Annotated in this window: 51 protein-coding genes and 1 pseudogene (1 of these 52 only partly in view); 34 read left to right on the top strand and 18 right to left on the bottom strand. The window is 71.5% G+C overall.

Features of this window, described 5'->3' with window-relative positions:
* The 3 genes and pseudogenes from AB0D29_RS02795 to AB0D29_RS02805 all read left to right on the top strand — a co-directional run.
* A pseudogene (locus AB0D29_RS02795) lies at positions 1-359 on the top strand (hypothetical protein); the annotation flags it as partial.
* Between the two features lie 29 nt (positions 360-388).
* Complete coding sequence (locus AB0D29_RS02800; RefSeq protein WP_362851858.1) at positions 389-688, top strand: RNase A-like domain-containing protein; 300 nt, start codon at positions 389-391, stop codon at positions 686-688.
* Positions 689-699: 11 nt separating this feature from the next.
* Positions 700-1,374, top strand: a complete 675-nt coding sequence (locus AB0D29_RS02805; RefSeq protein ID WP_362851859.1) for a contact-dependent growth inhibition system immunity protein — start codon at positions 700-702, stop codon at positions 1,372-1,374.
* Positions 1,375-1,405: 31 nt separating this feature from the next.
* Here AB0D29_RS02805 and AB0D29_RS02810 read toward each other — a convergent pair whose 3' ends face one another.
* Positions 1,406-2,416: an AraC family transcriptional regulator gene (locus tag AB0D29_RS02810; protein ID WP_362851860.1), complete on the bottom strand. Its 1,011-nt coding sequence runs from the start codon at positions 2,414-2,416 to the stop codon at positions 1,406-1,408.
* A 153-nt stretch (positions 2,417-2,569) separates the two neighbouring features.
* On the opposite strand from AB0D29_RS02810, the gene AB0D29_RS02815 reads away from it, so the two are divergent.
* The 5 genes from AB0D29_RS02815 (at position 2,570) to AB0D29_RS02835 (ending at position 8,521) form a co-directional block, all read left to right on the top strand.
* Positions 2,570-4,342, top strand: a complete 1,773-nt coding sequence (locus AB0D29_RS02815; RefSeq protein ID WP_362851861.1) for an AMP-dependent synthetase/ligase — start codon at positions 2,570-2,572, stop codon at positions 4,340-4,342.
* Positions 4,343-4,863: 521 nt separating this feature from the next.
* The gene (locus AB0D29_RS02820; RefSeq protein WP_362851862.1) at positions 4,864-5,460 is read left to right on the top strand and encodes a hypothetical protein; all 597 of its coding nucleotides are present in this window, start codon (positions 4,864-4,866) and stop codon (positions 5,458-5,460) included.
* 14 nt (positions 5,461-5,474) lie between these two features.
* Positions 5,475-6,098: a histidine phosphatase family protein gene (locus AB0D29_RS02825; RefSeq protein ID WP_362851863.1), complete on the top strand. Its 624-nt coding sequence runs from the start codon at positions 5,475-5,477 to the stop codon at positions 6,096-6,098.
* Positions 6,099-6,638: 540 nt separating this feature from the next.
* Entirely contained in the window at positions 6,639-7,187 is a 549-nt protein-coding gene (locus AB0D29_RS02830) for a hypothetical protein (RefSeq protein ID WP_362851864.1), read from the top strand.
* Between the two features lie 248 nt (positions 7,188-7,435).
* Entirely contained in the window at positions 7,436-8,521 is a 1,086-nt protein-coding gene (locus tag AB0D29_RS02835) for a hypothetical protein (RefSeq protein WP_362851865.1), read from the top strand.
* Positions 8,522-8,546: 25 nt separating this feature from the next.
* On the opposite strand, the gene AB0D29_RS02840 is transcribed toward AB0D29_RS02835, so the two are convergent.
* Together AB0D29_RS02840 and AB0D29_RS02845 are read right to left on the bottom strand one after the other, a co-directional pair.
* Positions 8,547-8,801, bottom strand: a complete 255-nt coding sequence (locus AB0D29_RS02840) for a DUF397 domain-containing protein (protein ID WP_362852143.1) — start codon at positions 8,799-8,801, stop codon at positions 8,547-8,549.
* Positions 8,801-9,670, bottom strand: coding sequence for a helix-turn-helix transcriptional regulator (locus AB0D29_RS02845; protein WP_362851866.1), 870 nt, complete (start codon positions 9,668-9,670; stop codon positions 8,801-8,803). The genes AB0D29_RS02840 and AB0D29_RS02845 overlap by 1 nt, the downstream gene beginning before the upstream one ends.
* A 139-nt stretch (positions 9,671-9,809) precedes the next feature.
* On the opposite strand from AB0D29_RS02845, the gene AB0D29_RS02850 reads away from it, so the two are divergent.
* Entirely contained in the window at positions 9,810-10,286 is a 477-nt protein-coding gene (locus AB0D29_RS02850; protein ID WP_362852144.1) for an ATP-binding protein, read from the top strand.
* A gap of 21 nt (positions 10,287-10,307) precedes the next feature.
* Here the strand turns inward: AB0D29_RS02850 and AB0D29_RS02855 are convergent, their stop codons facing one another.
* Both AB0D29_RS02855 and AB0D29_RS02860 read right to left on the bottom strand, forming a co-directional pair.
* Positions 10,308-11,543 carry a kelch repeat-containing protein gene (locus tag AB0D29_RS02855; RefSeq protein ID WP_362851867.1) on the bottom strand — a complete coding sequence of 412 codons (1,236 nt, stop codon included), beginning with the start codon at positions 11,541-11,543 and terminating at the stop codon, positions 10,308-10,310.
* A 185-nt stretch (positions 11,544-11,728) separates the two neighbouring features.
* Complete coding sequence (locus AB0D29_RS02860) at positions 11,729-13,075, bottom strand: hypothetical protein (RefSeq protein ID WP_362851868.1); 1,347 nt, start codon at positions 13,073-13,075, stop codon at positions 11,729-11,731.
* Between the two features lie 377 nt (positions 13,076-13,452).
* Here AB0D29_RS02860 and AB0D29_RS02865 point away from each other — a divergent pair, with 377 nt between their 5' ends.
* Positions 13,453-16,188: a PKD domain-containing protein gene (locus AB0D29_RS02865; RefSeq protein ID WP_362851869.1), complete on the top strand. Its 2,736-nt coding sequence runs from the start codon at positions 13,453-13,455 to the stop codon at positions 16,186-16,188.
* Between the two features lie 228 nt (positions 16,189-16,416).
* On the top strand, positions 16,417-18,063 hold the full coding sequence (locus AB0D29_RS02870) for a hypothetical protein (protein WP_362851870.1): 1,647 nt from the start codon (positions 16,417-16,419) through the stop codon (positions 18,061-18,063).
* 174 nt (positions 18,064-18,237) lie between these two features.
* Here the strand turns inward: AB0D29_RS02870 and AB0D29_RS02875 are convergent, their stop codons facing one another.
* Positions 18,238-18,441 (bottom strand): cold-shock protein, encoded by a 204-nt coding sequence (locus AB0D29_RS02875; protein WP_007265804.1) that lies wholly within the window; start codon positions 18,439-18,441, stop codon positions 18,238-18,240.
* A 237-nt stretch (positions 18,442-18,678) separates the two neighbouring features.
* Between AB0D29_RS02875 and AB0D29_RS02880 the strand changes: the two genes are divergently transcribed.
* The 4 genes from AB0D29_RS02880 to AB0D29_RS02895 all read left to right on the top strand — a co-directional run bounded on the left by AB0D29_RS02880 (position 18,679) and on the right by AB0D29_RS02895 (position 23,490).
* Positions 18,679-19,542 carry a menaquinone biosynthesis protein gene (locus AB0D29_RS02880; RefSeq protein WP_362851871.1) on the top strand — a complete coding sequence of 288 codons (864 nt, stop codon included), beginning with the start codon at positions 18,679-18,681 and terminating at the stop codon, positions 19,540-19,542.
* A 200-nt stretch (positions 19,543-19,742) separates the two neighbouring features.
* On the top strand, positions 19,743-21,554 hold the full coding sequence (locus AB0D29_RS02885; protein ID WP_362851872.1) for a serine/threonine-protein kinase: 1,812 nt from the start codon (positions 19,743-19,745) through the stop codon (positions 21,552-21,554).
* Positions 21,555-21,632: 78 nt separating this feature from the next.
* Positions 21,633-22,832, top strand: coding sequence for a cyclic dehypoxanthinyl futalosine synthase (gene mqnC / locus AB0D29_RS02890; RefSeq protein WP_362851873.1), 1,200 nt, complete (start codon positions 21,633-21,635; stop codon positions 22,830-22,832).
* A 13-nt stretch (positions 22,833-22,845) separates the two neighbouring features.
* Positions 22,846-23,490 carry a hypothetical protein gene (locus tag AB0D29_RS02895; RefSeq protein WP_362851874.1) on the top strand — a complete coding sequence of 215 codons (645 nt, stop codon included), beginning with the start codon at positions 22,846-22,848 and terminating at the stop codon, positions 23,488-23,490.
* Here AB0D29_RS02895 and AB0D29_RS02900 read toward each other — a convergent pair.
* Positions 23,456-23,821: a LuxR C-terminal-related transcriptional regulator gene (locus AB0D29_RS02900; protein ID WP_362851875.1), complete on the bottom strand. Its 366-nt coding sequence runs from the start codon at positions 23,819-23,821 to the stop codon at positions 23,456-23,458. The two genes, AB0D29_RS02895 and AB0D29_RS02900, sit on opposite strands and share 35 nt — an antisense overlap.
* Before the next feature lie 46 nt (positions 23,822-23,867).
* Complete coding sequence (locus AB0D29_RS02905; RefSeq protein WP_362851876.1) at positions 23,868-24,764, bottom strand: DUF3152 domain-containing protein; 897 nt, start codon at positions 24,762-24,764, stop codon at positions 23,868-23,870.
* Positions 24,765-25,028: 264 nt separating this feature from the next.
* On the opposite strand from AB0D29_RS02905, the gene AB0D29_RS02910 reads away from it, so the two are divergent.
* Positions 25,029-25,721, top strand: a complete 693-nt coding sequence (locus tag AB0D29_RS02910) for a demethylmenaquinone methyltransferase (protein WP_362851877.1) — start codon at positions 25,029-25,031, stop codon at positions 25,719-25,721.
* Between the two features lie 2 nt (positions 25,722-25,723).
* Entirely contained in the window at positions 25,724-26,650 is a 927-nt protein-coding gene (locus tag AB0D29_RS02915; RefSeq protein WP_362851878.1) for a glutaminase, read from the top strand.
* Between the two features lie 100 nt (positions 26,651-26,750).
* Here AB0D29_RS02915 and AB0D29_RS02920 read toward each other — a convergent pair whose 3' ends face one another.
* The gene (locus AB0D29_RS02920) at positions 26,751-27,278 is read right to left on the bottom strand and encodes a GNAT family N-acetyltransferase (protein WP_362851879.1); all 528 of its coding nucleotides are present in this window, start codon (positions 27,276-27,278) and stop codon (positions 26,751-26,753) included.
* 97 nt (positions 27,279-27,375) lie between these two features.
* On the opposite strand from AB0D29_RS02920, the gene AB0D29_RS02925 reads away from it, so the two are divergent.
* Positions 27,376-28,659 (top strand): geranylgeranyl reductase family protein, encoded by a 1,284-nt coding sequence (locus tag AB0D29_RS02925; RefSeq protein ID WP_362851880.1) that lies wholly within the window; start codon positions 27,376-27,378, stop codon positions 28,657-28,659.
* 41 nt (positions 28,660-28,700) lie between these two features.
* Here the strand turns inward: AB0D29_RS02925 and AB0D29_RS02930 are convergent, their stop codons facing one another.
* The 5 genes from AB0D29_RS02930 to AB0D29_RS02950 form a co-directional block, all read right to left on the bottom strand.
* Positions 28,701-29,024: a hypothetical protein gene (locus AB0D29_RS02930; protein ID WP_362851881.1), complete on the bottom strand. Its 324-nt coding sequence runs from the start codon at positions 29,022-29,024 to the stop codon at positions 28,701-28,703.
* Positions 29,025-29,074: 50 nt separating this feature from the next.
* A complete protein-coding gene (locus AB0D29_RS02935) occupies positions 29,075-30,295 on the bottom strand; it encodes an ABC transporter permease (RefSeq protein WP_362851882.1) in 1,221 nt (406 codons plus the stop codon).
* Positions 30,292-30,951 carry an ABC transporter ATP-binding protein gene (locus AB0D29_RS02940; RefSeq protein ID WP_362852145.1) on the bottom strand — a complete coding sequence of 220 codons (660 nt, stop codon included), beginning with the start codon at positions 30,949-30,951 and terminating at the stop codon, positions 30,292-30,294. The genes AB0D29_RS02935 and AB0D29_RS02940 overlap by 4 nt, the downstream gene beginning before the upstream one ends.
* An 89-nt stretch (positions 30,952-31,040) precedes the next feature.
* Positions 31,041-32,675, bottom strand: a complete 1,635-nt coding sequence (locus tag AB0D29_RS02945) for a peptidoglycan-binding domain-containing protein (protein ID WP_362851883.1) — start codon at positions 32,673-32,675, stop codon at positions 31,041-31,043.
* Positions 32,672-33,124, bottom strand: coding sequence for a hypothetical protein (locus AB0D29_RS02950; RefSeq protein WP_362851884.1), 453 nt, complete (start codon positions 33,122-33,124; stop codon positions 32,672-32,674). The genes AB0D29_RS02945 and AB0D29_RS02950 overlap by 4 nt, the downstream gene beginning before the upstream one ends.
* 251 nt (positions 33,125-33,375) lie before the next feature.
* On the opposite strand from AB0D29_RS02950, the gene AB0D29_RS02955 reads away from it, so the two are divergent.
* Complete coding sequence (locus AB0D29_RS02955) at positions 33,376-33,786, top strand: hypothetical protein (RefSeq protein WP_362851885.1); 411 nt, start codon at positions 33,376-33,378, stop codon at positions 33,784-33,786.
* Positions 33,787-33,809: 23 nt separating this feature from the next.
* Complete coding sequence (locus tag AB0D29_RS02960) at positions 33,810-34,769, top strand: hypothetical protein (protein WP_362851886.1); 960 nt, start codon at positions 33,810-33,812, stop codon at positions 34,767-34,769.
* A 78-nt stretch (positions 34,770-34,847) separates the two neighbouring features.
* Here the strand turns inward: AB0D29_RS02960 and AB0D29_RS02965 are convergent, their stop codons facing one another.
* On the bottom strand, positions 34,848-35,693 hold the full coding sequence (locus AB0D29_RS02965; protein ID WP_362851887.1) for an NlpC/P60 family protein: 846 nt from the start codon (positions 35,691-35,693) through the stop codon (positions 34,848-34,850).
* Positions 35,694-36,471: 778 nt separating this feature from the next.
* Here AB0D29_RS02965 and AB0D29_RS02970 point away from each other — a divergent pair.
* The 14 genes from AB0D29_RS02970 to nuoN are packed head-to-tail and all read left to right on the top strand — an operon-like array spanning position 36,472 to position 52,369.
* Positions 36,472-36,831 (top strand): NADH-quinone oxidoreductase subunit A, encoded by a 360-nt coding sequence (locus tag AB0D29_RS02970; RefSeq protein ID WP_030010013.1) that lies wholly within the window; start codon positions 36,472-36,474, stop codon positions 36,829-36,831.
* Between the two features lie 15 nt (positions 36,832-36,846).
* Positions 36,847-37,401 carry an NADH-quinone oxidoreductase subunit B gene (locus AB0D29_RS02975; RefSeq protein WP_030162005.1) on the top strand — a complete coding sequence of 185 codons (555 nt, stop codon included), beginning with the start codon at positions 36,847-36,849 and terminating at the stop codon, positions 37,399-37,401.
* On the top strand, positions 37,398-38,135 hold the full coding sequence (locus AB0D29_RS02980) for an NADH-quinone oxidoreductase subunit C (RefSeq protein ID WP_362851888.1): 738 nt from the start codon (positions 37,398-37,400) through the stop codon (positions 38,133-38,135). Before AB0D29_RS02975 ends, AB0D29_RS02980 begins: the two co-directional genes overlap by 4 nt.
* Positions 38,135-39,475 (top strand): NADH-quinone oxidoreductase subunit D, encoded by a 1,341-nt coding sequence (locus AB0D29_RS02985; protein ID WP_362851889.1) that lies wholly within the window; start codon positions 38,135-38,137, stop codon positions 39,473-39,475. Before AB0D29_RS02980 ends, AB0D29_RS02985 begins: the two co-directional genes overlap by 1 nt.
* Positions 39,472-40,254, top strand: coding sequence for an NADH-quinone oxidoreductase subunit NuoE (nuoE, locus tag AB0D29_RS02990; RefSeq protein ID WP_362851890.1), 783 nt, complete (start codon positions 39,472-39,474; stop codon positions 40,252-40,254). Before AB0D29_RS02985 ends, nuoE begins: the two co-directional genes overlap by 4 nt.
* Positions 40,251-41,630, top strand: a complete 1,380-nt coding sequence (nuoF, locus tag AB0D29_RS02995) for an NADH-quinone oxidoreductase subunit NuoF (RefSeq protein ID WP_319722239.1) — start codon at positions 40,251-40,253, stop codon at positions 41,628-41,630. Before nuoE ends, nuoF begins: the two co-directional genes overlap by 4 nt.
* Entirely contained in the window at positions 41,627-44,131 is a 2,505-nt protein-coding gene (locus AB0D29_RS03000; RefSeq protein ID WP_362851891.1) for an NADH-quinone oxidoreductase subunit G, read from the top strand. The genes nuoF and AB0D29_RS03000 overlap by 4 nt, the downstream gene beginning before the upstream one ends.
* The gene (nuoH, locus tag AB0D29_RS03005) at positions 44,128-45,495 is read left to right on the top strand and encodes an NADH-quinone oxidoreductase subunit NuoH (protein WP_362851892.1); all 1,368 of its coding nucleotides are present in this window, start codon (positions 44,128-44,130) and stop codon (positions 45,493-45,495) included. The genes AB0D29_RS03000 and nuoH overlap by 4 nt, the downstream gene beginning before the upstream one ends.
* A 3-nt stretch (positions 45,496-45,498) precedes the next feature.
* Positions 45,499-46,110 (top strand): NADH-quinone oxidoreductase subunit NuoI, encoded by a 612-nt coding sequence (gene nuoI / locus AB0D29_RS03010; RefSeq protein ID WP_362851893.1) that lies wholly within the window; start codon positions 45,499-45,501, stop codon positions 46,108-46,110.
* Entirely contained in the window at positions 46,107-46,913 is an 807-nt protein-coding gene (locus AB0D29_RS03015; protein ID WP_362851894.1) for an NADH-quinone oxidoreductase subunit J, read from the top strand. Before nuoI ends, AB0D29_RS03015 begins: the two co-directional genes overlap by 4 nt.
* Positions 46,910-47,209, top strand: a complete 300-nt coding sequence (nuoK, locus tag AB0D29_RS03020; RefSeq protein WP_030653455.1) for an NADH-quinone oxidoreductase subunit NuoK — start codon at positions 46,910-46,912, stop codon at positions 47,207-47,209. The genes AB0D29_RS03015 and nuoK overlap by 4 nt, the downstream gene beginning before the upstream one ends.
* 9 nt (positions 47,210-47,218) lie before the next feature.
* Positions 47,219-49,114, top strand: a complete 1,896-nt coding sequence (nuoL, locus tag AB0D29_RS03025; protein WP_362851895.1) for an NADH-quinone oxidoreductase subunit L — start codon at positions 47,219-47,221, stop codon at positions 49,112-49,114.
* A gap of 1 nt (position 49,115) precedes the next feature.
* A complete protein-coding gene (locus AB0D29_RS03030; protein ID WP_362851896.1) occupies positions 49,116-50,717 on the top strand; it encodes an NADH-quinone oxidoreductase subunit M in 1,602 nt (533 codons plus the stop codon).
* Positions 50,714-52,369 (top strand): NADH-quinone oxidoreductase subunit NuoN, encoded by a 1,656-nt coding sequence (nuoN, locus tag AB0D29_RS03035; RefSeq protein ID WP_362851897.1) that lies wholly within the window; start codon positions 50,714-50,716, stop codon positions 52,367-52,369. Before AB0D29_RS03030 ends, nuoN begins: the two co-directional genes overlap by 4 nt.
* Before the next feature lie 68 nt (positions 52,370-52,437).
* Here nuoN and AB0D29_RS03040 read toward each other — a convergent pair whose 3' ends face one another.
* The 3 genes from AB0D29_RS03040 to AB0D29_RS03050 all read right to left on the bottom strand — a co-directional run.
* Positions 52,438-53,049, bottom strand: a complete 612-nt coding sequence (locus tag AB0D29_RS03040; RefSeq protein ID WP_362852146.1) for a Uma2 family endonuclease — start codon at positions 53,047-53,049, stop codon at positions 52,438-52,440.
* Positions 53,050-53,120: 71 nt separating this feature from the next.
* Positions 53,121-53,699 carry a hypothetical protein gene (locus AB0D29_RS03045; RefSeq protein ID WP_362851898.1) on the bottom strand — a complete coding sequence of 193 codons (579 nt, stop codon included), beginning with the start codon at positions 53,697-53,699 and terminating at the stop codon, positions 53,121-53,123.
* Positions 53,700-53,868: 169 nt separating this feature from the next.
* On the bottom strand, positions 53,869-56,631 hold the 3' portion of the coding sequence (locus tag AB0D29_RS03050) for a fumarate reductase/succinate dehydrogenase flavoprotein subunit (protein ID WP_362851899.1). The gene runs 39 nt beyond the window's last position; the window shows 2,763 of its 2,802 coding nt (coding positions 40-2,802); its start codon lies beyond the right edge, outside the window — the gene reads right to left on this strand; the stop codon is at positions 53,869-53,871.

Here is a 56,631-nt window from a genome sequence, read left to right on the forward strand (position 1 = left end):
TGGAGACTCCTTCCACCGCCGCGGACGCGGAACGCTACCGGGGGCGGGTGGACGAAATCCCCCGGTCCTCCGCACGGTCGCTGGTCGTCCTGCTCGGAGTGCTCGGTCTCGACGTCTCCAGGACGTGGAACTGGGAGGAGCGCCGGCCGGAGATGGAGCGCCGGGCCGATGTGATCATGTCGCGCTTTCCTGACGGCACCCGCTTCCACACCAACGTCGGCTGGAAGGGCGAACGTCCCGACTTCTACGAACAGGGCGTCCGCTCCTACGACTCCTTCAGCCACTACGACTGTGACGCCGGGCTGATCGCCGTGAACGACGACGAAGTCGCCGTGTTCTGGAACTTCCTGTCCACCTGACCAGACCGCCGCCGAACCGGGAAGACCACGTGCTCACCAGATCCGCCACATACCCCGACCGGGAAACCGCCCAGTGGGCCGCCCAGCAGGTCGTCACCCGCAACGAGCAGGCCATCCACCGCTGGCTAGCCCAGGACACCCGTCCCCGGCTCACCATCGAAGCCGCCTGGCCCTCGCGCGAGCAGCCGGTCGGCCGCGTCCTGATCCAGGCCATGGCGCTCGCCGGACGCGGGGCCGTGGACGTGCGGGCCGCGCGGGTCGTGCTGCGGCGCGAGCCGACGAGCCCCATCGGTTTCGTCGTGCACGGCAACTTCCCGATCTACCTGTAGAGGCACAGGCCATGTCCATGAAGCCCCTGGAGTTCGACCGCCACTACGGCGAGCTCGACCAGGTGATCAGCGCGTACGCCGGCCTCGCCGCCGACGACACCCCCGACCGGCCCGGCCGGGCCCTCACCGCCTACCTGCGCCACACCTGGCACGCCCGGCCCTGGGCCCTGGCGGTCGCGGAGCAGCAGCTGCGCACCTACGCCCGGAACCCGCCCGGCCGGCTGCGGCTGCGCCTCGGAGAGTTCTACCCGGTCCCGGACATCGGGCTGCCCGAGGCCGAGATCCAGCAGTGGCTGCTGGTGCTCGCCGACCACATCAGGCAGAGCATCGAGGAAGGCCGGGTCCCACCCCCGGCGGCACTGCCCGAGACGCACTGGGAGTGGCACGCCCGCTTCCCGGAACTCGGCCAGTTCCTCGGCGGCTGGTTCTCGCAGGACATGCCCGCGGAGTTCGAGGACCACGAAGCCGCCGTCGGCGACTACGCGGACTCGGCCGATCCGACCCTCGTGTCGCGCCTCGTCGGTGAGGTGCGCGAGCTGCTCGCCCTCGGCCTGGAGGAGATCGACTACGCGGTCGGCATCGCCGAGCTGGGCATGGAGGTCGACCTGCCGGTCCCCTACGCGCCCAGCGCCTGGCTGGCCGTCGTGGCCGATCAGCTGGCCCGCTTCCGCCCCGAGTACGGCTAGGCCAGTCCTTCCGGGACAACCCGGACAGGGCCTAGCCGCCCGACGCGATGCGGTACGCCCCCGGGGTCGTGCCCGTCCAGCGGCGGAAGGCCCGGTGGAAGGCCGTGTCCTCCGAGAAGCCCAGCCGCGCCGCGAGCTCCGCGATCGGCTCCCCGCTCTCCGCCAGCCCCGCGATCGCCGCGTCCCGCCGCACGTGGTCCTTCAGCTGCTGGAACGAGGTCCCCTCCTGCTGGAGCCGGCGCCGCAGCGTCGCCGGGGACACCGCGAGCCGCGCCGCCACCTCGCCGAGCGCGGGCAGCCGCGGCGACGTGCGCAGCCGCTGCGTCAGGGTGCGGCGTACCTGCTCCGCGACCGTGGTCCCGTACTCGGGGCGCGACAGCAGGTCGAAGGGCGCGCGCCGGAGCATCGCGTCGAGCGCGGGCTCGTCCCGTACGAGCGGCGCGGTCAGCCAGTGCGCGTCGAACGCGGCGCCCGTACGGTCCGCCCCGAAACGGACCGGGCAGTCGAAGAGGATCTCGTACTCCTCCTCGTGCGGCGGCGGGGGATAGGCGAACGCGGCGTACGCGAGCGGGATGCGCCGCCCCACCAGCCAGCTGCTCAGCCGGTGCCAGATCGCGAGCACGCACTCGGTGAGGAACCGGTCCTCGTCCCGGGCGAAGTCATTGCGCACGGTGAACCGCGCCTCGCCGCCCACCACTTCCAGCGCCAGCTCCGGCCCGCCCGGGAACAGCCCGTAGAACGCGGCCGCGCGCTCCGTCGCCGCGCCCAGGTCACGGCAGCCGAGCGAGGCGTGGCACATCATCGCGAAGGTGCCCGGACGGCTCGGGACCGGGCTCAGCGCGAGGAACTCGTCCTGCGTGCTCCGGTACAGCGCCCGGAACAGCCGGGCGAACTGCGCGGGCGTGATCCGCGCCCGGTCGTCGCCCAGCAGCAGCGGCGGGATCTGCGCCTCCTGGAGCATCGGCACGGTGTCGAGGCCGCTGCCCCGAGCCCCCGCGAGCAGGGCGCGCACATGGTGCACGGTGATCGTCCGCCTCCCCATGCCTTCGACGGTAGCCCTCCGTGGCGCGCGGCGATACGGACGTGCGCGGACCGGTGAGCGTTCGGGTCAGCCGGGGTGACGCTTCCGGTCATGCCGCGGCGGCCGTCCGGCTGCCTAGCGTCGGGGGTCACCAACTCCCCCGGAGGGCATGCGATGGACGGTCGGCCGAGCACGCTGGCGGTGTTCACCCAGTGGACCGAGGAGCGGTACGGGCCGGAGACGGCCCTGCGGTTCCGCTCGCCCGACGGCGGGTGGCAGACCCGTACGTACGGGGAACTGGCCGCGGACGTACGGGCCGTCGGGTGCGCGCTGCTCCGCCTGGGCGTGGCCGCCGGGGAACGGGTCGCCGTACTGGCGGAGACCCGGCCGCAGTGGACCTACACGCACTTCGGGGTGCTGGCGGCGGGCGCGGTCCTCGTACCGGTCTACCCGACGGCGGGGGAGGAGGAACTCGCCTGGGTCCTGTCGGACTCGGAGGCGGTCGTCGTGGTCTGCGACGACGGGAGGCAGACGGAACGCGTCGAGGCGCTCCGGGCGAAACTGCCCGCGCTGCGGTCGGTGGTCCTGATGGACGAACTGCCGGGGCCGGCCACGGGCCCGGAGGCGGAGGCCGAGGCGGGGCCCGAGGCGGGGCCCGGGGCGGAGGCCGAGGAACTGGCGCGCCGGGCGGCGGCGGTGACCCCCGCCGCGGACGCGTCGATCGTCTACACCTCGGGCACGACGGGCCTCCCCAAGGGCTGCCGCCTCACCCACGGGAACCTGGGCGCGATCCAGGACGCCACCGTCCCCCTCATCAAGGGCGGGCCGGGGGACTCCACGTACCTGTACCTGCCCCTCGCGCACATGCTCGCCCAGCTGATCCAGTACACGACCCTGCTGGAGGGCGGGGAGCTGTGCTACTTCGGCGGCCGGATCGAGGACGTGCTCACGGAGATCGCGGAGGTGGCGCCGACCCATCTGCCCTCCGTCCCGCGGCTGTTCGAGAAGCTGCACTCGGTGGTGCTCTCGCTGGCGGAGTCCCGGGAGGGCGGCCGCGAACGCTTCGAGGAGGCGGTGCGGGTGGGCGTACTCGCGGCGGACGGCCGGCTGCCGCAGGAGCGGCGGGCGGAGTACGAGGCCGCGGAGAAGTCCCTCTACTCCCTGGTCAGGGGCGCCTTCGGCGGCCGGCTGAAGTGGGCCCTCACCGGCGGCGCCCCCATCGCCCCGGCGACCCAGGACTTCCTGCGGGCCTGCGGGATCACCCTCTTCGAGGGGTACGGGATGACGGAGTCGGGCGGAGTCATCTCCCTCAACCACCCGCAGGCGGTGCGCCCCGGGACGGTCGGCCGCCCGATCGCGGGCTGCGAGGTGCGGATCGCGGAGGACGGCGAGGTGCTGGCGCGCGGGGCGATGGTGTTCCCGGGCTACCACGCGAACGCCGCCGCGACGGCGCAGGCGCTGGACGGGGACGGCTGGCTGCGCACCGGCGACCTGGGGGAACTGGACGCCGACGGCTACCTCCGCATCACGGGCCGCAAGAAGGAGCTGATCATCACCTCCGCCGGGAAGAACCTCACCCCGACGGAGGTCGAGTTCGCCGTCCAGCGCTCGCGCTACGTCTCCCGCGCGGTCCTGATCGGCGACCGCCGCCCCTACCCGGTCGCCCTGATCACCCTCGACGCGGAGGAGATCACGGCCTGGGCGGCGCGCGAGGGCCTCGACCCGGGCCCCACCCCGTCCACGCACCCGACGGTCCGCGCCCTGATCGAAGCCGCGGTGGCCGAAGCCAACGCCACGCTCTCCCGCCCGGCCCGCATCCGCGCCTTCCACATCCTCCCGGAAGACTTCACGACAGCCGCGGGCACCCTGACCCCGACGCTGAAACTCCGCCGCACGGCGGTGGCGGAACGCTACGCGGAGGTGATCGCGGGGCTGTACGGGGGGTGAGGGGGTGAGGGGGGTTGGACGGTGGGTGCGGCGGGGGCTTCGGGGGGCGGGGTCTCGGCGGGGTGGAATCAGAGAGGGCGTGGGGGTTTCCCGTCAGTCTCATCGTCTTCCGTGGCGGGACGGTCCCTCAAGGGCGCTCCCTTCGGTCGCGTCGCTGCGCGATGGCCTTCGGCCACCCTTGACCGACCGCCCCGCCACGGAAAATCGAAGACAGCCGGGAAACCCCCAAAAGAACGGGCCGGGTCCTCCTTTCAGGGACGGCCCCGTCGCAGATATACGAGCGGGGCTCCCGGTGCGCATCAAATCGCTACGCGCTGCCCACGTCTCAGCGTCTGCCGACCATCCTGGGCTGGACATAAGCCGCCACAGATCGCTACGTGCTCCCCGTCGTTTCAGCGTCTGCCGACCGTCCTGGGTTGGACGTAGGCCGCCATCGATCGCTACGCGCTTCGGTGGGGCGGCGACCGCAGGCCGTTCGTCCTGGGTCGGATGGCAGTGGCGGCTGACTAGCATCGGCCTTCATGACCACCGCAGTTGTGACTATCGCTCTGGCGTTTGTCGGGTATGCCGCCACCTACTTCAACGGGTTGCGCCTGGCGCAGCGCCAAGAGCGCCTGGCGCGCTTGAATCGCCAACTCAGCGACTTCTATGGACCGCTCTTCGCGCTCACCGAGGCGAACAGCCGGATCTTCGACGCGTTCATGGAACGCAATGCTCGTCCTGACGGCAGGTCGCCCTTCGCACATGAGAGGCCACCGTCCGAGGAGGAGCTCGCAGAGTGGCGTTTGTGGGTCAGGACCGTCTTCTTGCCGAATATCCGGGCCATGCGTGACCTCGTCATCAGACACGCTGACCTTCTGAGCGAGTCGGAGATGCCGCCCATTCTCCTTCAGCTGTGCGCTCACGTGTCTGGCTACGACATCACGGCTGCCCGTTGGGACCAGGGGAGCTACGGCGAGCACCTCTCCATCGTGGCCTTCCCCAGCGAAGAGATAGCCACGTACGCACGGCGCGGGTTCGCTGAGCTGAAACAGGAGCAGAGCCGCCTGCTTGGCCGACGGCGGTTCGGGGGAACCGACACTGGGCGGGCGGCGTCCAGTCAGGCACAAGATCGATAGCGGGGGAGTTCGGGATGACTGGCACGGCAACGCGGTACCTCTATCTCGTCCGGCACGGTGAGGCGTTGCCGGACGAGAGCGGACTGACGGCGGACGGCTGCCGGCAGGCCACCCTGCTCGGCCGGCGTCTTCGTGACGTCCCGCTCTCGGCGGTGCATCACGGCCCACTGCCCCGCGCCGAGCAGACGGCACAGCTGATCGGCGACCAGCTGAAGGACGTTCCTCTGCACCGGTCGGAGGCTGCCGGTGACTACGTCCCCTACATGCCGCAACGGGACGAGCTCCCGGCGGAATCCGCCGACTTCTACCTGCGCTTCCTCGAAGGTGCCAGTGACGAGGAGCGGGATCGGGGACCCGCACTGGTCCGCGAGGCGATGGACCTGTTCACCGGTCCGGTGGACGGCGAAGAGGACCGCCACGAACTGGTCGTCACCCACAACTTCCTGGTCGCCTGGCTCGTCCGCGAAGCCATGCACGCTCCGAACTGGCGCTGGCTCGGTCTCAACCACGCCAACGCCGCCCTGACGGTCATCCGATACGCACCCGGCCGGCCCGCCTCCGTCCTCTTCTCCAACGACATGCGGCACCTGCCCGCCGAACTGCGCTGGACCGGTTTCCCACCCGAACTGCACCTCTGACCCCTGGACACCGCCCCCACCGAACCCTGCCCGCGTCAGCGCGTACAAGCAGCCGAAGAGGGAGCCTTCCTGGGGGTTGGGGTCTGTGGCCCCGGACGGCCGGCAGTCGCTGAGACGTGCAAAGCGCGTAGCGATCGTTGGCGGCTTATGTCCAGCCCAGGACGGCTGGTAGACGCTGAGGGGTGGGGAGCGCGTAGCGATCGGGTGCGCGCCGGGACCCGCCCGCATATCTGTGATGGGGCCGTTTGTGGATGTCGGGCCCGGCCCGTTCTTTTGGGGGTTTTCCGGCTGTCTTCGATTTTCCGTGGCGGGGCGGTCGGTCAAGGGTGGCCGTAGGCCATCGCGTAGCGACGCGACCGAAGGGAGCGCCCTTGAGGGACCGTCCCGCCACGGAAGACGATGAGACTGACGGGAAACCCCCACGCCCTCTCTGATTCCGCCCCGCCGAGACCCCGCCCCCGGAGCCCCCGCCGCACCTCCCATCCCGCGTACGCCCCGCCCCCCGCGGGTATCGGCCCAGGGGAAAGGGAGGGGGGCGTTGTGCGCGCTGCCGTGCGGAGGTTGGGGCGGGGGGCGGCCGGGGCCGGGGTGGTCGTGACGCTCGCGGTGGCCGGGTGGCTGGTGTGGCTGCTGCCCGGGCCGCAGATGGCCGCCGTGCTCGGCTTCGGGCCCGTGGACGGGGTCGTCTCGATCCACAAGTGCTATGAGGCCACCGACGCGGAGGGCTACGCGACAGGCACCGACTGCACTGGTTGGTACACCCCCCGGCAGTCCGGGGAACCGGGGCGCGAGATCGTGCTGGACACGGCCGACGAGAAGTATCGGTTCGGCACCGACGTGGAGGTCCGGACGGCCCGGGGAAAGGCCTACGAGCTCTCGGGCAGCGCCGTGTTCGACTTCAGCACCGCCACCGGCCTGCTCCTCGTGCCGTTCCTGACGCTGGCGTCCTGGCTGTTCTCCTGCGCGCGCCACGGCAGGGTCGAGGACGGCGAGGGCTACTTCTTCGCGGGCATGGTCGGCCTGTTCGCCGCCATGGTGCTGGGCGCGGTGGCCGGCATGCTCGTCGGCATCGGCACGTTCATTTTCTGACGGTCTCGTCCAGGTCGTCGAGGATCCTCCGGAGTACTCCGCAGTCCTCCGCAGTCCTCCGGACTGATCCGGTGAAACTGAAGCGTTTCTTCCTGGTTTGGTCGGGGGAGGCAGCGGTGGTCGAACCGTTCCCGTCACCCGGGGGGTCAACAGGGGTGTACGGCGGGCGCGTTCGGCTCCGTGCGATCAGTCCGAGAAGACAGGGGATCTTCTTGTTACCCGTGGTCCTTTCCGCGATGTTGTCCGTGATGGTGGTACCGCCCGCGTCCGGCGCCGGCGCCGGCGCTGCGATGTACGAACTGCCGCTCCTGGCAGGCCACACCAACAGTTCGGCGCAGGCGATGAACGACGCCGGAGACGTCGTCGGGCTCTCCCTGGACGCGAACAGGGACGGTTATCTCGTGCGCTGGGGAGCCGACGGCTCCCTCACTCCGCTCCAGGCCATCGACGACGGGTCGGGGGGCCAGGCGGTCAAGGTCGTCGACGACGGCACGGTGGCCGGCTTCACCGACACAGCGGACGGCGTACGGCACGCCGCCCGGTGGTCCGCGTCCGGCGCCCTCACCCGGCTGGAGGAACCGGCGGGCTACGTCAACGGTGAGGCCCAGGACATCAACAAGGCTCACGTCGCCGTGGGACACGTCTCGACGGACACGGCCACCACGCGCCCCGTGCGCTGGGGCGCCGACGGCCGGGCGACCGTACTGCGCCTGCTCCCGCGTGCGGAGGGCGGCGCGGCCACCGCGATCAACGAGCGCGGAGAGATCACCGGTTACGTGTCCCTGCCCGGCGACCAGACCCGCGTCGTACGGTGGGATGCCGCGGGCCGCGTCCACGACCTCGGCTCGCTCGGGGGCTCGTACGCCGAGCCCTCCGCGATCAACGAGCGCGGCACCGTGATCGGCCGGGCCACCGACGCGAACGGGACGTGGAAGGCCGTCCGCGCCCCGCACGGGAAGAAGATCGAGGCCCTGCCGGCCCAGGACCCGGGCGCGCGGGCGGTGAGCGTCAACAACTCCGACGTGGTGGTGGCGAACGTCAAGGACCGCTCCCTGCGCTGGAGCGGAACCGGGACCGCCGTCACCGAACTCCAACTGCTGCCGGGCACCGGCCACACCTTCGTCGAGGGCATCAACGACGCGGGAACCAGCGTCGGCACCTCCGACGAGCGCGCCGTGACGTGGGACGCGCAGGGCAAGGTCACCGCGCTGCCCGCTCCCGCCGGCCTCGACCAGGCCGACCCGGTCGCGATCAACGCGGCCGGGAGCGTCGCGGGCAACCTGGGCAGCTCCAGGACCTGGCCGGTCCAGTGGCGGGCCGTCGTCTGGCGGTAGCCGTTGCCGCGCCCGCCTGCCGGACCTACGCCGGCAGGCGGGCCGCGGTGATCCCGTCCAGGAACGCGGTCCAGCTACCGGGGGCCACCGACAGGTGGGGCCCGGCCGTCACCTTGGAATCGCGGACGTGGATGGTGGTGGGGCAGGCGGCCACCTCGACGCACTCGCCGCCTTCGCCGCCGCTGTGGCTCGACTTCCGCCAGCCGAGCGCCACTTCCAGGCACTGGCCACCCTCACCGCCGCTGTAGCTGCTCTTGAACCAGGCCAGGTCGGTGGTCATCATCGCTCTCCCAGCATCTTCTCGATCAGGGCCAGGGACTCGTCCGGGGCGAGTGCCTGTGCCCGGATGATCCCATAGCGCTCAGCGAAGATCCGTACCTGCGCCGGATCAGTGATCAGGTTCGGGATGTTGTAGGTCTCCGTGTACGCGACCTGCTGCCGCCCCTTCGGGTGAAGGAGGGTGAACGAGCCTTCCATGGCGGTGTGTTCGCCATGCTTGAACGGGACTACCTGTAGTTCCACGGTTCGTAGTTGCCCCACCTCCAGAAACCGCCGAAGCTGCCCCCGGTGTACCTCTGGGCCGCCCACCTGGCGCTCCAAGAGGTTCTGGTCCAGGACGAGGCTGATCGTGGGGGACGGCCAGCACGCGAAGATCTGTTGACGGGCCATGCGGTCCGCCACGCGCTTTTCGATGGCCTCCTCGCTGAGGAGTGGTCGTCGCTTCGTGAAGACCGCTCGTGCGTGCTCCTCGGTTTGGAGGAGGCCCATCACGCCCTGGTGACTGAAGTCGTGGATGGCCTCGGAGCGCGCCTCAGCCTCCGCATAGTCCCGGAACCAATCCGGATGCCGCGTCCGCGCCCGCTTCAGCGCCTCCTTGACCTCCGGGATCGCCACCAGCAGGACCCCGCGCGCCTGGAGGATGCGGTCCGCGCGTTCCAGGAGGTCCGGCTGCGGGGTGCGGACGCCGCGTTCGATGGCGCCGATGAGGTCTTCGCCCACGTTCAGGCGGGTGGCGAGTTCCTTCTGGAGGAGGCCGGCCGCCTCGCGGAGGGTTTTGATCTGTTTGCCCAGGGCGCGGAACAGGTGGGCCGTGCCGTCCGCCTCCACCGGGCGTTCGGGACGTTCTTCGCGGTCTGACAGGTCGTTCATCGGCTGAACCGCCCTCATCCGTACGGGCCGTACACGAACAGGCCGACGTCCCTACGGATCACCGTCGTAGCGCCGCCGTCACTGGAAAGCGTAAGGCGCGGTCGCCACGCTCGGTGAGGTGACGACCGAATTGAGTGACATGGCACTGGCCTTCCGGCAGCGGTTCAGTTCGACGCGCCGCGGGGCCCGGCTCGCGCGGCGGCTCGCGCAGGCGCAGCTGGCCTTCTGGGGCGTGCCCTACGGCTGCGCGCTCTCCGACGACGTGGGGCTCGTCGTCGGGGAGCTCGCCGCCAATGCCGTCCTGCACGGGCGGGTGCCGGGACGGGACTTCGAGCTGCGGATCGGCTACGACGGAGGGCAGCACGTGCGGGTGGCTGTGAGTGACACCCGGGACGACGCGAGGCCGCCCGGGGAGCCGCCGGAGGTCGATCCGTGGTCGGCGGAGGGCGGCCGGGGGCTGCTGGTGGTGCAGGCGCTGGCGCGGGAGTGGGGCGTGGCGCCGAGGGGGCCGGGCAAGACGGTGTGGGCGGAACTGACGGGCACGGGCACGGGCACGGGCACGGGCATGGGCGCGGGCACGGGCATGGGCATGGGCATGGGCGCGGGTGCCCGGTGATCCGCCTCGGCGCGCTGCGACCTACCGAGCGGGGTCGGGGTCGGGGGAGGGGAGGGTGACGGGACCGTGGCCGGGGGCCGTGGTGGCCGGAGGCGGGGTCGGTGTGGGCTGCGGACGGTGCCTGCCGGGCGGGCGTTCGATCGCGAAGCCCTCGGTCGTTCCCGAGATCTGGTCGCTGTTGACGTAGCCGGAGACGGCGTACACGCAGCTGCTCTTCGGCCGTTTGGGGCACGGCGCCGCGGCGGCGGCCAGTTCCCGATGGCCCGTGGGCATCGGCGGCATCGTCAGCCATGTGTTGGATACCGGGCTGTAAGCCTCGACCGTGGTCAGAGTGCTTCCGCCCCCGAGACCACCCAGGACGTACACGCAGCCGTCGCTCACGCCTTCCGGGCAGGGTGCGGTGGCCGCGCCGGGCAGGTCATCGCGGCCCGTCGGGATGTCGGGGAGGTACTGCCAGCCGTTCTGGACGGGGCTGTAGACCTCCACCGAGGTGCTGGCGGCGGCCCCCGATCCGGCGATGGCGTACACGCAGGTGCTCCGGAGGCCCGGATCTCCGGGGCAGGGCGCGGCGGTGCCGGCGTGGTTGGCACGGCCGGTCTGCAACGGCGTGACCGTGGCCCAGGTGTTGGTGGCCGGGCTGTACGCCTCCACGGTGGCGGCCGTGGTGGGGGCGAAACCGCCGAAGACGTACACGCACGTGCCCCGCAGGCCCAGCCCCTCGGTGCAGGGCGCGGTGGCCGCCGCGGCTGCGCGGCGGGCGGTCGGCATGGAGGGCAGGCTCAGCCAGACACCGGTCTCCGTGCTGTACGCCTCGGCGGTGGCCGAGGGGTCACCCCCCGGGGTACTACCGCCCCCGAGGGCGTACACGCAGTCGCCCCTCACCCCACCGGGGCAGGGCGCCGTCGTCGACGCGAGGGCGCTGCGGGGGGTCTTCAGCGGTGGCAGCGTGGCCCAGGTGTTGGTGGCGGGGCTGTACGCCTCGGCCTTGCCGCTGAGGTCGACCGCGTCGAAGCCGCCGATGGCGTAGACGCAGGTGCCGCGCAGCCCCTCGGGGCACTCCGCCGCCGCGCCCCCGTGGGTGCTGCGGGCCGTCGGCAGCGGCGGGACGGTCACCCAGATGCCCTGGGCGGTCGCGGTGGTGGCCGTCAGGGCCAGCAGGGGGGCCAGGGCCGCCACGGCGAGGCGTCGCCAGGCGGGGCGGCGTCCGGTCCGGCCGGGTGGGGAGTCCTGTCGGTCACTTCGCTGAATGCGCCTCATCGGGCACCTCTCGTGGCGGCCCCGGCACGGTCTGCCGCGGCGGAAAGGGGGCATCGCGAAGTTACATAGGATGATGTGATGATTGCTGAGCGTGACGATTGAAATGCCGGAGTCCTACCCGGTCGGACGTACCACGCGCCTGGGGCCGGCGCCGTGACGGCGCCGGCCCCAGGTGACGGGACGGATTAGCGGGCGTGGCGGGTGTTGCGGACGTCTTCCGAGTCGTCGGCCGGAACGTCGAGCTCCGGGTCGAGGCCCGCGTCGGGCGCGGGGTCGGTCTGGGGGTTGTCGGCCGGGGGCTTGGGCGCCGGCTTGGCGTCAGGCTTCGGCTCGGGCTCGGGCTTGGGCTCCGGCTTCGGCCAAGGCTTCACGTCGGGCTGCGGCTTGACCTCGGGCTGCGGCTTGACCTCGGGCCGGGGCTTCACCTCGGGCTGCGGCTTCACGTCGGGCTTGGGCAGCGGGGCCGGTGCGGGGTCCGGCCGCGGGCCGTTCGGAGCCGGGGGCGCGGGGGTGGGCTCCGGCCTCGGCTGGGGCCTGCCGCTCTGGCGCTCGATCGCGAAGGCCTCGGTCGTGCCGGTGGCGCCCTCGGTGAGCAGGCCTCCGACGGCGTACACGCAGTGGTGCCTCGTGTCCCTGGGGCAAGGCGCCGCGGCCACACCGTGGTCAAGGTGAGCGGTCGGCGTGGAGGGCAGCGTCACCCAGGCGTTGGTGACCGGGGTGTAGGCCTCGACCGTGTTCGGGGACGAGGTGCCCCCCACGACGTAGATGCAGCCGTTGCGGATGCCATCGGGGCAGGGGGCCGTGGCCGCCCTCCCGAGGAGGCGGGCGGTCGGGATCTCGGCCGCGGGCCCCCACTGGTTGTTGACGGGGTTGTAGAAGTCCACCGAGAGGGGGTTGGCGTTGGTCCCGCTGATGGCGTACACGCAGATGTTCCGGGGGTTCGGGTCCCCGGGGCAGGGCGCGGACGCGCCGGCGTGAGCGCTTCGGACGGTCGGCAGGCTCGCCACGGTGGCCCAGCGGTTGGTGGCCGGGTTGTACGCCTCGGCCGTGGCGGAGTCGTCGCCGCCGAAGACGTACACGCACGTGCCGCGCAGGCCTTCGGGGCAGGGGGCCGTGGCCGCCGCCGCGTTGTTGTGGTCCGCCAGCAGGGGCGTCAGGGACAGCCAGGCATTGGTCTCCGTGCTGTACGCCTCGGCGACCCTGCTGACCCCGGCCGCGCTGGTGCCCCCGAGGACGTAGACGCAGTCGCCTCGTACCCCGTTGGGGCAGGGGGCGGTCGTCGCCGCGGCGTGGTGGCGGGGGGTCTTCAGCACCGGCAGCGTGGCCCAGGTGCCGCTGGAGGGGCTGTACGCCTCGAACTTCTCCGGGGCCTGGTTGCCGCCGGCGGCGTACACGCAGGTGCCGCGCAGGCCCTCCGGGCAGTCCGCCGCCGAGCTCGCCAGCCCGGCGCGTGCCGTCGGCAGGTTCGGGACGGTCACCCACACGCCCTGGGCCGTCGCGGTCGTGGCCGACAGGGCCAGCAGGGGGGCCACGGCCGCGACGGCGAGCCGTCGCCAGCCCCGGTGCCGGGCGCGGCCCGGCGGGGAATCGTCTTGGTCACTTCGCGCAGTGCGCCTCATGGGCACCTCTCGGGGCATGCCTCGGCACGGTCTGCCGCGGCGGGAAGCGGGACACCTGCGAAATTACATAGGGTCATATGACGTCGCGCGCCGTGACGGCCATATGCCTCAACCGGCAGGCATGGCTGAAAACAGGTGACAGTGGCTGGTTCCGCGGGGGAAGATGACCATCGTCTGTTCGAGCTCGCGCGCGCCCGACTGACGCTGGGGGAACAGAACGTCTACCAGTCGTGCGGCGCCGCGGCCGGCGTGACTCCCACGTCACTTCTGGCTTGAAGGAAACCCTTCTGGTGCGTCCCACTCGTGCGACGGTCCTGCTCACCGCAGGTCTCGTCACCCTTCTCGGTGTTCCGTCCGCGGTCGCCGCCGAGACCCCGACCTCGCTCTACGTGAACAACTACGCCGGCTCCTCCTGCTCGGACGGCGGCCCCGGCTCGCAGGCCGTGCCCTTCTGCACCATCTCGGCGGCGGCCAAGGCCGCGGCGCCGGGCCAGACCGTGCGGATCAAGACGGGCAAGACCTACGACGAGGCCGTCACCATCAACAGCTCCGGCGCACCCGGCAAGCCGGTCGCCTTCGTGGCCGACGGGCCGGTGGGCAACCCGGTGATCCTGGGCAAGGAGGCGCTGACCATCAGCGGTGCCTCGCACGTGGTGGTCAGCGATCTGTACGCCAACGGCGGCATCAAGGTCAGCCGCTCCGCCGACGTCGAGCTGGAGCGGGTCAGAACGATCGGCTCGACGACCGGGGCGTCCCTCGTCATCGGCGAAGCGAGCACGGACGTGCGCGTCAGCCGGGCGGTGCTGTACGGCGTCCGGATCGACGGCGGCGCCCAGCGCACCGTACTCGGCCGCAACGACATCCACGGCGGCAAGCAGGAGCCGCTCGCCGTGGTGGACGCCCCCGGCACCGTCATCACGAACAACACCGTCCAACTCGGCTGCGGCGCGGCCGTTTCGCTCAGCGGCGGTTCGTCCGGCTCCGCCGTGTTCAACAACGTGATCAACGCCAAGGGCCTGTCCGGTCCGTGCGACCCGGCTCCGGGACGCGGCGCCATCGCGGTGTCGCAGAGCGCGGCGGACGGCACCCGCTCCGACTACAACCTGATCGCGGGCGATTTCCAGGCCGGACCGGTCTACCAGTGGGGCGGCGCCGCCCACCAGGACCAGGCGGCGTTCCACGCGGCGACCGGCCAGGGCGGTCGGGACATCGTGGTCCCGACGTCGGCGGAAGCCGGCGCGAAGGCCGTCGACTCCGCCGACGCGACGGCACCCGGCGTGCTGCTCACCGACTCCAAGGGCTATCCGGTCGTGGACGACCCGCGCGTGCCCAACACCGGCAAGGACGGCGGGTACCTCGACCGCGGTGCGCGCGAGGGCCAGGACTGGGTGCAGAGCGTCCGGCTGGATCTCGACCAGCCCTGGGCGCCGGCCGGCACCACCGTGAAGGCGACGGCCACCGCGGTCAGCGCGTGGTCCGGTCCGCTCACCTACCACTTCTCGTTCGGTGACGGTTCCGCCCCGGTCGTCACCAAGGAGCGCACCGCCACGCACGTGTACAGCGCGCCGTGCGAGTGCACGGCCACGGTGACCGCGTACAACGACGCCAACCTGAGTGCCTTCGCCGGGTACAAGACCAAGGTGACCGCGCCCGGTCCGCTGACGGCCGGCTTCACCTCCAAGCCGTTCCTGCCGAGCGCCGAGGACCCGAGGGCGTACGTCGCCCCGCTGACGGTCGAGGTCGACCCGGGGACCTCCGCCACACCGTGGCCGGTCCAGCAGGTGGACGTGGACTTCGGTGACGGGGCCAAGGAGCGGGTGTCCGCGCCGGATCCCGTCCGGCACGCCTACGCGCAGCCCGGCGGGTACAAGGTGACCGTGACCCTCAAGGACGCCAAGGGCGCCACCTCCACGGTCAGCCGGACCGTGCAGGTCGCGTACGCCGCGTCCGGTTACGTGGCCGTGGACCCGTTCCGCGCCCTGGACACCCGTACCGCGGGCACCCCGGCGCAGGCCGGCACCGCCACCCCGGTGACCCTGCCGATCGTCTACTACAGCTCGGGCCCCAGCCACACGGCCGGGGCGACCGCAGCCGTCCTGAACGTGACCGTGACCGGAGCCACCCAGGACACCCATCTGAACGTCTGGCCCTCGGGCCAGCCGCGCCCGGCGACTTCGAACGTGAACGTCCGCGCGGGCGGCACCTCGTCGAACACCGTCACCGTGCCCATCGGCGCCGACGGCAAGGTCCTCACCCAGCTCAACTCCGGCCAGGGGCACGTCGTCGTCGACTTCGTCGGCTACTACCAGCCCAACACCGGGCACAAGTTCGCCCCGATCACCCCGACCCGTCTCGCCGACACCCGCACCGCGGGCGGCGCGCTGGGCGGCGGCCAGACCCGGACCGTCAAGGTCGCGGGCGTGTGGACCATCCCGCCGGACGCCACCGCCGTGGCGCTCAACCTGACCAGCACCGGCGCCACGACCGACACGCACGTGATCGCCTACCCGGACCCGAAGAGGCGCCCCGCCACCTCGAACCTGAACCCGGAGCCCGGCAAGGACAAGTCCAACCAGGTCATCGTCCCGGTCGGCCCGGACGGCACCATCACGCTCTACAACAACGCCGGCTCCACCGACCTCGTCGTCGACGCGGTCGGCTACTACCGCGACAGCGGCGAGGCCCTCTTCGTCCCCGTCGTCCCCCAGCGGCTGGCCGACACGCGCACCACCGGCAAGCTCGCCCCCGGCGCGACCACCACGGTCTCCGGCCTGCCGGCGGACGCCGTCGGCGCGGCCCTGAACGTCACCGCGACCGACACCAGCGACGCCGGGTTCCTCACCGTCCACGGGTACGGGACCGCCCGCACGAGCGCGAGCAGCCTCAACACCCGGCCCGGCGACACCGTTCCGAACCACGTCATCACCCCCGTCGGGGACGGCAAGGTCAGCATCTGGAACAGCTGGGGCGGCAGCAACCACGTGATCACCGACCTGCTCGGCTACTTCACCTACACCCGGCCGTAGCGGTTCACATCGGAGCCCCGATCGGAAATCACTTCCGATCGGGGCAATCCGGTCAGGGAGTTGGGGTATCCGGCCATTCGGCCGCGAGACCCCGGTGAAGCCGAGACGAATGGTGCGTCACATCTGTCGGCGGGACGGCGAGTCGGGTTCGAATACCTGATAGACAGTGGATATTCACGGCTAGACCTGCCGTACACCTTTGACGGCTCCTGGGGGGATCGCCGCACTGTGAAGCCGCTTCACCGTCACCTCGTCAACACGTCGCGCAAGGTCCTGTGCACGGCCGCCCTCGCGGCCAGCCTGACCACCGCCGCGGTCGTGACCAATCCGTCGACCGCCGACGCGGGCGAGTCCGAGCCGACTCCGGACAGTCCGCAGGCCACCGACCGCGGTGACGCCCGGCTGGACCTGCCCGACATCGTCGCCGACCCGCCGCCCGCCGGCGCGGGCGCGCAGGAGGGGGCCAGCGGGATACCCGCGACCGCCCTCGACGCCTATCACCGCGCCGAACTCTCGGTGGCGGCCGCGCTCCCCGGCTGCAAGCTGCCCTGGCAGCTGCTCGCCGGCATCGGACGGGTCGAGTCCGTCCACGCGTCCGGCTACGGGCTCAAGGCCGACGGCTACACCGAGAAGCCGATCCGCGGGCCCCGCCTCGACGGCAACGGCTTCGCCGAGATCCGGGACACCGACAAGGGCGAGTGGGACGCGGACGCGGTGTACGACCGCGCCGTCGGCCCGATGCAGTTCATCCCGTCCACCTGGGCCACCTGGGGCGCCGACGGCAACGGCGACGCCAAGCGCGACCCGAACAACATCTACGACGCCGCGCTGGGCGCCGGGCTCTACCTGTGCGCGGGCGACCGTGACCTGTCGAACCAGGCCAAGCTCGACGCGGCGATCCTCAGCTACAACAACTCCCGCGAGTACGTGAACACCGTGCTCGGCTACATGCGGCAGTACCAGGAGGGCGGCGCCGCCGAGGTCGCGAACCCGCCGGCCGGGAACTACCCGCCCGCGCAGCCGGGCACCCTGCCGACGCCGCAGACCCCGATCACGCCGACCCCGACGCCCAAGCCGACCCCGACTCCGACGCCGACCCCCACGCCCACCCCGACGCCCACCCCGACCCCGACTCCGACCCCGGAGAAGCCGGCCCCGCACCTGCAGGACCTGACGGTGCTCGACGGGCCCGGGATGACGGCCGAGGCCGGCGCCACCTTCACCGTGCTCCCGAAGATCAAGCTGCTGCTGAGCGACGGCAAGCCCGCCGCCGACCGCGAGGTGATCTTCGCGGTCGAGGAGGACACCACCGGCGGCACGCTCTTCGGGGCGGAGAAGTCCGTGGTGATCAAGACGAGCCCCGAGGGCATCGCCGTCGCGCCCGGCCTGAAGGCGGGCACCAAGGCGGGCACGTTCAAGCTGCGCGTCTCCGCCTACGACACCACGACCAGGCTCACGAAGGACTTCGAGGGCCGCGTCACGGTGACGGTCGCCGACAAGCTGTCGCGCCCGGAGGGTTCGAAGCCGCTGGAGGCGGTCGCCGGTACGAGCCTCAAGGGCGTCGAGGTCCTCGCCACGGCCGCGGGCAAGGCCGTCGCCGGTACGGAGACGGTCGCCGACCTGGTCGTGAAGGACGCGGACGGCAAGTGGGTCCCGGTGGACCCGGCGACCGCGAAGGCCCCGTACTTCAAGGACGAGGACGGCAAGAAGGTCTTCGGCCGCGTGCTGCCCAAGACGGGCGCCGACGGCAAGATCGTCCTGCCGGAGCTCTTCACCACGGACGCGGCCCCGGGCACGTACTCCCTGCGCCTGACCACCAAGGAGAACGTGACCCTGATCCTGGACATCAAGATCACCGCCACCCCGGCCGCGTAACACCGGCCCGTACGGCAGTGGCCCCCGGCACCGTCAAGGTGCCGGGGGCCACTGCCGTACCCCGCCCCCCACCCCGGGAGGGAAAGGGCAGGAGCCCTGCCGCTCTGCTCGCGCAGAGGGGACAGGGCTCCTTGGGTACTGCTTTTCCAACCCGCGACAGGTTGGCCCAGGCGACTAGGCCGGGGTGACGTTCTCCGCCTGCGGGCCCTTCGGACCCTGCGTGACGTCGAAGTTCACCTGCTGGTTCTCCTCGAGGGAGCGGAAGCCAGAGGCGTTGATCGCGGAGTAGTGGACGAAGACATCCGGGCCGCCGCCGTCCTGGGCGATGAAGCCGAAGCCCTTTTCAGCGTTGAACCACTTCACGGTTCCGGTAGCCATGAGCCCTCCTATGGGCCAAAGGGTCGCCCTGCTCCAGAACCTGCTAAGAAGTCTGAAAACTACAAAAGCCTGCGGGTCACATTCTCCGCAGGCCTCGTACTGCAAGGGAAACCAAACTGCAACTTGCGGTGAGCCTAGCACGCACCCTGCGGCGGAGACCAGAGGGAAAGATCACGTCACCCGGACGTTTGAGACCCGCCCGAAGGCTGACGCGGATGAGGGGGCTAGTCTCGCGATGTGGACGTCTACCGCAGCCGGCCCCGCGTCGGCCACATTCAGTTCCTGAACTGCCTTCCCCTCTACTGGGGCCTGGCCAGAACCGGCACGCTGCTGGACCTGGAGCTGACCAAGGACTCCCCCGAGAAACTCAGTGAACGCCTCGTCCAGGGCGACCTGGACATGGGCCCGATCACCCTCGTGGAGTTCCTCCGCAACGCCGACCAACTGGTCGCCTTCCCCGACATCGCGGTCGGCTGCGACGGTCCCGTGATGTCCTGCGTGATCGTCTCGCAGGTGCCCCTGGGGCAGCTCGACGGCGCCCGCGTCGCCCTCGGTTCCACCTCTCGTACGTCCGTACGACTCGCTCAGCTGCTGCTTTCCGAGCAGTACGGGGTACGGCCCGACTACTACACCTGCCCGCCGGACCTGAGCGTGATGATGCAGGAGGCGGACGCGGCCGTACTGATCGGCGACGCCGCGCTGCGCGCCTCCCTCCACGACGCGCCCCGGCTCGGGCTGACCGTCCACGACCTGGGGCACATGTGGAAGGAGTGGACCGGACTGCCGTTCGTCTTCGCCGTCTGGGCCGCCCGCAAGGACTACCTCGCCCGTGAGCCCGGCGTCGTGCGCGAGGTCCACGAGGCCTTCCTCGCCTCCCGGGACGTTTCCCTGGAAGAGGTCACCAAGGTCGCCGAGCAGGCGGCCCGCTGGGAGGCCTTCGACGCGGACCTGCTGGAGCGGTACTTCACGACGCTCGACTTCCGTTTCGGCCCCGATCAGCTGGCCGGCGTACGGGAATTCGCGCGCCGTACGGGACCCACGACGGGCTATGCCGCGGATGTGGCCGTGGAGCTGCTGAGCTCGGTGGTCCAGGAGTGCTGACCGGGTTTACCGAGCGGTAGCCCGTGGGGCCGGGCGGGCGAATGCGAAGTTTCCCGGGAATTCACGCCTTTTTGCATTTCCGATCGCGTGCGGGAAATACAAAAGGGTGACAGGACGCTTCCCCCGCGACGGCACCCCCTAGGCTGCTGCTCGGCCGGGTGGCACAAGGCGCCCGCGATCACGGGGAATTGGGGGACGCGATGCAGCCGCTCGAAGCCGGTGAGCCGCGGACCATCGGCGCGTACCGGCTGCTGGGCCGGCTCGGCGCGGGTGGCATGGGCCGGGTCTACCTGGGGCGCAGCGCGGGCGGCCGGACCGTGGCCGTCAAGATCGTGCACCCGCACTTCGCCGCCGACGAGGAGTTCCGGGCCCGGTTCCGCCGCGAGGTGGAGGCGGCCCGGCGGGTGGGCGGCGAGTGGACCGCGCCGGTGCTGGACGCGGACCCGGAGGCGCCGGTGCCGTGGGTGGCCACCGGGTACGTGGCCGGGCCCTCCCTGGACCGGGCGCTGGCCGCGCACGGGCCGCTCCCCGAGTCCTCGGTACGGGCCATCGGCGCGGGTCTGGCCCGCGCCCTGGTGGCGGTGCACGGACTGGGCCTCGTCCACCGGGACGTGAAGCCGTCCAACGTGATGCTCACCCTCGACGGGCCGCGGCTGATCGACTTCGGGATCGCGCGGGCCACGGACGGCACGGCCTCGCTCACCTCCACCGGGGTCTCCGTCGGCTCGCCCGGCTACATGTCGCCCGAGCAGATCCTCGGCAAGGGCATCACCGGGGCGGCCGACGTGTTCTCGCTCGGCGCGGTCCTGGCGTTCGCGGCGACCGGCCGGCCGCCCTTCACCGGGGACAACTCGGCGACCCTCCTCTACAAGGTGGTGCACGAGCCGCCCGAGCTCGGCGCGGTGCCGGCCGGGGAGCTGCGCGAGCTGATCGCGGCCTGCCTGGCCAAGGCGGCGGCCGAGCGGCCGTCCCCGGAGGCGGTCGCGGCGGCCCTCGGCGGTGCGCTCGGCGCCCCCGGCTGGCTTCCCGCGCCGCTGGTGGAGGAGGCCAGCCGGGCCGCGGTGGCCCTGCTGGACCTCGACGCCGATTCCTCCGGGGGCGGGTCCGGGCCGGGGGCCGGCTTCGGGGCGCCCGACCCGTCGTACGGGGGCGGCGGCGCCACGGCGGACGCCCCGTCGGGGCCGGTGCCGTTCACTGCCGCCTCGTACGGGGGCCCGGCGGGCGCCGGCTTCGCGGCGCCCGGCCCGTACCAGTCCTACGGGAGCCAGGGCTCGGCGCCCGGGGTGTTCGGGGCCCCGATCGAGACCGCGGGCCCGGGCGCCGGCGGCGCCGGCCCGTACGGCTCGTCCGGTCCCACCGCCGGCGCCGGGCTGCCCGGGCAGCGGACCGCCGCGGAGGGGGCGGGGGGCCGGCAGGTCAGCGTCAGGGCGGCCGGCCGCCGCTTCAGCTGCACCCTCGTGCTCGCCGCGGCCGCCGTCCTCGCGGTGCTGTCCGGCGGGCTGTACGGGATGGGCCTGCTGCCCGGCCAGGGGGACAAGGGGCGCGACGTCGCCTCGGACGGCGGCCCGCGCACCTCCAGCCCGGCGGCGCCGGGGGCCACCCAGCCCTCGGGGGCGCCGAGCGCGAGTTCCGCGGCCCCCTCAGGGACCCGCGCCGATGTCCCCAAGGAGCTCATCGGCACTTGGAAGGGCACCGTCACCACCGCCCGGCTCGGGGCCTCCACGGAGTTCGAGATCACCATCAAGGGCGGAAAGACCGGCGAGGTCGTCGCCCGGGACAAGTCGGTCCTGGACGTCCTCGGCACCGACTGCAGCGGTGACTGGAAGCTGTCCTCCGCCACCGACCGCTCGCTCGTCCTGGACACCTCGGGCAACCGCAACCCGGCTCCCGGGATCTGCTCCAACGGCTCCGCCGACGAGCGCTTCACCCTCAACGCCAACGGGACGCTGCACTACAAGTCCGGCGACAGCCCCGCGGGGAACCCCGAGGGCGACCTGACCCGAAGCCCGTGACGGGGCGCGGGAACCCCTGGCGTAGGCTGGATCGGTCCGGACCTTGACACAGACACACCGCCGAAAGGTGACTCACCGGTGACCGACCAGGCCGTTCTCCAGTCTGTCCTCGACCGCGCCGCCGCGGGGGGCCGGATCACCAAGGAAGAGGCGCTCGACCTCTACCGCCACGCGCCGCTGCACGCGCTCGGCCAGGCGGCCGACGCGGCGCGCCGCCGCCGCTACGCCGGTACCGAGCACATCGCGACGTACATCATCGAGCGGAACATCAACTACACGAACGTGTGTGTCACGGCGTGCAAGTTCTGTGCCTTCTACGCGGCCCCCAAGGACGCCAAGAAGGGCTGGTCCCGCGACCTCGACGACATCCTGCGCCGCTGCGCGGAGACCGTGGAGCTCGGCGGCACGCAGATCATGTTCCAGGGCGGGCACCACCCGGACTACGGCGTCGAGTACTACGAGCACCACTTCTCCGCCATCAAGAAGGACTTCCCGCAGCTGGTCATCCACTCCCTCGGCGCGTCCGAGGTCGAGCACATGGCCCGCATCTCGGGCGTCTCGGCCGAGGAGGCCATCCGGCGCATCCACGCGGCCGGCCTCGACTCCTTCGCGGGCGCCGGCGCCGAACTGCTGCCGGAGCGGCCGCGCAAGGCGATCGCCCCGCTCAAGGAGTCCGGCGAGCGCTGGCTGGAGATCATGGAGATCGCCCACAAGCTGGGCGTGGAGTCCACCTCCACCATGCTGATGGGCACCGGCGAAACGAACGCCGAGCGCATCGAGCACATCGCGATGATCCGGGACACGCAGGACCGTACGGGCGGCTTCCGCGCCTTCATCCCGTACACGTACCAGCCCGAGAACAACCACCTCAAGGGCCGCACCCAGGCGACGATCTTCGAGTACCTGCGCATGATCGCGATCGCGCGCCTCTTCCTCGACAACATCGCCCACATCCAGGGCTCCTGGCTGACCGTCGGCAAGGAGGCGGGCCAGCTCTCGCTGCACTACGGCGCCGACGACCTCGGCTCGATCATGCTGGAGGAGAACGTCGTCTCCTCGGCCGGTGCCAAGCACCGCTCCAACCGCCAGGAGATCATCGACCTGATCCGCAAGGCGGGCCGCACCCCGGCGCAGCGCGCGACGACCTACGAGCACCTGCTGGTGCACGACGACCCGGCGAACGACCCGGTCGACGACCGCGTCGTCTCGCACATCTCCTCCACCGCCATCGAGGGCGGCACGGCGCACCCCGAACTGAAGCTCATCTCGACGAACTGACGCGTCCGACACGATGCTGACGCTCCACACCGCCGAACTCCTCGTATCCGGGCCGGGCCGCGCGCCGCTGCCCGGTGGTGCGGTCCTCGTCGACGGCGACCGGATCGCCCGCGTGGGGCCGTACGAGGATCTCGCCGCGGCCTTTCCGCACGCCCGCACCCGCCGCTGGCCCGGGGTGCTCACCCCGGGGCTGTGGGTGCGCGGGGCGGACGAGCTGCTGGAGCGGACGTACTACCCGGACGACCCGTACGAGGTCCCCGAGCTCGGCGCCGACCCGATCAGCGGTGAGGCCGCGCTGGAGGCGCTGAAGATGACCGAGGCGCGCCGGGGCAACAGTGCCCGGCGCGGAACGCAGAAGCTCCTCGCGCGCGGGGTGGTCGCGGTGTGCGGCCGCTTCACGGTCGCGTCGGTGCGCACGGCGGTGAGCCGCTCGGGGCTCGTGATCCTGCCGCCGGCCGCGTACGAGGGGCCGCCCGCCCTGGATCCCCTCGTCGGCCGGGACACGGCCGGGGAGGCCTTCCACGGGCTGCTGGAGCCGGGCGTCGTGGCCCGCTTCGCGGTCTTCGCCGTGGCGGACGAGGCCGAGTTGCTCGCCCAGGGGGCGACCACCTGCGTGGCCACGGTCATCGGAGGACGACTGCTCCACCGCCGCCGCTGAGACGTTCGTCCTCGGTGCGCCGGGTGTCCTCGCGGGCGAGGGCCGCGAGCAGGCAGGCCTGGAGGCGGCTGATGCCGCCGAGCTTGGCCCTTATGTTGACCACGTGGAACTTGACCGTGCTGACGGACAGTTGGAGCTCCACGGCGAGTTCCTTGTTCGAGGCGCCGGTGGCCAGGCACAGGAACACGGCCGACTCCTGCTCGGTCAACAGGGCCTCGGTGGACTGCGCGTCGGCGGGCAGGGCCTCGTCCGTCGTCCGCGGCCCGGCCGGTTCCCCGTACGACTCGTAGGAGGGGAACCAGGTGGGGACGCTGAAGCTGACGACGCGCACGAATTCCACTCCCCCCGAACCGCCCTCCTGCGGGCGACTCTCCCCCTTATGGGACGCGTGGACCGGACAGGTAGGTTCCATTCGGGTCGAACGGCCACGCATTCGCCTTGCAGCCGAGCAGGCCCTTGATCTGCTGCATCATCGCAGGTGCGGGCTTGCCGGGGGCCGGGCAGGTCTCGTGTTCGCGGCCTATCTCGTGCCCGACCTCGTGGTTGACGATCAGCGCCCGGTACTCCTCCACGGGGCCGTTGAACTGCGGTGAACCCTCCTGCCAGCGCTTGAGGTTCACCACGACGGTGTGGCCGGCCCGGCAGTTGGTCTCGCCGATGAGCTCGGGGGTGACGACGTCGCACAGCCGGTCGGTGGTCGTGGGCGTCGCGATCTTTACGGTGAAGTCCACCGGCTGGCCCGCGCCGACGAGCTGGAAGCCGTACGCCGGGTCCCGGGTCCAGCCGCGGGGATCGGAGAGGATCGCCTCCACCGAGCGGGCGGCCGACTCCGGATCGACCCCGCTGCCCTCCTCGACCTCGATCCGCCAGCGCAGCGCGGGCCCTTTGCCCTTCGCCGCGCCGGCGGTGCTGGAGGAGGTGAAGACGCCCGGCCGGGCGGGCGTCGCGGCGCCCGACGGCGTGCCCGACGGCTTCTGGGAGGGTGCGGCGGAGGACGGGGAGGGTGCGGGGGACGGCTTGCCGCCGTTGGGGACGGCGTTCCCGGCTTCGTCGGCGGACTCCCCGTCCGTCGGCTCCGGCTGGACCGCCGTCCGGCCCTTGGCGGCCGTGGCGGCCTCGTCCTGGGGGATCAGCGCGTACGCGGTCGCCGAGACCGCGACGAGCGCGGCCGAGCCGAGGAGGATGGTGCGGCGCAGCCGCTTGCGCCGCTCGGCCCGGCGCCTGGCGCGCGGGCCGTTGCGGCGGGAACGACCGGTGGAATGGCCTGCCGGCATCGTGGAGCCCTCTGTTCGCGGCGGCCACTGCCGGACCGGCCACGAGCGGGCTCTGATCCGGTGGGTGACCCTCACCGGGCCGCACCGTGGCAGTCAACGCGTACGCGGGGGCGCGGCGCAACTGTCCTTCGGACCAGTTCTACGGTGGGGAACGGGTCCGCCACTGCGGGGCACGGGTGGAGCCCCGGCCGTCGGGGGCGGCGCGGCCTGAGAGGATGGGGCCGTACCCGCCGATCCGCATCGCACACCGAGGGGCGAACGCCAGTGACAAGGGCATCCCTGGACAAGCAGCCGCACGAAGTCGCCTCCATGTTCGACAGGGTCGCGGCGAACTACGACCTCACCAACGACGTCCTCTCCCTCGGCCAGGACCGGGTGTGGCGCAAGGAGGTCGCCAAGGCGGTCGGTGCGCGTCCCGGGCACAAGGTCCTCGACCTGGCCGCCGGCACGGCGACCTCCTCGCTGCCCTTCGCCGCGACCGGCGCGTACGTCGTCCCCTGCGACTTCTCCCTGGGCATGCTCCAGGAGGGCAAGAAGAAGCACGCCTGGCTGCCGCTGACCGCCGGTGACGCGACGAGGCTGCCGTTCAGGGACGACGTCTTCGACACGGTGACGATCTCCTTCGGCCTGCGCAACGTCCAGGACACCGACGCCGCGCTGCGCGAGCTGTACCGGGTGACCAAGCCCGGCGGCCAAGTCGTCATCTGCGAGTTCTCGGAGCCCACCTGGGCGCCCTTCCGGACGCTCTACATGGAGTACCTGATGCGGGCGCTGCCGCCGGTGGCCCGCGCCGTGTCGTCCAACCCCGACGCGTACGTGTACCTCGCCGAGTCCATCCGCGAATGGCCGGACCAGCCGACGCTCGCCGGGCTGCTGCAGAAGGCCGGCTGGTCCAAGGTCGCCTGGCGCAACCTGACGGGCGGCATCGTGGCCCTGCACCGGGGCACCAAGGCCTGAGGGTGGACACCGCGCCCTTCGATTACGCCGGGCTGCTGGAGCGGATCGTGGCGGACATCGCCCCGCTGCTGGGCAGCGGCACGCCGGCCGAGTACATCCCGGCGCTCGCCTCCGTCGACCCGGGGCAGTTCGGGATGGCCGTCGCCGACCTCGACGGCAACGTCTTCGGGGTGGGCGACTGGCAGGTCCCCTTCTCCGCGCAGTCCATCACCAAGGTCTTCGCGCTCGCCCTCGCGCTGGCCGAGGGCGGCGACAGCCTGTGGGAGCGGGTCGGCCGGGAGCCCTCGGGCAACCCGTTCAACTCGCTCGTACAGCTGGAGTACGAAAACGGCATTCCGCGCAATCCATTCATCAACGCGGGCGCCCTCGTGGTCACCGACGTGCTCCAGACCCTGACCGGCGACGCGAGCAGCGAACTGCTGGAGTTCCTCCGGCAGGAGAGCCAGAACCCGGACATAGGCTTCGACGCCGAGGTCGCGGCCTCCGAGCAGTCGCACGGCGACCGCAACGCCGCCGTCGCCCACTTCATGGCCTCGTACGGCAACATCGTCAACCCGGTGCCGGCGCTGCTGGAGCACTACTTCTGGCAGTGCTCCATCGAGATGAGCTGCGCCGACCTGGCCCGCGCCGGACGCTTCCTGGCCCGGCACGGGCTGCGGGCGGACGGCTCGCGGCTGCTGACGCGCAGCGAGGCGAAGCAGGTCAACGCGGTGATGCTGACCTGTGGGACCTACGACGCGGCGGGCGAGTTCGCGTACCGCGTCGGCCTGCCGGGGAAGAGCGGGGTCGGCGGGGGGATCGTGGCCGTGGTCCCGGGCCGCTGCGTCCTGGCCGTCTGGAGCCCGGGCCTCGACGCCCGCGGCAACTCGGTCGCGGGCGTGGCCGCCCTCGACCGCTTCACCACCCTGACGGGCCTCTCGGTCTTCTGACCCGCAGGTCCGCTCCTGGGGCTCCGCCCCAGACCCCCTCCGGCGTTTGAGGCGCGGGGTCTGGGGCGGAGCCCGGTCACTCGCGGCTCAGCGGCCCCGGTCAGCCCCGGCCGAGCGCCAGCTCGTAGCGCCGGGCCGGGTTGCCACCCGGAGTGGTGAACTCCTCGGCCAGCTCCATCCCGAGCCGCTCCGCCACCGCCACGGATCGCCCGTTGCGGGCGTCGATCATCGCCACCACGTGCGGAACACCGGCCGCCCGGACCCGGTCCAGCGTGGCCAGCGCAGCGGCATACGCGTAGCCCCGCCCCCACGCGGAGCGCCCCAGTCGCCAGCCGATCTCGATCTCGCCGACCGGCCCCCACGACTTCTCCGCCGGCCACGGCTGCGCGCCGGTGAAGCCGATCACCGCGCCCTCCCCGTCCAGCAGGGTCCACAGGCAGTAGCCGAGCTGTGCGTCGTGCATGCGCTGGCGCGCGGACAACTCCTCGTACGCGGACAGTTCCGCGGGACCACCGAGGAACTCCATGACGTCGGGGTCGGCGAAGGCCGCGTGCCAGGCGTGCGCGTCCTCATCCGTGGGCACGCGGAGCTGTACGGCGGGAAGCGGCCGGGTCGGCGAGGTGGTCATCGGAGGCACCCTTCGGATCGTGATCTCTCTCGCTGCATAGACTGCACATGTCCGGTGCCGTTGGGCACCCTTTATCGAGCCTTCGGGAGACCCCGCAGTGACCGAGCTCCTCTCCGAACACTCCGCGGACGTGATCGTCGTCGGGGCCGGGCCCGCCGGCTCGACCACCGCCTACTACCTCGCCAAGGCCGGATTGGACGTCCTGCTGCTGGAGAAGACGGCGTTCCCGCGCGAGAAGGTCTGCGGTGACGGCCTCACCCCGCGCGCCACCAAGCAGCTGGTGGCGATGGGCATCGACATCTCCGAAGAGGCCGGCTGGCTGCGGAACAAGGGTCTGCGCATCATCGGCGGCGGCCAGCGGCTGCAGTTGGACTGGCCGGAACTCGCCTCCTTCCCGGACTACGGACTCGTCCGCAAGCGCGACGACTTCGACGAGACCCTGGCCCGCCAGGCGCAGAAGGCCGGCGCTCGGCTGTACGAGCGCTGCAACGTCGGCGAGCCCGTACGCGACCCGCGCACCGGCCACATCACCGGCGTGCAGGCGAAGCTGGGCGAGGAGAAGACCCCGGTCACCTTCCGCGCCCCGCTCGTCGTCGCGGCCGACGGCAACTCCTCCCGGCTGTCCCTCGCGATGGGCCTGCACCGGCGCGAGGACCGCCCGATGGGCGTCGCCGTCCGCACGTACTTCACCTCGCCCCGGCACGACGACGACTACCTGGAGTCCTGGCTGGAGCTGTGGGACCGGCGCGGCGCGCAGGACCGGCTGCTGCCCGGCTACGGCTGGATCTTCGGCATGGGCGACGGCACCTCCAACGTGGGCCTCGGCATCCTCAACTCCTCCTCCGCCTTCAAGGAGCTGGACTGGCGCGAGGTCCTCAAGGCCTGGTGCGCCTCCATGCCCGAGGACTGGGGCTACACCCCCGAGAACATGACGCAGCCGATCCGCGGCGCGGCCCTGCCGATGGCCTTCAACCGGCAGCCGCACTACACCAAGGGCCTGCTGCTGGTCGGCGACGCGGGCGGGCTCGTCAACCCGTTCAACGGCGAGGGCATCGCGTACGCCATGGAGTCGGGCCAGATCGCGGCCGACGTCATCGTGCAGGCGCACGCCCGGGCCACCCCGGCCCAGCGCGAGCTGGCGCTGCACAACTACCCGAAGGTGCTCAAGGAGACCTACGGCGGCTACTACACGCTGGGCCGCGCCTTCGTGAAGCTGATCGGCAACCCGAAGGTGATGAAGGTCGCCGCGCAGCGCGGCCTGACCCACCCGGTCCTGATGCGGTTCACGCTGAAGATGCTGGCCAACCTGACCGACCCGACGGGCGGCGACGCGATGGACCGCATCATCAACGGCCTCTCGAAGGTGGCCCCGAAGGCCTGAACCGGGCGGCGGACGGCGGCGCCCGTGCGGGCGCCGCTCGTTCAGTCCTCCGGGTGCGTGTGCGGGTGCTCGTCCGTGGTCGTGGTCGTGGCTCCGGCGGCAGCCGCGTCGGGACCGGTGTCCGGGCGGCCGTGCACCGTACGGACGCACCTCGCCAGCAGGACCAGCCCGCACACCAGCAGCGCGGCCGAGGCGGTCCAGCCGAGCCCCAGCGTGAGCGGGTGCCCCGGCTTCTGCCAGGGGCGGGCGGTCGTCAGCAGCCAGCCCCCCACGGCGAGCAGGCCGAGCCCGAGCGCGGCCGGGACGGCGGTGGGGTCACCGGTGGGGTCGCCGGTGCCGTGGGACTCGTACGGCTTCGGGTTCACGGGACCACCACCTCCGGGGGCGGGTCGCTCTGACGGTCAGGGCGCCGCCGCTATCTTCGCAGGGCCTCGGCCGGTTCGACACGGGCCGCCCGCCAGGCGGGATAGAGGCCGGCCAGCAGCCCCGTGACCAGGCCGACGAGCGGCGCCGCGGCGACGGTGACCGGGTGGATCACCGGGGTCCAGTCCCGGGCGAGGGAGACGGCGACGACGGTCAGCTCGCCCAGCGAGGTGCCGACCAGCCCGCCGAGGGCCCCGAGGGCCGCGGACTCGGTGAGGAACTGCGCCGAGACGTGCCGGCCGCGGGCGCCCAGCGCACGCCGCAGCCCGATCTCGCCGGTCCGCTCCAGCACGGCGACGAGCGTGGTGTTGGCGATCCCGACGGCCCCGATGACCAGGCAGATCCCGGCGAGCAGCAGGAAGAGCGCGCTCAGGTCGGAGGTGACGCCGGAGCGCAGGGTGCGCGGGTCCGGCGGCGGGACGGCCTTGAGGTACTCGGGGTGGTCGGGCCGCAGCGCGAGCGGGGCCAGGTCGGCGACCTGCCGGGCGGCCCCGAGCTCGGTGGAGATCAGCATGCTCGCGGAGCCGGGCGACGGCGGACCCCACAGCTGCTCCGCGGTGGTGCGCGGGACGAGGACCGACATCAGGTGTTCGGGCCGGCGTTCCAGGTCGGCGACGATGCCGCCCACGGTGAAGGGCTCCTGGCCGATGTAGAGGGCGGGCCGGGTGGCCAGGGTGGTGATCCCGAGGCGGGCGGCGAGCCCGCTGCCGATGACGACGACGCGCTCGTGGCCGCGCTCGGCGAACTCGTCGTAGAGCCGCCCCTGCTGGAGGGTCGGCACGAGGGCGGCGACGGCCCCGGGGGAGGCGGCGACGACGGCCGCGCCGGTGGTGGCCTCGCCGGCGCCGGACGGCAGCGGGCCGACGGAGGTCCGCGAGTCCAGCCGTACCGTCCACATCACCCCGGCGTGCTCGACGCCCTCGACCGCGCGCAGCCGCCGTTCGGCATCGGCGGGGAAGCCGGGGCCCGCGAACTCGTCCTGCTGCCCGGCGACGTCCTCGATGCTCACCTCGGTGGCGGTCAGGACGTTGAACCGGCCGTCGATCTGCGAGGAGATGGTGGCGGTGAGGCCGAGTACGGCCACGAAGCTGCCGACGCCGAGGACGGTGCCGAGGGCGGTGAGCGCGGCCCGGCCGGGACGGCGCAGCATGCCGGCGACGGCCTCGGACAGGGCGTCGCGTACGGACAGCCGGGTCGGTGCGACGGTGCTCACAGGTGCAGCCGCCCGTCGCGGATGGTGACGGTCCGGCGGCCGCGCCGGGCCACCTCCAGGTCGTGCGTGATGACGAGGACGGTCATCCCGGAGCCGTGGAGGTCGTCCAGCAGCCCGAGGACGGAGGCGGCGTTGGCGGAGTCGAGGTTGCCGGTCGGCTCGTCGCACAGCAGCAGCGAGGGCCGTCCGACGAGGGCGCGGGCGATGGCCACGCGCTGCCGCTCGCCGCCCGACAGCCGCCCGGGCACGGCGCCGGCCCGGTGCCCGAGACCGACCTGGTCCAGGGCCTCGCGGGCCCGTACGAGGCGCTGGGCGCGCGGAATTCCGGTGTAGAGCATGGCGAGGGTGACGTTCTCCAGGGCGGACCGGTGGGGCAGCAGGTGGAAGGACTGGAAGACGAAGCCGATGCGGCGGCCGCGCAGGGCGGTGCGCTCCCGGTCGGGCAGGGCCGCGGTGTCGATCCCGTCGAGGAGGTACCGGCCGCTGGTGGGGGAGTCGAGCAGTCCGGCGACGTTGAGGAAGGTGGACTTTCCGGAGCCGGAGGGGCCGACGACGGTGATGAACTCGCCGCGCCGGACGACGAGCTCGCAGGGGTGGAGGGCCTCGACGGGCGGCGGCCCGGGGTAGGTGAGGCCGACCCCGCGGAACTCGATCACGGGGGCGGCCTCGCCGGCGGGCGCTTCGGCATCGGCCTCGGACGCCTCGGCTTCGGGGGAGGTGGCGCGGGAGCGCCGGGGGAGGAGCCTCACTTGGCCTTCCCGGGGTTCGCGCGGGTCCCGCGGGGCGCGACCCCGATCACCACGCGCGTGCCGGCCACGAGGGAGCCCGCCTGGGCCGGGGTGACGGCCACGAAGCCGTCGCCGCTGGTGCCGGTGCGTACCTCGATGCGCCGCTGGGTGCCCTCGGCGGACACGGCGGTGACGACCGTACGCCCGTCCGCCCCGGCCGAGACGGCGGTGACCGGGACCACGAGGGCCTCGCCGTCGGTGGAGGCGGACTCGATGGTCAGCCGGACGTCCTGACCGGCGAAGCCGGCGGGCAGCGGCTGGTCGGCGCGGACCACCATCCGGTAGCCGAGATCGGCTCCGCCTCCGCTGCCCCCGCCGGTGCCGTCCCCGCCGCCCTTGGCGTTCTGGCCCTGCTCCTGCTGCCGGGGCGGGCCGGCGGGCTGTGCGGCGGACCGCTCGGTGGCGACCAGGGCCACCTTCCCGCGGACGTCGGTGCCGGCGACCTCGGAGGAGACCACCACGGCCATGCCGGGGCGCAGCAGCTGCTTCTTGTCGTCCTTGAGGTAGGCCTCGACGACGAGTTCCCCGGCGGAGAGCGTGAGCACCGGGCCCGAGACGGGGGAGCCGACGCGGGCGCCGACGGAGCTGACGCGGGCCGGGAAGGAGCCCAGGAACACGGTCTCGGCGGCGGGCAGCATCGGCCCGTCGGCGGCCTCGGCGGCGGCGAGCGCGGCCTGCGCCTCCGTGAGGGCCTGCCGGGCCCGCACCAACTCCCGCCCGGAGCCGGAGCCGGAGCCCGCCGCCGTCCCGCCCTTGCCGGACCCGGCGTCCGCGGGCGCACCCGTAGGGCCCGGCCCGGAGGCGGATCCGCCGCCCTGACCCGCGGAACCGGCGGAGCCACTCGCGCCCGAGGGGGCCGGCCCGGCGGTGGAGCCGCCGCCCGAACCCGCGGGACCGGCGGAGCCCACCGCGTCCTCGACGGCCCACGTCGCCGACCGGACCGCCTCCCGCGCCGACTTGAGCGCCGCGCCGCCGTCGGCGACCGCGGGCAGCGGCTCGTACCCGATGGCCCGGTAGCGGGCGGCGAGCGCGGCCTTCGTACCGGCTCCGAAGACGCCCTTCGGGTCGGAGCCGGTGCCGTGCCCGAGCTCGCGCAGCGCCTGCTGCACCTGTGCGACGTCGTCCCCGGAGGCCCCCGGCTTGAGGTCCCGGTACATCGGCTGCGTGCCGTGCAGGGTGAACACCGGCCGCCCGGAGACCTCGGCGATCAGCTGCCCCGCCGTGACCGGATCCCCGGCCTTCGGCGGCAGCTTGGTCACCATGGCCGCCCCCGACCCCGCGCCGTCACCGGAGCGGATCCCCTGCGGGGACACCTCGACGCTCTGGTCGGCGACGACGGAGCCGCGCATCACCAGGGTCTGCGCGAGCACCCGCCGTTCGACCTCCGCCGTCAGGGCACCCTGCGCGGGCGGGCCGGTCTCCGCGGCCACCTGCGCGGGGGACTTCACGAACGTGGTGGCCAGCAGCCCCCCGATGGCCATCAGCGCGGCCCCGCCGACGACTGCGAGCACCACGCGCCGCCCCCGCGCGAGCCCGCCGCGGTCGTCCTCGGGCACCTCGGTGTGCTCCACGACGTGATCGAGCTCGCTCATCTCTCCGTCCGGCACTTCTTCAACGCGTTCACGTGGTCGCGCTTGAGCGCGGACCACTGCTCGGGAGTGCCCTTGGTCTGGTCGATCTCACCGGTGACCGGATCGGGGTCCGGGTACCAGGACACGCCCTCGGCCCGCAGGCAGGCGGCCTCCTTCTGCGCGGCGGCGAGCTGCTCCGGCTCGGCCGGCCGGGGCTTCGCGGCCGGCGGCAGCTTCGACTCGCAGGCCTTGTGCGCCTCCTCGTTCCAGGGCTTCGACTTGTCCTCGCGGGGCGCGCCGTAATCGGTGTGGACGATGGCCACGCCCTGCTTCTCCAAGCAGTCGTAGTAGGCGATTTCCTCGGCGGTGGGCGGCGGACTGTCGCTCGCCCCGGGTTCCTTGTCCCCGCCGCCGCATCCCGTCAGTGAAATGCATATGAGGAGCAGTGGAGCGAAATAGCGTGCGTGCACGACGGGAGTTCCCTTGCGGCGGTAGAAGTGGGATCGGCGCGCCCGTGCGAGAAGTGCGAGGAGTGCGCGCCGGGCGATAGTAGAGAGCGGAAAGTGCACGCACAAGTTCCTGGACAGTAACCAGACGTGACTGTCCATCAGGTGAGAAGGACCTGGTTTTCGGACGCCGTGACCTGTTGAATCCCGGCCGGACGGAGTCGCGATCATGGTTTCGGCTCCGCGTCGCCATTTCACCTGCAGAGGGGCAGAACATGAACAAGGCATTCCGCGCGCTGACCACGGGCGGCGTCGCCGCCGTATCGGTGTGCGCGATTCTCCTGGGTACGGCCGGACAGGCCGCGGCCATGGGCAAGGACGGAAATCTGGAAGTCGACGAGTTCGGTCTTTTCTACTACCAGGGTCAGTCGGGTTGTGTGTTTGACCTGTACGGCGAGGACCTGAACTTCAACGACAACTACTTCAAGAGCGGGTGCACGGGCGCCGGGGCCCTCGTGAACGACAACACCGAGTCGTACCGGAACCGCGACGTCTACGCCTGGAAGGTCGCGACCGACGCGAACATCGACGGCAATGTCGGCGAGATCCCGTCGGGCTACTCGGGCAACGCCTCGGCCAATTTCAAGAACAAGATCAGCTCGGCCACCTTCACCCTCCACCCCTGATCCGGACGAAGGAGTTCCACGCTATGCGCACCGCCCGGCGCCTCCGTCTCGTCGCCCCGGCCGTCCTGCTGGCCACGGTGCTGGCCGGATGTTCCGGCGCCGGCGGTGCGGAGGGCGGCGAACCGGAGCTCGGCCCCGTCGAGTCCAATCCGGCGACGGCCGCGCTGTCCTTCCCGATGGACGCGTACACGGACACCGAAGCCGAGCGGATCCGCATGGGCCAGGTCCAGCAGATGCTGGTCTCCCGGTGCATGGCCCGGTACGGGTTCACGTACGAGGGGGTGAGGGCGGCCGCGCCGTCCGGCGGCGGGGCGGCCGAGGACCGGCACCGGTACCTCTTCGGCCCGGCTGATCCGGTGTACGCGGCGGCCCACGGGTACGACAAGTCCGCGGGGGAGGGGATGCCCGCCAAGCCCCCGGCGCCGCAGCTGAGCGACAGCGCCTACGTCGTGATGAACGGCGAACAGCCGGGAGCCCAGGGCGCGAAAATCCCCGACGCGAACACAGAGGAGGAGGCCGCGCAGCTCGACAGCGGCCTGATGGCGGGCGGGCAGAAGGTGCCGGCCGGCGGGTGTGCGCGGGAGGGCTACCGGAAGCTGTACGCGCCGACGAAGGACAGCGTGGACCTGCTCTTCGCGTTCGGGCTGGCCTCGGAGGCGCACGAGCGGTCCCGGCAGGACTCCCGGGTCGTCGGCATGCTGAAGAACTGGGCGGCATGCATGGACAAATCGGGATACGGCGGGGTTGCCACGCCGTACGAGGTCATCGAGAAGCTGGGCCTGCAGGACGACAAGGGCGGCGCGAAGGCCGTCACGGCCGCCAAGGCCGACGTCGCGTGCAAGCGCGAGGTGAACCTCGTCGGGATCTGGGCCGCGGTCGAGAAGGCCTACCAGGAGCGTCTCGTCGAGGAGCACGCCGAGACGCTGGCGCTCTACAAGAAGCAGCGCGACGCGCGCTTCAAGCTGGCGGCGAGCCTCGCCTGAGGCGGGCCGAAGGGCCGGTACTCCACCCCCGAGCGGGAGAGTACCGGCCCTTTCGTGCCGTGGTGACGATCCGGAGGATCAGAGGACGCGGACGGCGCCCGTCGGCTTGTCGTAGCTCAGGTTGCGCTCGACGATGCCCGTGCTGGGGTTCTGCGCGCCGACGAACTTGCCGCCGCCGACGTAGATGGCGACGTGGTACGCGCTGCCCTTGGAGCCCCAGTAGAGGATGTCGCCCGGCTGAAGGGCGTTCAGGGACACCGAGGTGCCGGCCGAGGACTGCGCCTGGGACATGCGCGGCAGGGAGATGCCGGCCTGGCGGTAGGCGGCCTGGACGAGGCCGGAGCAGTCGAACGAGGACGGGCCGGTGCCGCCCATGACGTACGCCTTGCCGACCTGCGCGCGGGCGAAGTTGACGATCGCGGCGGCGGAGCCGGTGGCCGGGGCGGTGACGGTACCGGTGCCCTGGGAGCTGCCGGAGCCGGAGCCGGAGGCCGAAGTGCTGTTGAGGGAAGTGCGGGCGGAGGAGCGGGTGGCGCGCTCGGCCGCGGCCTTGCGGTCCGCCTCCTCCTTCTCCTTCTTCTCCTCGTCGGCCTTCTTCTGGGCCTCTTCCTTGGCCTGCTTCGCCTCGGCGGCGGCGCCGGTGCGGGCGCTCTCCTCCTGGGCGGTCAGTTCGCCCTCGACGGCGGCCAGGCGGGTGTTCTCGGCTGCCGTGGTGACGGCGGAGGAGACCTCGGCGGCCAGATCCAGGTTGAGGACCGGCATTTCGAGCGTCGTCTCGGCCACGGGCTCGGACGGGGACGCGCTCGCGGTGCCGGCCATGGCCAGGGTGCTGAGGACGCCACCGGCAACTCCGGCGCGGACCGCGAGCTTCGAGGCGCTACGACGGGGCTTCCGGTGGCTGGGTATGTGAGCGGTGTGGGACATGAGGACAACCGCTATCAGGGCGTCCGGGGTCCCTTCAAGAAACGTGGGTTGCGCCACAGTTGCCCGCGAACGGCGCTAACCGGGCGCGTCCCGCTTCTTATTGACGCCGTAACGGGCGAAACGGACAGGCCTTCACAAGGCTGTGATCATGGGGTTTCTGAAATAAGTCCGAAATGATCCACGACCTACCATCCCGCCGCACAGATGGCCAAGCCCTCTTTCGGAAGCGAAGATTCAGAGTGGCGCAGGTCACAGGAGTGTCACGCGATGCGGACGCTGTGCCCCGTCCGTGACCTTCCTGTGAAGAGGCCGAGAGGTTCGTGAACGGATGCACGCGCCCGGGCGTCCCCTGGCACCCCTCGTCTGCCCCGCGTCCACCTCCGTACACACCCCTCCCCCGACCGGGCGACGCCGATCCCTTTACCGCCACCACGCGTGTGGTGCAAATTTGTCTGCACGGGGCATGTTTGATAATGACGCACGCTCTCTACCTGCGGTAACGGGGTCGGATGTCACCTTTGGTGATCCTGTGGATGCTTCCTGTATGAAGATCACCACTCAGTGGGCTTCATGATCGTTCGTCAGGTGGTGGAGATCACAAACTCGGTGTTGTAACCCGTGTCGCAGATCACAGACGGGCGGGCATAAGATGCGCAGCAGTCCGGCTTGTGAACTGCCTCACATGCAAGCGCTCGATTGAAGCGTGATCTTCGCGAGGCGGCGCACACGGTGCCGGAGGCGGTCCAACGGTCAAGGACGACTGGAAGGAGCGAGGAGCGTGAATGCGTACGCACCCATCCTCGTGCTCGGCGCCCTCGGCGCAGGGTTTGCGATCTTCTCCGTGGTCATGGCCACGCTGATCGGCCCAAAACGGTACAACCGGGCGAAGCTCGAAGCGTACGAGTGCGGCATCGAGCCGACACCGATGCCGGCCGGCGGCGGCCGCTTCCCCATCAAGTACTACCTGACGGCGATGCTCTTCATCGTCTTCGACATCGAGGTTGTCTTCCTCTACCCCTGGGCCGTCACCTTCGACTCCCTGGGGATCTTCGGGCTCGTCGAGATGCTGCTCTTCGTGCTCACCGTCTTCGTCGCCTACGCCTACGTGTGGCGCCGCGGCGGCCTGGAATGGGACTGAGGGGCTGAATTTTCCATGGGACTGGAAGAGAAGCTGCCGAGCGGCTTCCTGCTGACCACCGTCGAACAGGCCGCGGGCTGGGTGCGCAAGTCGTCCGTCTTCCCGGCGACCTTCGGCCTGGCCTGCTGCGCCATCGAGATGATGACCACCGGAGCGGGCCGGTACGACCTGGCCCGCTTCGGCATGGAGGTCTTCCGCGGCTCCCCGCGCCAGGCCGACCTGATGATCGTGGCCGGCCGGGTCAGCCAGAAGATGGCGCCGGTGCTGCGGCAGGTGTACGACCAGATGCCCGCTCCCAAGTGGGTCATCTCCATGGGGGTCTGCGCCTCTTCGGGCGGCATGTTCAACAACTACGCGATCGTCCAAGGCGTCGACCACATCGTCCCGGTGGACATCTACCTGCCCGGCTGCCCGCCGCGCCCCGAGATGCTGATGGACGCGATCCTCAAGCTCCACCAGAAGATCCAGGGCGGAAAGCTCGGCGTGAACCGGGAAGAGGCGGCACGTGAGGCGGAGGAGGCGGCCCTCAAGGCCCTCCCCACCATCGAGATGAAGGGGCTGCTCCGGTGAGCGAGACCCAAGAGCCGGAGAACGGCACCACCGGCGACAACGGCAGCAACGTCCCTGCGCCGCGCGACCAGGGACCCGAGGTCATCGGCGTCCGCAAGGGCATGTTCGGCGCCGCGAACGGCGGCGACACCAGCGGATACGGCGGCCTGGTGCGCACCGTCGCCCTGCCCGGCGCGACCAGCCGCCCGTACGGCTCCTACTTCGACGAGGTGGCCGACGAGCTCGAGGGCGCCCTGGAGGAGCAGGACCTGGTCCCCGAGAACGCCATCGAGAAGACGGTGGTCGACCGGGGCGAGCTGACCTTCCACATCGCCCGCGAGCACCTCGTACGGGTCGCGCGCACCCTGCGCGACGACCCCGCCCTGCGCTTCGAACTCTGCACCGGCGTCTCCGGGGTCCACTTCCCCGAAGACAAGGGCCGCGAGCTGCACGCCGTCTACCACCTGCGCTCGCTCACCCACGGCCGGATCGTGCGGCTGGAGGTGTCCGTCCCGGACAGCGACCCGCACGTCCCCTCGCTCGTCCCCGTCTACCCGACCAACGACTGGCACGAGCGCGAGACGTACGACTTCTTCGGCCTGATCTTCGACGGGCACCCGGCCCTCACCCGGATCATGATGCCGGACGACTGGCAGGGCTTCCCGCAGCGCAAGGACTACCCGCTCGGCGGCATCCCCGTCGAGTACAAGGGCGCCCAGATCCCGGCTCCCGACCAGCGGAGGTCGTACAGCTGATGTCCACTTCGAATCACGCCTCCGCCGATCACGCTTCCGCGCGCGAGACGACCGAGGGCACCGTCTACACCGTCACCGGCGGCGACTGGGACGAGATCGTCCAGTCCGCGGCCAGGGCCGACGACGAGCGGATCGTCGTCAACATGGGCCCCCAGCACCCGTCCACCCACGGGGTGCTCCGCCTGATCCTGGAGATCGACGGCGAGACGGTCACCGAGGCCCGCTGCGGCATCGGCTACCTGCACACCGGCATCGAGAAGAACCTCGAATACCGGAACTGGACGCAGGGCACCACCTTCGTGACGCGCATGGACTACCTGACGCCGTTCTTCAACGAGACGGCGTACTGCCTCGGCGTCGAGAAGCTGCTCGGCATCACCGACCAGATCCCGGACCGCGCCACCGTCATCCGCGTCCTGCTGATGGAGCTCAACCGGCTCTCCTCCCACCTGGTGTGCATCGCCACCGGCGGCATGGAGCTGGGCGCGACCACGATCATGATCTACGGCTTCCGCGACCGCGAACTGATCCTCGACATCTTCGAGCTGATCACCGGACTGCGCATGAACCACGCGTTCATCCGCCCCGGCGGCCTCGCGCAGGACCTGCCCCCGGGCGCCGTCGACCAGCTGCGCGAGTTCATCAAGACGATGAAGAAGAACCTGCCGGAATACGACAAGCTCGCCACCGGCAACCCCATCTTCAAGGCCCGCATGCAGGACGTCGGCTACCTCGACCTCACCGGCTGCATGGCGCTCGGCGCCACCGGCCCGATCCTGCGCTCCGCCGGCCTGCCGCACGACCTGCGCAAGTCCGAGCCGTACTGCGGGTACGAGAACTACGAGTTCGACGTGCCGACCACCGAGAGCTGCGACTCCTACGGGCGGTTCCTGATCCGCCTGGAGGAGATGCGCCAGTCGCTGCGGATCGTCGAGCAGTGCCTGGAGCGGCTGCAGCCGGGCCCGGTGATGGTCGCCGACAAGAAGATCGCCTGGCCGGCGCAGCTGGCGATGGGCCCCGACGGCCTCGGCAACTCGCTCGACCACATCAGGAACATCATGGGCACCTCCATGGAGGCCCTCATCCACCACTTCAAGCTGGTGACCGAGGGCTTCCGGGTACCGGCCGGCCAGGCGTACGCGGCCGTCGAATCGCCCAAGGGCGAGCTCGGCGTGCACGTGGTCTCCGACGGCGGCACCCGCCCCTACCGGGTCCACTTCCGCGACCCGTCCTTCACCAACCTGCAGGCCATGGCCGCGATGTGCGAGGGCGGCCAGGTCGCCGACGTCATCGTCGCCGTCGCCTCCATCGACCCCGTGATGGGAGGCGTCGACCGATGACCGCCAGTCCTCAGAACCAAGGGGTCTCGCTGGGCATGCCCCAGCTGCCGGCCCCCGACTTTCCGGCGGAGGTACGCGAGCGCCTCGAAGCGGACGCGAAGGAGGTCATCGCCCGCTACCCCGACAGCCGCTCGGCCCTGCTGCCGCTGCTGCACCTGTGCCAGGCACAGGAAGGCCACGTCTCGCGCACCGGAGTCCGCTTCTGCGCCGAGGTGCTGGGCCTGACCACCGCCGAGGTCACGGCCGTCGCGACCTTCTACACGATGTACCGCCGCAAGCCCTCCGGCGACTACCAGGTCGGCGTGTGCACGAACACCCTGTGCGCGGTGATGGGCGGCGACGCCATCTTCGAGGAACTCAAGGAGCACCTCGGGGTCGGCAACAACGAGACCACCCCCGACGGCAAGGTCACCCTCGAACACATCGAGTGCAACGCGGCCTGCGACTTCGCCCCCGTGGTGATGGTCAACTGGGAGTTCTTCGACAACCAGACCCCCGCATCCGCCAAGGCGCTCGTGGACGACCTGCTGGCCGGCCGCGAGGTCTCGCCGACCCGGGGCGCGCCGCTGTGCACGTACAAGGAGACCGCCCGGATCCTGGCCGGGTTCCCGGACGAGCGCGAGGGCGCGGTCGAGGCGACCGGCGGCGCCGGTCCCGCCTCCCTGATCGGGCTGCGCATCGCCCGCGGCGAGTCCCCGCACGCCTCGATCGTGCACCCGCGTACCGAGGCGCGCGGCGAGGCCCGTGGCGACACCACCACTGAGGGAGGGGAGGGATGACCGTGTCCTCCGAACTGAGCAATGGGGGCAGCACCTCCCGGCCGGAGGCCGGCGGGGGCACGAGCCCGGAGAAGCTCCTCGCGCCCGTGCTGTCGGCCTTCTGGGACGAGCCGCAGTCGTGGACGCTGGAGACCTACCGGCGCCACGAGGGCTACGAAGGCCTGCGCAAGGCGCTCGCGATGACCCCCGACGACCTCATCGCGTACGTCAAGGACTCGGGCCTGCGCGGACGCGGCGGCGCCGGCTTCCCCACCGGGATGAAGTGGCAGTTCATCCCCCAGGGCGACGGGAAGCCGCACTACCTCGTCGTGAACGCGGACGAGTCGGAGCCGGGAACCTGCAAGGACATCCCCCTCCTCTTCGCCAACCCGCACTCCCTCATCGAGGGAATGATCATCGCGTGCTACGCGATCCGCTCGCAGCACGCCTTCATCTACCTGCGCGGCGAGGTGGTGCCGGTCCTGCGGCGCCTGCACGAGGCGGTGCGCGAGGCGTACGAGGCCGGTTACCTCGGGAAGGACATCCTCGGGAGCGGGCTCGACCTCGACATCACGGTGCACGCGGGCGCGGGCGCGTACATCTGCGGCGAGGAGACGGCGCTGCTCGACTCCCTCGAAGGCCGGCGCGGTCAGCCCCGGCTGCGTCCCCCCTTCCCTGCCGTCGAGGGGCTCTACGCGTGCCCCACTGTCGTGAACAACGTCGAGTCCATCGCCTCGGTTCCCGCGATCCTGAACAAGGGCAAGGACTGGTTCAAGTCGATGGGGACCGAGAAGTCCCCCGGTTTCACGCTGTATTCGCTGTCCGGGCACGTCGCCGGACCCGGCCAGTACGAGGCCCCGCTCGGCATCACCCTGCGCCAGCTCCTCGACATGAGCGGCGGCATGCGGCCCGGCCACCGGCTGAAGTTCTGGACCCCGGGCGGCTCCTCCACCCCGATGTTCACCGACGAGCACCTCGACGTCCCGCTCGACTACGAGGGCGTCGGCGCGGCCGGCTCCATGCTCGGCACCAAGGCGCTCCAGTGCTTCGACGAGACCACCTGCGTGGTGCGGGCCGTGACCCGGTGGACGGAGTTCTACGCCCACGAGTCCTGCGGCAAGTGCACCCCGTGCCGCGAGGGCACGTACTGGCTGGTCCAGCTGCTGCGCGACATCGAGGCCGGCAAGGGCGTCATGTCCGACCTCGACAAGCTGAACGACATCGCCGACAACATCAACGGCAAGTCCTTCTGCGCGCTCGGCGACGGCGCGGCCAGCCCGATCTTCTCCTCGCTCAAGTACTTCCGCGAGGAGTACGAGCAGCACATCACGGGCAAGGGCTGCCCCTTCGACCCCAGGAAGTCGACCCTCTGGGCCGACACGGAGGTGAACGCATGACCGTCACCACTACGGCCGCCTCCGGAGGAGACGCGGCCGTGCCGCCCGCGGACCTGGTGTCGCTGACCATCGACGGCGCCGAACTGTCCGTGCCCAAGGGCACCCTCGTCATCCGGGCCGCCGAACAGCTCGGCATCGAGATCCCCCGGTTCTGCGACCACCCCCTCCTCTCCCCGGCCGGCGCCTGCCGCCAGTGCATCGTCGAGGTCGAGGGCCAGCGCAAGCCGATGGCCTCCTGCACCATCACCTGCACCGACGGCATGGTCGTCAAGACCCAGCTGACCTCCGAGGTCGCCGACAAGGCCCAGCGCGGGGTGATGGAGCTGCTGCTCATCAACCACCCGCTGGACTGCCCGGTCTGCGACAAGGGCGGCGAGTGCCCGCTGCAGAACCAGGCGATGTCGCACGGCAACGCCGACTCGCGGTTCGAGGGGAAGAAGCGCACCTACGAGAAGCCGGTCCCGATCTCCACGCAGGTGCTGCTGGACCGCGAGCGCTGCGTACTGTGCGCCCGCTGCACCCGCTTCTCCAACGAGATCGCCGGCGACCCGATGATCGAGCTGCTGGAACGCGGCGCGCTCCAGCAGGTCGGCATCGGCGAGGGCGACCCCTTCGAGTCGTACTTCTCCGGCAACACCATCCAGATCTGCCCGGTCGGCGCCCTCACCTCGGCCGCGTACCGGTTCCGCTCCCGCCCGTTCGACCTCGTCTCCTCCCCGAGCGTGTGCGAGCACTGCGCGGGCGGCTGCGCGACCCGTACCGACCACCGACGCGGCAAGGTGCTGCGCCGCCTCGCCGCCGAGGACCCCGAGGTCAACGAGGAGTGGATCTGCGACAAGGGCCGCTTCGGGTTCCGCTACGCGCAGCGCCCGGACCGGCTCACCACCCCGCTGGTGCGCAACTCCGCCGGGGTGCTGGAGCCGGCGAGCTGGCCCGAGGCCCTGGAGGCCGCCGCGAACGGGCTCGCCGCCGCGCGCGGCCGGGCCGGGGTGCTCACCGGCGGCCGGCTCACCGTCGAGGACGCCTACGCGTACGCGAAGTTCGCCCGGGTGGTGCTCGACACCAACGACATCGACTTCCGGGCCCGCGTGCACAGTGCGGAGGAGGCCGAGTTCCTGGCCGCCACCGTCGCCGGCACCGGCAAGGACCTCGACGGGTCCGGTGTCACCAACACCTCGCTGGAGGCGGCCCCGGCCGTCCTCCTCGTCGGCATCGAGGCGGAGGAGGAGGCCCCCGGCGTCTTCCTGCGGCTGCGCAAGGCCCACCGCAAGCACAAGCAGCGGACCTTCGCCCTCGCCCCGTTCGCCACCCGCGGCCTGGAGAAGACGGGCGGCACGCTGCTGGCCGCCGCCCCCGGCACCGAGCCCGAGTGGCTGGACGCGCTCGCCTCCCGGACCGGCCTGGAGGCCGGCGGGTCCGTCGCCGCCGACGCGCTGCGCGAGCCCGGCGCCGTCATCGTGGTCGGGGAGCGGCTCGCCGGGGTGCCCGGCGCGCTGACCGCCGCCGTACGGGCCGCCGCCGCGACCGGCGCGAAGCTGGTGTGGATCCCGCGCCGGGCCGGTGAGCGGGCCGCCGTCGAGGCGGGCGCGCTGCCGTCCCTGCTGCCGGGCGGCCGCCCGGCCACCGACCCGCGGGCCCGCGACGAGGTCGCCACCGCCTGGGGCCTGGACGAACTCCCGCACCGCTACGGCCGCGACACCGGCCAGATCGTCGAGGCCGCGGCCTCCCGCGAGCTCTCGGCCCTGCTGGTCGCGGGCGTCGAGGTGAGCGACCTGCCGGATCCGGTCCGCGCGCGGATCGCCCTCCAGGAGGCCTTCGTGGTCTCCCTGGAACTGCGGCCCGGCGAGGTCACCGCCCACGCGGACGTGGTCCTCCCGGTGGCCGCGGTCGCCGAGAAGGCCGGTGCGTTCATCAACTGGGAGGGCAGGGTCCGCCCGTTCGAGGCGGCGCTCAAGCCCGACCAGATGACCCGCCGGCTCGCCCCGGCCGACGCCCGCGTGCTCCACATGCTGGCCGACGCCGCCGACCGGCCGATCGCGCTGCCCGACGTACACGCCGTACGCCGGGAGCTCGACGCGCTCGGCCCGTGGGCCGGGGAGCGCGCCGCCGAACAGGCCGCCGACACCGCGCCGCTGCCCCGCCCGGGCGTCGGCGAGGCGGTCCTCGCGGGCCACCGGCTCCTCCTCGACCTGGGCCGGCTCCAGGAGGGCGACGAGGCCCTTGCCGGCACGCGGCACGAGGCGAGCGCCCGGCTGTCGGCCGCCACGGCCGCCGAGACGGGCGTCAAGAACGGCGACGTCCTCGCGGTCACCGGCCCGGCCGGCTCCGTGGAACTCCCGCTCCGGATCACCGAGATGCCCGACCGCGTGGTCTGGCTCCCGCTGAACTCCACCGGCTCCGGCGTCCTCGCCGACGCCGGCGCCCGCCCGGGCAGCCTCGTGCGCATCGGCCCGGCGACCCCGGCCGGCGCCGGCGACACCACTGCGGAGGTGGACGCGTGAACGCGGTACACGGTGACTTCGTACAACTGGCCGCCGAGGACCTGTCCCTGTTCGGCCGGGACGTCTGGTGGCTCGTCGTCATCAAGGCGGTGTTCTGCTTCGCCTTCCTCATGGTGACCGTGCTCTTCTCCATCGTGTGGGAGCGCAAGGTCGTCGCCTGGATGCAGCTGCGCATCGGCCCCAACCGGCACGGGCCCTGGGGCATGCTCCAGTCGCTCGCCGACGGCGTGAAGCTGATGCTCAAGGAAGACCTCATCGTCAAGCGCGCCGACAAGGTGGTCTACGTCCTGGCCCCGATCATCGCGGCGATCCCGGCCTTCATGGCCATCGCGGTGATCCCCTTCGGGCCCGCGGACGACCAGGTCTCCATCTTCGGCCAGCGCACCAGCATGCAGCTGACCGACCTGCCCATCGCGATGCTCTACATCCTCGCGGTGGCCTCGGTCGGCATCTACGGCATCGTGCTGGCGGGCTGGTCCTCCGGCTCCACCTACCCGCTCCTCGGCGGACTGCGCTCCTGCGCGCAGATGATCTCCTACGAGATCGCGATGGGCGCGGCCTTCGCCTCGGTCTTCCTCTACTCCGGGTCGATGTCGACCTCGGCGATCGTCGAGGCGCAGGAGGACCGCTGGTTCATCGTCCTGCTGCCGGTGTCCTTCATCATCTACGTCATCACGATGGTCGGCGAGACGAACCGCGCCCCCTTCGACATGCCGGAGTCCGAGGGCGACCTCGTCGGCGGCTTCAACACCGAGTACTCGTCGATCAAGTTCGCGCTGTTCATGCTGGCCGAGTACGTCAACATGGTCACCGTCTCGGCGGTCTCGGTCACGCTCTTCCTCGGCGGCTGGCGGGCCCCGTACCCGATCAGCACGTTCTGGGAGGGCGCGAACCACGGCTGGTGGCCGATGCTCTGGTTCGTCATCAAGGTGCAGCTGCTGCTGTTCTTCTTCATCTGGCTGCGCGGCACGCTGCCGCGCGTGCGCTACGACCAGCTGATGAAGCTCGGCTGGAAGGTGCTGATCCCGGTCTCCGTGGTCTGGCTGATGCTGGTCGCGACCGTCCGGGCGCTGCGCAACGAGGCGTACGACTTCAGCGAGATCGTCCTCTACGTCGGCGGCGGAGTCGTGGCGATCCTGCTGCTCTCCTTCGTCGCGGACCTCTTCCGTGACAAGCGCGAGAAGGCGCAGGCCGCCGAGGCCGTCGCCGACGCCGTGCCCTTCGACCCGCTGGCGGGCGGATTCCCCGTACCGCCCAAGCCCGGCCAGCACCTGGCACCCGTACCCCGCAGGCGGTCTCGCAGCGAGCGGGAGCTGATTGTCAGTGGCGGGACGAATACTGACAGTGACCGAGAGGAGGCTTGAGAGATGTCCGACGACGACAAGTGGCAGAACCCGGTGGCGGGCTTCGGCGTGACCTTCAAGGCCATGTTCAAGAAGCGCCTCACCGAGCAGTACCCGGAGCAGCAGAAGACGACCGCCCCGCGCTTCCACGGACGGCATCAGCTCAACCGGCACCCCGACGGTCTGGAGAAGTGCATCGGGTGCGAGCTGTGCGCCTGGGCCTGTCCCGCCGACGCGATCTACGTGGAGGGCGCGGACAACACCGAGGAGGAGCGCTACTCCCCGGGCGAGCGGTACGGCGCCGTCTACCAGATCAACTACGCCCGCTGCATCCTGTGCGGGCTGTGCGTCGAGGCGTGCCCGACCCGGGCCCTGACCATGACGAACGAGTTCGAACTGGCCGACGCCAGCCGCGAGTCGCTCATCTACACCAAGGAGCAGCTGCTCGCCGGCCTCACCGAGGGCATGGTCGAGGCGCCGCACGCGATGTACCCCGGCACGGAGGACACCGACTACTACCGCGGGCAGGTGACGGGGGCCGCCCCGGGCACGGTCCGGCAGGTCGCGGTGACCAAGGGCGAGAAGCCCGAGGACGAGCCGGTGGACGCGGCGCAGGCCGAGGAGGTGCAGGCGTGAGCACCATCGCGGCAAGCCTCACCTCCACCGGCGAGGCCGTGCAGTTCTGGGTCCTCGGCACGGTCGCCGTCATCGGCGCCCTGGCCACGATCCTGATGAAGAAGGCCGTGCACAGCGCCCTCAGCCTGGCCGGGACGATGATCATCCTGGCGGTCTTCTACCTCGCCAACGGGGCGTACTTCCTGGGCGTCGTCCAGGTCATCGTCTACACCGGCGCGATCATGATGCTCTTCCTCTTCGTGGTCATGCTCGTCGGCGTCACCGCCGCCGACTCCCTGAAGGAGACCATCAAGGGGCAGCGCTGGCTGGCCGCCCTGTGCGGGCTCGGCTTCGGCATCCTGCTGATCGCCGGCATCGCCAACGCCAAGCTCACCCACTTCAACGGGCTCGGCCGGATCAACTCCGCCGGACACGTCGAGGGCCTGGCGCAGCTGATCTTCACCAAGTACGTGTTCGCCTTCGAGATCACCGGCGCGCTGCTGATCACCGCGGCCGTCGGCGCGATGGTGCTCACCCACCGCGAGCGCACCGAACGGGCCGCCACCCAGCGCGAGCTGGCCGAGAAGCGCGTCCGCGAGGGCGTGCAGCTCCCGCCGCTGCCCGCGCCCGGCGTCTACGCCCGGCACAACGCGGTGGACGTGGCCGGTCTGCTGCCGGACGGCACTCCGTCCGAGCTGACGGTCAGCAAGACGCTGCGCGCCCGCGGCCAGATCCGTGACGTGTCCAGCGAGGCGCTGAACGACCTGAAGGCGCTGGAGCAGGCGTCGGCGGAGCGCCTCGGCCGCGAGGAGGCATCCAAGTGAATCCGGTCAACTACCTGTACCTGGCGGCCCTGCTGTTCACCATCGGCGCGACCGGCGTGCTGATCCGAAAGAACGCGATCGTGCTGTTCATGTGCGTCGAGCTGATGCTCAACGCCTGCAACCTCGCCTTCGTCGCCTTCTCGCGGATGCACGGCAACCTCGACGGCCAGATCATCGCGTTCTTCACGATGGTCGTCGCCGCCGCGGAGGTCGTGGTCGGCCTGGCGATCATCGTGTCGCTGTTCCGTACCCGCCACTCGGCCTCGGTCGACGACGCCAGCCTGATGAAGCTGTAAGGGGTCGCTGTGGAGAACCTGATTGCGCTGCTGGTGGCAGCGCCCCTGCTCGGAGCGGTGGTGCTGCTGTGCGGCGGCCGGCGCCTCGACAAGGTCGGTCACTGGATCGGCACCCTGCTCGCGGCCGTCTCCTTCGGCATCGGCGCCGCCCTGTTCGCGGACATGCTGTCGCGCAGTGGCGACGACCGGACCCTGTACCAGCGCCTGTACACCTGGATCCCCGTCGAGGGCTTCCAGGCGGACATGGCCTTCCAGCTGGACCAGCTGTCGATGACGTTCGTCCTGCTGATCTCCGGGGTGGGCACGCTCATCCACGTGTACTCGATCGGGTACATGGAGCACGACGAGCGCCGCCGCCGCTTCTTCGGCTACCTCAACCTGTTCGTCGCGGCCATGCTGCTGCTGGTCATCGCCGACAACTACCTGCTGCTGTACTTCGGCTGGGAGGGCGTGGGCCTCGCCTCGTACCTCCTGATCGGCTTCTGGCAGCACAAGCCCAGCGCGGCCACCGCCGCGAAGAAGGCCTTCCTCGTCAACCGCGTCGGCGACATGGGCCTGTCGATCGCGATCATGCTGATGTTCACCACCTTCGGGACCTTCACCTTCGGGCCGGTGCTCGCCTCGGTCGGCGAGACCTCCGAGGGCACGCTGACGGCGATCGGCCTGATGCTGCTGCTGGCCGCCTGCGGCAAGTCGGCGCAGGTACCGCTGCAGTCCTGGCTCGGTGACGCGATGGAGGGCCCGACCCCGGTCTCGGCCCTGATCCACGCCGCGACCATGGTGACCGCGGGCGTGTACCTGATCGTCCGCTCGGGCGCCATCTTCAACGGGGCGCCGGACGCGCAGCTCGTGGTCACCATCGTGGGCGCGGTCACGCTGCTCTTCGGTGCGATCGTCGGTTGCGCGAAGGACGACATCAAGAAGGCCCTGGCGGGCTCGACGATGTCGCAGATCGGCTACATGATCCTCGCCGCCGGCCTCGGCCCGATCGGCTACGTCTTCGCGATCATGCACCTGGTGACGCACGGCTTCTTCAAGGCAGGCCTCTTCCTCGGCGCGGGTTCCGTGATGCACGGGATGAACGACGAGGTCGACATGCGCAAGTACGGGGGCCTGCGGAAGTACATGCCGGTCACCTTCGCCACCTTCGGACTCGGGTACCTGGCCATCATCGGCTTCCCGGGCCTGTCCGGCTTCTTCTCGAAGGACATGATCATCGAGGCGGCCTTCGCGAAGGGCGGCACCGAGGGCTGGATCCTCGGCGGCGTGACCCTGCTGGGCGCCGGCATCACGGCGTTCTACATGACCCGCGTCATGCTCCTCACCTTCTTCGGCGAGAAGCGCTGGCAGCCCGATGCGCAAGGAGAGCCGCCGCACCCGCACGAGTCCCCGAAGTCGATGACCATCCCGATGGTCATCCTGGCGTTCGGTTCGGTCTTCGCCGGCGCCTTCTTCGAGATCGGCGAGCGCTTCCTGAAGTGGCTGGAGCCCGTCACCGGTTACGAGCACGGCAACCCGCCGGTCAGCGCCACGACGGTGACCGCGGCCACCATGGTCGTCCTGGTCGTCGGCGTCGTCATCGCCTGGGCGATCTACGGCCGCAGGCCCGTCCCGGTCGTCGCCCCGCGCGGCTCGCTCCTCACCCGGGCGGCCCGCCGGGACCTGTACCAGGACGACTTCAACCACGTCGTGCTGGTGCGCGGCGGGGAGCACCTGACCCGCTCGCTCGTGTACGTCGACCACAGCCTGGTCGACGGTGTGGTCAACGGGACGGCCGCCTCGGTCGGCGGGCTCTCGGGCCGGCTCCGCAAGCTGCAGAACGGCTACGCCCGCAGCTACGCGGTCTCGATGTTCGGGGGCACGGTGGTCCTGATCGCCGCGACCCTGCTGATGAGGGCGGTGTGAAATGAGTTTCCCGCTTCTGACGGTGACGGCCGCGGTCCCCGCGGTCGGCGCGATCCTGACGGCGGCCGTCCCGGCCGCCCGCAGGACCGCCGCCAAGTGGCTCGCGCTGTTCTTCTCGCTGGCGACGCTGGCCCTGGCCGTGCTCGTCGCGGTCCGCTTCGACCCGAGCGGCGACCGCTACCAGCTCACCGAATCCCGCCCCTGGATCGCCGACTTCGGCGTCCGCTACGAACTGGGCGTCGACGGGATCGGGGTGGTGCTCATCGGGCTCACCGCGCTCCTGATCCCCTTCGTGATCGCGGCCGGCTGGCACGACGCCGACCCCCTGGAGACCAAGAGCTCCCGGTGGCGGCCGACTCAGGGCTTCTTCGCCCTGATCCTGCTGGTCGAGGCGATGGTGATCATCTCCTTCGAGGCCACCGACGTCTTCCTCTTCTACATCTTCTTCGAAGCCATGCTCATCCCGATGTACTTCCTCATCGGCGGCTTCGGGGACCGGGCCCACTCCGGTACCGACGAGAACGCGGCCGCGCAGCGCTCGTACGCGGCGGTCAAGTTCCTCCTCTACAACCTGGTCGGCGGCCTGATCATGCTGGCCGCCGTCATCGGGCTGTACGTGGTCGCCGGGAACTTCTCGCTCCAGGAGATCACCGCCGCCCGCGCCGCGGGCACGCTCGACATGGCGACCAACACCGAGCGGCTGCTCTTCCTCGGCTTCTTCTTCGCCTTCGCGGTGAAGGCCCCGCTGTGGCCGCTGCACACCTGGCTGCCGAACGCGATGGGCGAGTCCACCGCCCCGGTGGCCGTCCTGATCACCGCGGTCGTCGACAAGGTCGGCACCTTCGCGATGCTCCGCTTCTGCCTCGGGCTCTTCCCGGACGCCAGCAAGTGGGCCACGCCGGTGATCCTGGTCCTGGCCCTGATCAGCATCGTCTACGGCGCGCTGGTCGCGGTCGGCCAGCGGGACATCAAGCGGCTGGTCGCCTACGCCTCGATCTCGCACTTCGGCTTCATCATCCTGGGCATCTTCGCGATGACCTCCCAGGGCCAGTCCGGCGCCACCCTCTACATGGTCAACCACGGCCTGTCGACGGCGGCGCTGATGCTGGTGGCCGGCTTCCTGATCTCGCGGCGCGGCTCGCGGCTCATCGCCGACTACGGCGGCGTCCAGAAGGTGGCCCCGGTCCTCGCCGGCACCTTCCTCATCGGCGGCCTCGCCACCCTCTCGCTGCCGGGCCTCGCGCCGTTCGTCAGCGAGTTCCTGGTCCTGGTCGGCACGTTCGCCCGGTACCCGGTCGTCGGCATCATCGCCACCATCGGCATCGTGCTCGCCGCGCTCTACACGTTGGTGCTCTACCAGCGCACGATGACCGGCCCCGTGAAGGAGGAGGTCCGCACGATGCCGGACCTGCGCCTGCGGGAGCTGCTGGTGGTCGCCCCGCTGATCGCGCTGCTGATCGGGCTGGGCGTCTACCCGAAGGTGCTCACCGACATCGTCAACCCGGCGGTGGAGCACACCATGTCGGACGTGAAGCAGACGGACCCGAAGCCCGAGGTCGACGTCGAAGCGAAGCACGCCAAGAATGGGGAGGCGGCGAAGTGAGCACAGTGACTTCCGCCCACAGCCTGTGGACACTGGCGGCCGAGGCACCGGTCGACCGGATCCCGGCACCGACCATCGAGTACGCACAGCTCGCGCCCACGCTGATCGTGGTGGGCGCGGCGGTCCTCGGGATCCTCGTGGAGGCCTTCGTGCCCCGCAAGTCCCGTTACTACGTGCAGGTGTTCCTCGCCGTCGCGGCGCTGGCCTCGGCCTTCGCGGCGGTCGTCGGCCTCGCGGCCGGCGGGTACGGGTCGACCAAGGCCCACATCGCCGCGATGGGCGCCATCGCCGTCGACGGTCCGGCGCTGTTCCTGCAGGGCACCATCCTGCTGGCCTCGGTCGTCGCGATCTTCACCTTCGCCGAGCGGCGCCTCGACCCGGCCGCGCACGGCAACCGGGTGGACTCCTTCGCCGCCCAGGCGGCGTCCGTACCGGGCAGCGAGAGCGAGAAGGCCGCCGTCAAGGCGGGCTTCACCACCACCGAGGTCTTCCCGCTGGCGCTGTTCGCGATCGCCGGGATGCTGATCTTCCCGGCGGCCAACGACCTGCTGACGCTGTTCATCGCGCTGGAGGTCTTCTCCCTCCCGCTGTACCTGCTCTGCGCCGTCGCCCGCCGCCAGCGGCTGATGTCGCAGGAGGCCGCGGTGAAGTACTTCCTGCTGGGCGCCTTCTCCTCCGCCTTCCTCCTCTTCGGCATCGCGCTGCTCTACGGGTACGCGGGCTCGGTCTCGTACGCGGTGATCGCCGACGTGGTCGACGGCACGGTCACGAAGATCGACCCGGCGCTGGCCTCCACCATGGGCAATGACGCGCTGCTGCTGATCGGCGGGGCGCTGATCCTGATGGGGCTGCTCTTCAAGGTCGGCGCGGTCCCGTTCCACATGTGGACCCCGGACGTCTACCAGGGCGCCCCGACCCCGGTCACCGGCTTCATGGCCGCCGCGACGAAGGTCGCCGCGTTCGGCGCCCTGCTGCGGCTGCTGTACGTGGTGCTCCCGGGCCTGCGGTGGGACTGGCGGCCGGTGATGTGGGCGATCGCCATCGTCACGATGCTGGCGGGCGCGGTCATCGCCGTGACCCAGACCGACGTCAAGCGGCTCCTCGCCTACTCCTCGATCGCGCACGCGGGCTTCATCCTGGCCGGTGTGATCGCGACCTCGGCCCAGGGCGTCCAGTCCGTCCTCTTCTACCTGGGCGCGTACTCCTTCGTGACGATCGGCGCCTTCGCGGTGGTCACGCTGGTGCGCGACGCGGGCGGCGAGGCGACGCACCTGTCCAAGTGGGCGGGGCTGGGACGGCGTTCGCCGCTGACGGCGGCCGTCTTCGCGGTGTTCCTGCTGGCCTTCGCCGGCATCCCGCTGACGTCGGGCTTCACGGGCAAGTTCGCCGTGTTCCGGGCGGCGGCGGAGGGCGGCGCGGGCGCACTGGTCGTGGTCGGTGTCCTCTCGTCCGCGATCGCCGCGTTCTTCTACATCCGGGTGATCGTCCTGATGTTCTTCAGCGAGCCGAAGGCCGACGGCCCGACGGTGGCGGTCCCCTCGCCGCTGACGATGACCACCATCGCGGTGGGCGTCGCGGTCACCGTGGTCCTGGGCGTGGCACCGCAGTACTTCCTGGACCTGGCGGGGCAGGCGAGCACCTTCGTCCGCTGACCGGTTCGCGCAACGGCCAAGGGCCCGGCCCCCTTCGGGGGAGCCGGGCCCTTCTCCGTTGCACGGGGCTACCGGTGCCGGGGTGTGATCGCCGTGAGGTCGACATCGACGGTGAACGGTACGGAGACCTTCAGGCGGTCGTGGAAGATCCCCGTCGCGACGTAGGCGCCCGTGGCGGGATCCAACTCGTAGACGTAGACCACAGCACGTCCGTCCTTGTTCTCGACCCGCCAGAAGTGGACGATCCCTGCCCTGGCGTACTTCAACGGCTTGGTTTCGCGGTCACGTCCGACAGAGTCGGGCGAGACCACCTCGATGGCCAGCACCACTGCCTCGGCAGGGAACCGGGTCTGTTCCAGATCGTCTACGACGTCGGTGCGTACGACCACCACATCCGGCTCCGGCCGATTCCGTTTGTCGATGTCGATCGTGAACTCGCGAAAGATCTCGAAGTCGGCGGGGGCCGCCGACCGCAGCTGCCACTTGAACAAGTCAATGGCTCGCTCGTGGAAGATGCTCTGCGGACTCACGAAGATCAGGCTCCCGTCGATCAGCTCCGTGTGCGGAGGCAGATTCGGAAGCGTGTCCAGGTCGTCCGCTGTCCAGCCCCCTGCGGGCGGGATGGGCCAGCGGGGTCCCGGCTCCGGCTCAGGCTGCGGCGCTGCGGGTTCGACGCTCATCAGTGCTCCCATGGGGCAGAGTCTCGCGAGTGCGTTCAGCGTATCGCCGGAGTTCTCGCGAAAAGCCGCCCTTATGAGTGAGTCATATGCCCGGGGCACTTGAGGGCGGGGTTCCAGTTGTGGAAGCGGCCGGCCGGGTTCTCCTTGTACGCCCACATGTGCAGGTCGTAGTGCTTGGGCATGCCCGCCCAGTGGCCCGGCATCGGTCCGTCGAAGGGCAGCCCGAACATGCTCGGCCGGTCGTCGGCCGTCTTCAGGTCCTGGTCCCGGTCGGTGTACATCCACTCCACGGTCTGGAGCTTGCGACGGCCGTTGCGGTCCTTCTCCGTGCTGTAGAGGAGCGCGGTCGGCCTGGCCGGGTCCATCGAGCCCCAGTTGGCCTGCTTGACGTAGTGGTAGCCCATCGAGCCCACCCCGAACGGGTTGGTCATGCAGGACTCGCCCTTCGGGACGTACCCGTCCTTGAGGGCCTGCCGCTCGTCCACGTACTTGGCCGTCACCGCGATGGCCGTCGCCATGTCCCTCATGGCCTTGGCGTTGCGCGGGTCGGGGGCGGGCCCCTCGACCGCGTGCGCCGGAGCCACGGCGGCCAGGCCGAGCGACAGGGCGGCCGCACAGGTGAGGACGGTCTTCAGACTGCGTACGGACATGGCGGCGGCTCCTGGCGGTGGGGGTACGGGGTACGGGTTCCCGCTTGCGTTCGTCCGTCCACCATCCCGGCCCGTCCGGCCCGCCGCACCCGGCGCGCCGGTCCGTCCACCATCCCGGCCCGTCCGGCCCGCCGCACCCGGCGCGCCTCCGAACGGGCACCCGCGCCGCTCAGGCGCGGCCGGCGTACGCGCGGACGTCCGCGTCCGGGTCCGTGACCGCCGTGGCGAGCGCCGCGCGGGCCGCCGCGGTGTCCCGGTGGGCCAGCAGGGCGAGGACCGCGGCCTTGCGCACGTCGGCGTTGGCATCGGCCAGTGCCCCCGCCAGGGCCGGTACGGCCGCCCCGGGCGCGGCGGCCGACAGCGCGGCGGCCGCCCCGGCCCGGACCTGCCAGGCGGCGTCCGCCAGGGCCGCCACCGCCCTCCCGGCGTACCCCGCGGGGCAGCCGGCCCGGGCCAGGGCCGCCAGGGCGGCGCCGCGCACCAGCGGATCCGGATCGTCCAGCAGCGGGTCCAGCGGGGCCGGGGCCGGGGCGTGCACCGAGGCCAGCCCCTTGGCCACCGCCACCCGGACCTCGCGGGCCGGATCCGCGGCGGCCGCGGCCAGCGCCGGGACCGCGTCCACCGAGACCAGGGCCCGCACCGCGTGGATGCGGACCTCGGGGTCGGCATCGACCAGTGAGGCGGCGTACAGCCCGGCGTCGCCGAGCCGCAGGGCCCGCAGGGCTTCGAGCGCGGCCGAGCGCACCGCCGCGTCGGGTACGGCCAGCGCGGTGCGCAGCCCGGACGCCAGTTCCGGCCCGCCCGGCAGCACCTCCAGCAGCTCGCGCAGCGCGGCCGCGGCGGCCGCCCGTACGGCGGGAGCCGCGTCCGCGAGCCGTGCGGCCAGGGCCGGCCCGGCTCCGGCGGGGACGGTCTCGCCGAGCGCGGCGACGGCCGCCGCCCGGACCGCCGGATCTGGGTCGTCGAGATAGGGGGTCAGGAGGTCCAGGCCGGGTGACTCCTCCGCCAGGGCGAGCAGCTCCAGGATCCGGGGCGAGGCGCCCCCCGACCGCCCGGCGGGCCGGTCCTGCGGTCCGCCGGCCCCCTCCGGTTCGTCGGCCCCCGCGAGCGTGGCCCCGGCGTCCCCGGCCCCGGCGTCCCCGGCCCCGGCGTCCCCGGCCCCGGCGTCCGCCGGCCCGGACCCGGGCGCCGCCGGTGCCTGCGACCGCCCCGCCGTGGCCACCGGGACCAGGGCGACCTCGCCCAGGTGCCGCGAGGGGCCGCCGGCCGGGGCGAACCCGTCCACCGGCACCAGGTACGGCTCCACCGGCCGGGCCGCGAACTCCATCGCCCCCGAAGCCGACTTGCGCAGGTCCAGGTGGTGCAGCCAGCCGCTGTCGTCGCGCTCCGGGTGGTCGAGCCGTTCGTGGTAGAGGCCCCAGCGGGACTCCGTACGGGCCAGCGAGGAACGGGCGGCCATCTCCGCGCAGTCGCGGATGAAGGACACCTCCGCGCACCGCATCAGCTCGTGCGCGGTGGTCGCGCCCATCTCCGCGATCTCGCCGGTCATCCGGTCGAAGGCCGCCACGGCGAGGGAGAGCTTCGCGCCCGTCTTCGGCGGGGCCACGTAGTCGTTCACGAACCGCCGCAGCTTGTACTCCACCTGCGGCTGCGGCGGCCCGTCCGGATGGCGCAGCGGCCGGTAGATCAGCTCGTGGGCCGCCGCCACCTGTTCGGCCGGCAACTCGCCCTCGTACGCCGCGTACCGGGCCGCGTCCGCGCCCGCCAGATCGCCGAAGACGAACGCCCCGATCATGTAGTTGTGCGGTACGGACGCCAGGTCCCCGGCCGCGTAGAGCCGCGGGACCGTGGTGCGGGCGTGGTCGTCGACGCGGACGCCCGAGGCCGAGTGGCCCCCGCACAGCCCGATCTCCGAGATGTGCATCTCGATGTCGTGCGTGCGGTAGTCGTGGCCGCGGCCCGCGTGGAAGGTGCCGCGCGTCGGCCGCTCGGTGGTGTGCAGGATCGATTCCAGCGAGGCCACCGACTCCTCCGGGAGGTGGCTGAGCTTCAGGTACACCGGCCCCCGGTCCGAGGCGAGTTCGGCCGCGAACTCCGCCATCATCTGCCCCGACCAGTAGTCGGAGTCCACGAACCGCTCGCCGTGCCGGTTGACCTGGTAGCCGCCGAAGGGGTTCGCGACGTACGCGCACGCCGGCCCGTTGTAGTCCTTGATCAGCGGGTTGATCTGGAAGCACTCGATCCCGGTCAGGGCGGCGCCCGCGTGGTAGGCCATGGCGTAGCCGTCGCCCGCGTTGGTCGGGTTCTCGTAGGTGCCGTAGAGGTAGCCGGAGGCCGGCAGCCCGAGGCGCCCGCACGGGCCGGTGGCCAGGATCACCGCCCCCGCGCGCACGGTCACGAAGGCGCCCGTCCGGGTGTTGAAGGCGGCCGCGCCGATCGCCCGGCCGCCCTCGGGCGAGGTGAGGACGCGCACCGGCATCACCCGGTTCTCGATCCGGATCCGCTCCCGCATCTCGCGGCGCCGCAGCTGCCGGTAGAGGACCTTCTTGACGTCCTTGCCCTCGGGCATGGGCAGCACGTACGAGCCCGAGCGGTGGACCTGGCGCACCGCGTACTCGCCGTGCTCGTCCTTCTCGAACTTCACCCCGTACGACTCCAGGCGCTGCACCATCGCGAACCCGCGGGTGGCGGTCTGGCGGACCGTGGACTGGTCGACGATGCCGTCGTTGGCGCGGGTGATCTCGGCGACGTAGTCGTCGGGCTCCGCGCGGCCGGGAACGACGGCGTTGTTGACGCCGTCCATGCCCATGGCGAGGGCGCCGGAGTGGCGCACGTGCGCCTTCTCCAGCAGCAGGACGCGGGCCCCGTGCTCGGCGGCGGTCAGCGCCGCCATCGTGCCGGCGGTGCCGCCGCCGATGACGAGGACGTCGCA

It is taken from the genome of Streptomyces sp. NPDC048424 (assembly GCF_040651555.1).
GTDB lineage: Bacteria > Actinomycetota > Actinomycetes > Streptomycetales > Streptomycetaceae > Streptomyces.

What these genes read in the sequence shown, in the direction of transcription:
- AB0D29_RS02960 (WP_362851886.1), top strand. Translation starts at nt 33,810, where the DNA reads ATGCGCACCGCCCGGCGCCTCCGTCTCGTCGCCCCGGCCGTCCTGCTG.
- AB0D29_RS02855 (WP_362851867.1), bottom strand. Translation starts at nt 11,543, where the DNA reads ATGAGGCGCATTCAGCGAAGTGACCGACAGGACTCCCCACCCGGCCGG.
- AB0D29_RS02975 (WP_030162005.1), top strand. Translation starts at nt 36,847, where the DNA reads ATGGGACTGGAAGAGAAGCTGCCGAGCGGCTTCCTGCTGACCACCGTC.
- AB0D29_RS02920 (WP_362851879.1), bottom strand. Translation starts at nt 27,278, where the DNA reads ATGACCACCTCGCCGACCCGGCCGCTTCCCGCCGTACAGCTCCGCGTG.
- AB0D29_RS02895 (WP_362851874.1), top strand. Translation starts at nt 22,846, where the DNA reads ATGCTGACGCTCCACACCGCCGAACTCCTCGTATCCGGGCCGGGCCGC.
- AB0D29_RS03000 (WP_362851891.1), top strand. Translation starts at nt 41,627, where the DNA reads ATGACCGTCACCACTACGGCCGCCTCCGGAGGAGACGCGGCCGTGCCG.
- AB0D29_RS02885 (WP_362851872.1), top strand. Translation starts at nt 19,743, where the DNA reads ATGCAGCCGCTCGAAGCCGGTGAGCCGCGGACCATCGGCGCGTACCGG.
- AB0D29_RS02955 (WP_362851885.1), top strand. Translation starts at nt 33,376, where the DNA reads ATGAACAAGGCATTCCGCGCGCTGACCACGGGCGGCGTCGCCGCCGTA.
- AB0D29_RS02825 (WP_362851863.1), top strand. Translation starts at nt 5,475, where the DNA reads ATGACTGGCACGGCAACGCGGTACCTCTATCTCGTCCGGCACGGTGAG.
- AB0D29_RS02840 (WP_362852143.1), bottom strand. Translation starts at nt 8,801, where the DNA reads ATGACCACCGACCTGGCCTGGTTCAAGAGCAGCTACAGCGGCGGTGAG.
- AB0D29_RS02805 (WP_362851859.1), top strand. Translation starts at nt 700, where the DNA reads ATGTCCATGAAGCCCCTGGAGTTCGACCGCCACTACGGCGAGCTCGAC.
- AB0D29_RS03045 (WP_362851898.1), bottom strand. Translation starts at nt 53,699, where the DNA reads ATGTCCGTACGCAGTCTGAAGACCGTCCTCACCTGTGCGGCCGCCCTG.
- AB0D29_RS02835 (WP_362851865.1), top strand. Translation starts at nt 7,436, where the DNA reads ATGGTGGTACCGCCCGCGTCCGGCGCCGGCGCCGGCGCTGCGATGTAC.
- AB0D29_RS02965 (WP_362851887.1), bottom strand. Translation starts at nt 35,693, where the DNA reads ATGTCCCACACCGCTCACATACCCAGCCACCGGAAGCCCCGTCGTAGC.
- AB0D29_RS02815 (WP_362851861.1), top strand. Translation starts at nt 2,570, where the DNA reads ATGGACGGTCGGCCGAGCACGCTGGCGGTGTTCACCCAGTGGACCGAG.
- AB0D29_RS02875 (WP_007265804.1), bottom strand. Translation starts at nt 18,441, where the DNA reads ATGGCTACCGGAACCGTGAAGTGGTTCAACGCTGAAAAGGGCTTCGGC.
- AB0D29_RS03030 (WP_362851896.1), top strand. Translation starts at nt 49,116, where the DNA reads ATGAGTTTCCCGCTTCTGACGGTGACGGCCGCGGTCCCCGCGGTCGGC.
- AB0D29_RS02905 (WP_362851876.1), bottom strand. Translation starts at nt 24,764, where the DNA reads ATGCCGGCAGGCCATTCCACCGGTCGTTCCCGCCGCAACGGCCCGCGC.
- AB0D29_RS02820 (WP_362851862.1), top strand. Translation starts at nt 4,864, where the DNA reads ATGACCACCGCAGTTGTGACTATCGCTCTGGCGTTTGTCGGGTATGCC.
- nuoF (WP_319722239.1), top strand. Translation starts at nt 40,251, where the DNA reads ATGACCGTGTCCTCCGAACTGAGCAATGGGGGCAGCACCTCCCGGCCG.
- AB0D29_RS02985 (WP_362851889.1), top strand. Translation starts at nt 38,135, where the DNA reads ATGTCCACTTCGAATCACGCCTCCGCCGATCACGCTTCCGCGCGCGAG.
- AB0D29_RS02850 (WP_362852144.1), top strand. Translation starts at nt 9,810, where the DNA reads ATGGCACTGGCCTTCCGGCAGCGGTTCAGTTCGACGCGCCGCGGGGCC.
- nuoE (WP_362851890.1), top strand. Translation starts at nt 39,472, where the DNA reads ATGACCGCCAGTCCTCAGAACCAAGGGGTCTCGCTGGGCATGCCCCAG.
- AB0D29_RS02945 (WP_362851883.1), bottom strand. Translation starts at nt 32,675, where the DNA reads ATGAGCGAGCTCGATCACGTCGTGGAGCACACCGAGGTGCCCGAGGAC.
- AB0D29_RS02845 (WP_362851866.1), bottom strand. Translation starts at nt 9,670, where the DNA reads ATGAACGACCTGTCAGACCGCGAAGAACGTCCCGAACGCCCGGTGGAG.
- AB0D29_RS02810 (WP_362851860.1), bottom strand. Translation starts at nt 2,416, where the DNA reads ATGGGGAGGCGGACGATCACCGTGCACCATGTGCGCGCCCTGCTCGCG.
- nuoI (WP_362851893.1), top strand. Translation starts at nt 45,499, where the DNA reads ATGTCCGACGACGACAAGTGGCAGAACCCGGTGGCGGGCTTCGGCGTG.
- AB0D29_RS03040 (WP_362852146.1), bottom strand. Translation starts at nt 53,049, where the DNA reads ATGAGCGTCGAACCCGCAGCGCCGCAGCCTGAGCCGGAGCCGGGACCC.